54 protein-coding genes and 1 tRNA gene are annotated in these 53,816 nt (G+C 52.7%); 23 read left to right on the top strand and 32 right to left on the bottom strand.

The window, feature by feature from the left end; translation table 11 throughout:
* Window positions 1-169: 169 nt before the first annotated feature.
* Window positions 170-1,135, bottom strand: a complete 966-nt coding sequence (locus PHV74_02305; GenBank protein ID MDD5093196.1) for a zf-HC2 domain-containing protein — start codon at window positions 1,133-1,135, stop codon at window positions 170-172.
* Window positions 1,132-1,446: a sigma-70 family RNA polymerase sigma factor gene (locus tag PHV74_02310; GenBank protein MDD5093197.1), complete on the bottom strand. Its 315-nt coding sequence runs from the start codon at window positions 1,444-1,446 to the stop codon at window positions 1,132-1,134. The genes PHV74_02305 and PHV74_02310 overlap by 4 nt, the downstream gene beginning before the upstream one ends.
* A gap of 160 nt (window positions 1,447-1,606) precedes the next feature.
* On the opposite strand from PHV74_02310, the gene PHV74_02315 reads away from it, so the two are divergent.
* A complete protein-coding gene (locus PHV74_02315; protein ID MDD5093198.1) occupies window positions 1,607-1,873 on the top strand; it encodes a hypothetical protein in 267 nt (88 codons plus the stop codon).
* Between the two features lie 26 nt (window positions 1,874-1,899).
* Here PHV74_02315 and PHV74_02320 read toward each other — a convergent pair whose 3' ends face one another.
* From PHV74_02320 to PHV74_02345, 6 genes are all read right to left on the bottom strand, one after another.
* Entirely contained in the window at window positions 1,900-3,285 is a 1,386-nt protein-coding gene (locus tag PHV74_02320) for an ATP-binding protein (protein MDD5093199.1), read from the bottom strand.
* The gene (locus PHV74_02325; protein MDD5093200.1) at window positions 3,282-3,977 is read right to left on the bottom strand and encodes a response regulator transcription factor; all 696 of its coding nucleotides are present in this window, start codon (window positions 3,975-3,977) and stop codon (window positions 3,282-3,284) included. The genes PHV74_02320 and PHV74_02325 overlap by 4 nt, the downstream gene beginning before the upstream one ends.
* A 106-nt stretch (window positions 3,978-4,083) precedes the next feature.
* On the bottom strand, window positions 4,084-4,656 hold the full coding sequence (locus PHV74_02330; protein MDD5093201.1) for a hypothetical protein: 573 nt from the start codon (window positions 4,654-4,656) through the stop codon (window positions 4,084-4,086).
* 87 nt (window positions 4,657-4,743) lie between these two features.
* Window positions 4,744-5,571 (bottom strand): hypothetical protein, encoded by an 828-nt coding sequence (locus tag PHV74_02335; GenBank protein ID MDD5093202.1) that lies wholly within the window; start codon window positions 5,569-5,571, stop codon window positions 4,744-4,746.
* 13 nt (window positions 5,572-5,584) lie between these two features.
* Window positions 5,585-7,933: a hypothetical protein gene (locus tag PHV74_02340; protein ID MDD5093203.1), complete on the bottom strand. Its 2,349-nt coding sequence runs from the start codon at window positions 7,931-7,933 to the stop codon at window positions 5,585-5,587.
* A gap of 530 nt (window positions 7,934-8,463) precedes the next feature.
* Window positions 8,464-9,816: a hypothetical protein gene (locus PHV74_02345; GenBank protein MDD5093204.1), complete on the bottom strand. Its 1,353-nt coding sequence runs from the start codon at window positions 9,814-9,816 to the stop codon at window positions 8,464-8,466.
* Between the two features lie 290 nt (window positions 9,817-10,106).
* Between PHV74_02345 and PHV74_02350 the strand changes: the two genes are divergently transcribed.
* The 3 genes from PHV74_02350 (at window position 10,107) to PHV74_02360 (ending at window position 12,873) form a co-directional block, all read left to right on the top strand.
* The gene (locus PHV74_02350) at window positions 10,107-10,985 is read left to right on the top strand and encodes a leucine-rich repeat domain-containing protein (GenBank protein MDD5093205.1); all 879 of its coding nucleotides are present in this window, start codon (window positions 10,107-10,109) and stop codon (window positions 10,983-10,985) included.
* Between the two features lie 38 nt (window positions 10,986-11,023).
* A complete protein-coding gene (locus PHV74_02355; GenBank protein MDD5093206.1) occupies window positions 11,024-12,007 on the top strand; it encodes a leucine-rich repeat domain-containing protein in 984 nt (327 codons plus the stop codon).
* A gap of 221 nt (window positions 12,008-12,228) precedes the next feature.
* On the top strand, window positions 12,229-12,873 hold the full coding sequence (locus PHV74_02360) for a hypothetical protein (GenBank protein ID MDD5093207.1): 645 nt from the start codon (window positions 12,229-12,231) through the stop codon (window positions 12,871-12,873).
* 158 nt (window positions 12,874-13,031) lie between these two features.
* On the opposite strand, the gene PHV74_02365 is transcribed toward PHV74_02360, so the two are convergent.
* Window positions 13,032-13,355 (bottom strand): DUF5658 family protein, encoded by a 324-nt coding sequence (locus PHV74_02365; GenBank protein MDD5093208.1) that lies wholly within the window; start codon window positions 13,353-13,355, stop codon window positions 13,032-13,034.
* Between the two features lie 239 nt (window positions 13,356-13,594).
* Between PHV74_02365 and PHV74_02370 the strand changes: the two genes are divergently transcribed.
* A complete protein-coding gene (locus PHV74_02370; GenBank protein ID MDD5093209.1) occupies window positions 13,595-14,494 on the top strand; it encodes a prenyltransferase in 900 nt (299 codons plus the stop codon).
* Window positions 14,495-14,658: 164 nt separating this feature from the next.
* Here PHV74_02370 and PHV74_02375 read toward each other — a convergent pair whose 3' ends face one another.
* From PHV74_02375 to PHV74_02435, 13 genes are all read right to left on the bottom strand, one after another.
* Window positions 14,659-15,270: a ubiquinone/menaquinone biosynthesis methyltransferase gene (locus tag PHV74_02375; protein ID MDD5093210.1), complete on the bottom strand. Its 612-nt coding sequence runs from the start codon at window positions 15,268-15,270 to the stop codon at window positions 14,659-14,661.
* 463 nt (window positions 15,271-15,733) lie between these two features.
* Entirely contained in the window at window positions 15,734-16,657 is a 924-nt protein-coding gene (locus tag PHV74_02380) for a hypothetical protein (GenBank protein MDD5093211.1), read from the bottom strand.
* A 118-nt stretch (window positions 16,658-16,775) separates the two neighbouring features.
* Window positions 16,776-17,264, bottom strand: a complete 489-nt coding sequence (locus tag PHV74_02385) for a hypothetical protein (GenBank protein MDD5093212.1) — start codon at window positions 17,262-17,264, stop codon at window positions 16,776-16,778.
* 168 nt (window positions 17,265-17,432) lie between these two features.
* A complete protein-coding gene (locus PHV74_02390) occupies window positions 17,433-17,963 on the bottom strand; it encodes a hypothetical protein (protein ID MDD5093213.1) in 531 nt (176 codons plus the stop codon).
* 794 nt (window positions 17,964-18,757) lie between these two features.
* Window positions 18,758-19,357, bottom strand: coding sequence for a hypothetical protein (locus PHV74_02395; protein MDD5093214.1), 600 nt, complete (start codon window positions 19,355-19,357; stop codon window positions 18,758-18,760).
* Window positions 19,345-20,715, bottom strand: a complete 1,371-nt coding sequence (locus tag PHV74_02400; protein ID MDD5093215.1) for a hypothetical protein — start codon at window positions 20,713-20,715, stop codon at window positions 19,345-19,347. The genes PHV74_02395 and PHV74_02400 overlap by 13 nt, the downstream gene beginning before the upstream one ends.
* A 209-nt stretch (window positions 20,716-20,924) precedes the next feature.
* A complete protein-coding gene (locus tag PHV74_02405; protein ID MDD5093216.1) occupies window positions 20,925-21,452 on the bottom strand; it encodes a hypothetical protein in 528 nt (175 codons plus the stop codon).
* A 27-nt stretch (window positions 21,453-21,479) separates the two neighbouring features.
* Window positions 21,480-22,181 (bottom strand): tyrosine-type recombinase/integrase, encoded by a 702-nt coding sequence (locus PHV74_02410; protein MDD5093217.1) that lies wholly within the window; start codon window positions 22,179-22,181, stop codon window positions 21,480-21,482.
* 363 nt (window positions 22,182-22,544) lie between these two features.
* Entirely contained in the window at window positions 22,545-23,936 is a 1,392-nt protein-coding gene (locus tag PHV74_02415; GenBank protein ID MDD5093218.1) for a hypothetical protein, read from the bottom strand.
* Window positions 23,937-24,505: 569 nt separating this feature from the next.
* A tRNA-Asp gene (locus PHV74_02420) sits at window positions 24,506-24,582 on the bottom strand.
* A complete protein-coding gene (locus PHV74_02425; protein ID MDD5093219.1) occupies window positions 24,568-27,057 on the bottom strand; it encodes a DNA internalization-related competence protein ComEC/Rec2 in 2,490 nt (829 codons plus the stop codon). The genes PHV74_02420 and PHV74_02425 overlap by 15 nt, the downstream gene beginning before the upstream one ends.
* Window positions 27,057-27,572, bottom strand: a complete 516-nt coding sequence (locus tag PHV74_02430) for a ComEA family DNA-binding protein (GenBank protein MDD5093220.1) — start codon at window positions 27,570-27,572, stop codon at window positions 27,057-27,059. Before PHV74_02430 ends, PHV74_02425 begins: the two co-directional genes overlap by 1 nt.
* 333 nt (window positions 27,573-27,905) lie before the next feature.
* Window positions 27,906-28,505: a hypothetical protein gene (locus tag PHV74_02435; protein MDD5093221.1), complete on the bottom strand. Its 600-nt coding sequence runs from the start codon at window positions 28,503-28,505 to the stop codon at window positions 27,906-27,908.
* A gap of 446 nt (window positions 28,506-28,951) precedes the next feature.
* On the opposite strand from PHV74_02435, the gene PHV74_02440 reads away from it, so the two are divergent.
* Window positions 28,952-29,182 carry a hypothetical protein gene (locus PHV74_02440; protein ID MDD5093222.1) on the top strand — a complete coding sequence of 77 codons (231 nt, stop codon included), beginning with the start codon at window positions 28,952-28,954 and terminating at the stop codon, window positions 29,180-29,182.
* Window positions 29,183-29,325: 143 nt separating this feature from the next.
* Here PHV74_02440 and ribE read toward each other — a convergent pair whose 3' ends face one another.
* From ribE to ribD, 4 genes are all read right to left on the bottom strand, one after another.
* Window positions 29,326-29,790, bottom strand: a complete 465-nt coding sequence (ribE, locus tag PHV74_02445; GenBank protein ID MDD5093223.1) for a 6,7-dimethyl-8-ribityllumazine synthase — start codon at window positions 29,788-29,790, stop codon at window positions 29,326-29,328.
* A gap of 72 nt (window positions 29,791-29,862) precedes the next feature.
* Window positions 29,863-31,068 (bottom strand): bifunctional 3,4-dihydroxy-2-butanone-4-phosphate synthase/GTP cyclohydrolase II, encoded by a 1,206-nt coding sequence (locus PHV74_02450; protein ID MDD5093224.1) that lies wholly within the window; start codon window positions 31,066-31,068, stop codon window positions 29,863-29,865.
* 232 nt (window positions 31,069-31,300) lie between these two features.
* Entirely contained in the window at window positions 31,301-31,924 is a 624-nt protein-coding gene (locus PHV74_02455) for a riboflavin synthase (GenBank protein MDD5093225.1), read from the bottom strand.
* 4 nt (window positions 31,925-31,928) lie between these two features.
* Complete coding sequence (ribD, locus tag PHV74_02460; protein MDD5093226.1) at window positions 31,929-33,011, bottom strand: bifunctional diaminohydroxyphosphoribosylaminopyrimidine deaminase/5-amino-6-(5-phosphoribosylamino)uracil reductase RibD; 1,083 nt, start codon at window positions 33,009-33,011, stop codon at window positions 31,929-31,931.
* Window positions 33,012-33,175: 164 nt separating this feature from the next.
* Between ribD and PHV74_02465 the strand changes: the two genes are divergently transcribed.
* The 7 genes from PHV74_02465 (at window position 33,176) to PHV74_02495 (ending at window position 37,314) form a co-directional block, all read left to right on the top strand.
* Window positions 33,176-34,039, top strand: a complete 864-nt coding sequence (locus tag PHV74_02465; protein MDD5093227.1) for a metal ABC transporter substrate-binding protein — start codon at window positions 33,176-33,178, stop codon at window positions 34,037-34,039.
* Between the two features lie 17 nt (window positions 34,040-34,056).
* Complete coding sequence (locus PHV74_02470) at window positions 34,057-34,845, top strand: ABC transporter ATP-binding protein (GenBank protein ID MDD5093228.1); 789 nt, start codon at window positions 34,057-34,059, stop codon at window positions 34,843-34,845.
* Between the two features lie 94 nt (window positions 34,846-34,939).
* Window positions 34,940-35,791: a metal ABC transporter permease gene (locus PHV74_02475; protein MDD5093229.1), complete on the top strand. Its 852-nt coding sequence runs from the start codon at window positions 34,940-34,942 to the stop codon at window positions 35,789-35,791.
* Window positions 35,763-36,383 (top strand): methyltransferase domain-containing protein, encoded by a 621-nt coding sequence (locus PHV74_02480; GenBank protein ID MDD5093230.1) that lies wholly within the window; start codon window positions 35,763-35,765, stop codon window positions 36,381-36,383. Before PHV74_02475 ends, PHV74_02480 begins: the two co-directional genes overlap by 29 nt.
* Window positions 36,384-36,488: 105 nt before the next feature.
* On the top strand, window positions 36,489-36,689 hold the full coding sequence (locus PHV74_02485; protein ID MDD5093231.1) for a hypothetical protein: 201 nt from the start codon (window positions 36,489-36,491) through the stop codon (window positions 36,687-36,689).
* A gap of 14 nt (window positions 36,690-36,703) precedes the next feature.
* A complete protein-coding gene (locus tag PHV74_02490) occupies window positions 36,704-36,910 on the top strand; it encodes a CooT family nickel-binding protein (protein ID MDD5093232.1) in 207 nt (68 codons plus the stop codon).
* Window positions 36,907-37,314, top strand: coding sequence for a Fur family transcriptional regulator (locus PHV74_02495; protein ID MDD5093233.1), 408 nt, complete (start codon window positions 36,907-36,909; stop codon window positions 37,312-37,314). The genes PHV74_02490 and PHV74_02495 overlap by 4 nt, the downstream gene beginning before the upstream one ends.
* A 33-nt stretch (window positions 37,315-37,347) precedes the next feature.
* Here the strand turns inward: PHV74_02495 and PHV74_02500 are convergent, their stop codons facing one another.
* The 3 genes from PHV74_02500 to PHV74_02510 all read right to left on the bottom strand — a co-directional run bounded on the left by PHV74_02500 (window position 37,348) and on the right by PHV74_02510 (window position 39,442).
* On the bottom strand, window positions 37,348-37,647 hold the full coding sequence (locus tag PHV74_02500) for a hypothetical protein (GenBank protein MDD5093234.1): 300 nt from the start codon (window positions 37,645-37,647) through the stop codon (window positions 37,348-37,350).
* Window positions 37,648-38,055, bottom strand: coding sequence for a hypothetical protein (locus tag PHV74_02505; protein MDD5093235.1), 408 nt, complete (start codon window positions 38,053-38,055; stop codon window positions 37,648-37,650).
* Between the two features lie 202 nt (window positions 38,056-38,257).
* Window positions 38,258-39,442 (bottom strand): hypothetical protein, encoded by a 1,185-nt coding sequence (locus tag PHV74_02510; GenBank protein ID MDD5093236.1) that lies wholly within the window; start codon window positions 39,440-39,442, stop codon window positions 38,258-38,260.
* A gap of 459 nt (window positions 39,443-39,901) precedes the next feature.
* Here PHV74_02510 and PHV74_02515 point away from each other — a divergent pair, with 459 nt between their 5' ends.
* Both PHV74_02515 and PHV74_02520 read left to right on the top strand, forming a co-directional pair.
* The gene (locus PHV74_02515) at window positions 39,902-41,824 is read left to right on the top strand and encodes a hypothetical protein (GenBank protein ID MDD5093237.1); all 1,923 of its coding nucleotides are present in this window, start codon (window positions 39,902-39,904) and stop codon (window positions 41,822-41,824) included.
* A gap of 12 nt (window positions 41,825-41,836) precedes the next feature.
* Window positions 41,837-42,571 (top strand): hypothetical protein, encoded by a 735-nt coding sequence (locus PHV74_02520; GenBank protein MDD5093238.1) that lies wholly within the window; start codon window positions 41,837-41,839, stop codon window positions 42,569-42,571.
* A gap of 195 nt (window positions 42,572-42,766) precedes the next feature.
* Here PHV74_02520 and aspS read toward each other — a convergent pair whose 3' ends face one another.
* Window positions 42,767-44,575: an aspartate--tRNA ligase gene (aspS, locus tag PHV74_02525; protein ID MDD5093239.1), complete on the bottom strand. Its 1,809-nt coding sequence runs from the start codon at window positions 44,573-44,575 to the stop codon at window positions 42,767-42,769.
* A 122-nt stretch (window positions 44,576-44,697) separates the two neighbouring features.
* Here aspS and PHV74_02530 point away from each other — a divergent pair, with 122 nt between their 5' ends.
* Together PHV74_02530 and PHV74_02535 are read left to right on the top strand one after the other, a co-directional pair.
* Window positions 44,698-45,219: a zinc ribbon domain-containing protein gene (locus tag PHV74_02530; GenBank protein ID MDD5093240.1), complete on the top strand. Its 522-nt coding sequence runs from the start codon at window positions 44,698-44,700 to the stop codon at window positions 45,217-45,219.
* Between the two features lie 30 nt (window positions 45,220-45,249).
* A complete protein-coding gene (locus tag PHV74_02535; GenBank protein ID MDD5093241.1) occupies window positions 45,250-45,981 on the top strand; it encodes a DUF975 family protein in 732 nt (243 codons plus the stop codon).
* Window positions 45,982-46,043: 62 nt separating this feature from the next.
* Here PHV74_02535 and PHV74_02540 read toward each other — a convergent pair whose 3' ends face one another.
* The gene (locus PHV74_02540; protein MDD5093242.1) at window positions 46,044-46,586 is read right to left on the bottom strand and encodes a hydrolase; all 543 of its coding nucleotides are present in this window, start codon (window positions 46,584-46,586) and stop codon (window positions 46,044-46,046) included.
* 573 nt (window positions 46,587-47,159) lie between these two features.
* Between PHV74_02540 and PHV74_02545 the strand changes: the two genes are divergently transcribed.
* Window positions 47,160-47,738 (top strand): Fe-Mn family superoxide dismutase, encoded by a 579-nt coding sequence (locus tag PHV74_02545; protein ID MDD5093243.1) that lies wholly within the window; start codon window positions 47,160-47,162, stop codon window positions 47,736-47,738.
* Between the two features lie 62 nt (window positions 47,739-47,800).
* On the opposite strand, the gene PHV74_02550 is transcribed toward PHV74_02545, so the two are convergent.
* Entirely contained in the window at window positions 47,801-48,223 is a 423-nt protein-coding gene (locus PHV74_02550; protein MDD5093244.1) for a hypothetical protein, read from the bottom strand.
* A 307-nt stretch (window positions 48,224-48,530) separates the two neighbouring features.
* Here PHV74_02550 and PHV74_02555 point away from each other — a divergent pair, with 307 nt between their 5' ends.
* From PHV74_02555 to PHV74_02575, 5 genes are all read left to right on the top strand, one after another.
* The gene (locus PHV74_02555) at window positions 48,531-49,226 is read left to right on the top strand and encodes a response regulator transcription factor (protein MDD5093245.1); all 696 of its coding nucleotides are present in this window, start codon (window positions 48,531-48,533) and stop codon (window positions 49,224-49,226) included.
* 5 nt (window positions 49,227-49,231) lie between these two features.
* Window positions 49,232-50,764 (top strand): ATP-binding protein, encoded by a 1,533-nt coding sequence (locus tag PHV74_02560; protein MDD5093246.1) that lies wholly within the window; start codon window positions 49,232-49,234, stop codon window positions 50,762-50,764.
* A 295-nt stretch (window positions 50,765-51,059) separates the two neighbouring features.
* Entirely contained in the window at window positions 51,060-51,881 is an 822-nt protein-coding gene (locus PHV74_02565) for an SIMPL domain-containing protein (GenBank protein ID MDD5093247.1), read from the top strand.
* A 63-nt stretch (window positions 51,882-51,944) separates the two neighbouring features.
* A complete protein-coding gene (locus PHV74_02570; protein ID MDD5093248.1) occupies window positions 51,945-52,454 on the top strand; it encodes a hypothetical protein in 510 nt (169 codons plus the stop codon).
* Between the two features lie 334 nt (window positions 52,455-52,788).
* The gene (locus tag PHV74_02575; GenBank protein ID MDD5093249.1) at window positions 52,789-53,547 is read left to right on the top strand and encodes an alpha/beta fold hydrolase; all 759 of its coding nucleotides are present in this window, start codon (window positions 52,789-52,791) and stop codon (window positions 53,545-53,547) included.
* The last annotated feature ends 269 nt before the right edge of the window (window positions 53,548-53,816 follow it).

Consider the following 53,816-nt stretch of genomic DNA (forward strand, 5'->3'; position numbering starts at 1 on the left):
GTCTGCTTATGCCTGTGGTTCTCTCTGAACATCCCTTCACCTCAAGTCGAATAGCCTCAACTTGAGTCTATCGCATCCCAATATCAGCTTCAATACCAAGGCGCTACCTTTTTGCAGGAACGCCAAGGATCATCAAATATGTTCGTTGGCAGGAAAGCCAGGATTCAGGTCAAGCGAAGCTTGAACTGTAAAAGTGCCACGGGCTTGCCCGTGGGTATCTACTCACCTCCTCGGCAACTGTGACGGCCACAGCCGCTACAGACGAAGGTGTACCTCCATCCGAGTACGGCCCATACATTTCGGCCTCTTTCACCATTCCAGCATCGAGATCAACCTTGGCCGTCACCCGAGAAGGATCTCCCTCAAGATCGAACCTGACGATGGCCATCTTGGGTCCTGGAATCAGGGTAATCTCCCCGATTTCGGTGGCCACTGTCCCGGAAATGAAGATCGGGTAGACCTCAACACTCAGTATGGCGGCTTCGTCAATAGGAGGCTGAATCATGATTGAGGATTTGGCCAAATCGATGGCCCTCTCTTTTTCCGCATCCGTCAGTTCCGGCAGCTTGACCTCGCTGATGGCAACAACCGTTTTCGACTTCAGATCCACTTTGACAGCTATGGGTGGCCGCATCTCCGATGAGCAGACGACAATATTATTCTCCTCCACCACCTGAAGAACGGTTACTTCATCGCCCCCAAAAGCCGCTTGAACATCCGGGCTGTTCCGGGCGATCTCCGATGCCAGGGCCGTATTGTATCCCCCGGAGGAAGGCAGGATAAGGATCAGCGCAATTACCACTGCTACCAGCGCACTCCCGACGGCGATTCTCCACTTGGATTGGAAGATAAATTCTTGCGCCATTTTTACTCCTTTTGCTAATTTTGAATCTGCCTTGAAAACGCGACTATGATCTGATTCCTTTAGCCGTGACATCGTAGTTTTTCTGAGGTCCGAGAATTTCGGGATTTCCTTCAGGATAGCTAGCTGTTGCTTAACCTCGGTCCAAGCCGCAAGCGCTTGCCGACATCCGGCACAATTCGTCAGATGTCTATCCGCCAACCCTTGAATTTCCGGTGTCAACTCTCGATTGGCGTAGGCGGAGAGGAGTTCCTTCATCTCAGCGCATCTCATTCTCCGTTACCCCCCGAATTTGCTCCATAAGCCGCTCGAAATCTCTGGCTTCCCCTGGCCACTCGCTTGCGAACCGCTTCCTCGGAGATGCCCATAATCCGGGCGATTTCTGCGTACTTGAATCCTTCAACAAAGTGAAGCACCATGCAATTCCGCTGATCGTAAGGAACCTGTAACAAAGACTCTTCGATGGCCATTTGCTGTTCGACCCTCTCTGGAGCGGAATCCTTCGCCGGAATATCCTGTCTCCCATAATCGCTGAATGGGATAAATGAAATACGGCGCTTTCGGCGATAATACTGGCGCGGCATTATTGGTAGCAATCCGGTACAGCCATGCCTTGAACGAAATGGGTGAATTGAAACTGTCGATGCCGCGATATGCCTGGAAAAAGGTGTCCTGAGCGAGGTCCTGTGCCACACCGAAATCACCGCTCAACCGATATAGATAACGCACGATCGGCATTTGATAATGCTCCACGATTTCCTCAAACGCGTCGGTATTGCCCTGGCGTATCGATTCTATGATCCGGGCTTCATCCACGAACAGCGTCTCCTTTTCCCCACACTTACTATAATGCTTGGGGCCATCAAAACCGGACAAAACCGGCAATATTGCCTTGTGGGGTATCGGGTAAACGTAGGCAATCAGGCACCAAAGCGCCTCGCTATGATGTCAAGGGTCCCGCTCTCTCCAGCATCGAGAACTCAGCAGATGGTAGATCGCATAGCCTTCTAAAAGGACGAAGCGTATGGGCCTCAAACTTATGCTGCACAGAGAGGCAGCTTTACGATGAAAGTAGTCCCAACACCAACAGTGCTTTTTACCTCGATTTGGCCTTTGTGCAACCCTACGGCATAAGCGGCAATCGATAAGCCCAACCCGGCTCCGCCACTGTTCCTGGCCCGCGAACCATCCGCGCGGTAGAACCGCTCAAATATATGAGGCAAGTGTTCCGGTGCAATGCCTATGCCGCTGTCTTCTATGACGATCATTGCCCACTCTCCCTCCTCAGAAACATTTACTGCAACTTCTCCACCTGATCTGTTATAGCGGATTCCGTTCTCGAGGAGATTCTGGAAGACTCGTCTCAGCAGTCCCGAATCTCCTCGCGTCATCAGGCCATCACCGCTTGTGTTGCTGGTAAGTTTCAGGTTCACCGAATGCTGGTCTGCCAGCGGTTTAAGATCGAGCAGAGCTTCCTCAAGGAGCGGTTCAAGAACAATTGGGGTATCAGGAAGAAAGCGTTCCTCCGTTGCCAGCAGAAGAAGATCATCCACCAATCGCTGTAATCGAGTGAGTGCTCGTTCCAGCGTCAAACTCATCTCACGGTAATGCTCAGTTGTGGCATTGGGATCGGCGCCGACAACATTCAGGCTCGCGCGCAATGTGGCCAGGGGTGTCCGCAATTCGTGGGCTGCATCGGCAACGAACCGGCCCTGCTGTTCGAATGCAGACTCCAAGCGATTCAACATGGAGTCGAAGGAACCAGCCAATTGCTTGAGTTCATCCTCCGGGCCTTTCAGATTGAGGCGTGTATCGAGCGTTTGGGCGTTAATGCCTTGAGCCGCTTGAGCGAGTTTCTGTACCGGGCGGAGAGCCCGTCCGGCCAGCCAATAAGCGCCAAGCCCGCCGAGCAGCACAATTACTCCCAGCCCGATGAGTGAGATAACACGCATTTCATGAAAGACATCCTCTCGAACGGCTGAGGTTGAAACCCCAGTTATCCTTTCCACGGCAGAGGGCTGGAAGGTGATGGTATAGGATTGCGATTCTCCCACCTCATCGGGAGAAGAAGGAGAGGTCTGGTAAACCGCCTCTGAAGGGAAGGTAGTCCCCGAAGGGAAAGTGACAGTCACAGACTCTGGCGGAAGGGCAACGTCCTCTCCCTCTACTACCATGCTTGGTACAATTGATGAAGTTCCAAAAAGAATACCCATCCCCTCCGGGGCTTGAGCTGTCACCACTGTGACGGGTATCTGCCCTGTCATCACATGAGTTTTGGTCGTCGTGAACGGAGTCGCCACATTGACCAGAACCAATAATCCGATACTGATTGCCAGCAACAGCCCCGTCACCCAGAGCGCCAGCCGCACCCTCAAGGTAAGCCTTCTCTTTACTGATTTCAGGACGGAAGTACCTCGATTCATAATGTATCCTCCGTGAAAGAAGATGAGACAAGCCTGTATCCCTGCCCCACGATGGTTTCGATATATTCCGATGATGTTCCATTGCCGCTGAGCTTCCGCCGCAAAGAGTGAATGTGGACGCGTACCGAACCGGAGAAGGGATCGGCTTCAGCATCCCAGACATGCTCCAGTAATTTCTCCTGCGAAATGATTTCTCCGGGATGACGCATGAGGTATTCCATGATGCCGAATTCTTTACGGGTAAGCTCAAGCCGGCATTTATCATGCCAGACGATTTTGGACGCCGGATCAAGTTTAAGTTTTCCCAATTGAATAACGGTATCCCGCACTCGCAGGTCTCGCCGCAACAGCGCACGCACACGAGCAACAAGCTCGCCGAAATCAAAAGGCTTGGCCAGATAATCATCTGCCCCGATATCGAGTCCGGTAATCCTGTCAGCGGGATGACTGCGGGCGGTCACCATCAGAATCAGCAGATTGGGTCGGCTGATCCGCAATCGGCGGCAGATTTCCAAGCCATCCATTCCCGGCAAATTCAGATCCAGGATCAACAAATCATAGTCGTTGATGGCTGCATGTTCGTAGCCATGGTTGCCGTCAAAAACAGCGTCCACAGCATATCCTTGTTTCCGAAGTCCTTCGGCAAGGATATTGGCAAGATCGATCTCGTCCTCAATTATGAGTATTCGCAATCTGTCGCTCCGTTTCAACTCAGCAGAGGGTCTGAATCAGGGCCAACCTCTTAACCTCAAATCTCCCCGGTCTCCTGGCAAGAGAGACCAGGGAGAGACATGTCTGTCAATCGGCCCCAGCCCTGCTGGGTGTAGCTTCCGGATAGGGAGTGGCGGTGGGGCATGGTTCAGGGGTTGCTTCAAGGATTGAGAATGCTCGCTGGCCATCGCTTAACCCACAGGAATAGATACGGTCACCATAGGGGGTGACTGTGGGTTCCGGTGACATGCAAGGACAGATGCAATTATCAGGAAACTGAACCCTGATTTGACCCGTTTTTACATCTCCTGCTGCAGAACTCACGACAGTGACAGTAACGGCTTCATCTTCAGATGAGAGCGCCGAAACTTCTCCATCGACTACGCTGAAAGTGCAGATGCACCCGGAAGTAGCTGGCGATTCCAAGGGCTCTGACTCAGCATTCACCTGAGAATCCCATACGATCGAATCAGCCGGTAGCTGAGTGACACCAACTTCCTGGATATCGTCCGCCCCTGACTCTTCAATGGTAACCCCGTTTATTTCTACGGGACCCAGGTGATTCTTCTGCGAACCGTCAGCAAGAGCGACCGCCCCTGTGGCCGCTCCAACTACCATGACCAGACCGAGGCCAATGCCAAACACCTTCTTTTTGATCATCTTTTTCCTCCGTTTTTGTTACTTGACTGTACAGCCAAATATATTAAAACACAGAGGGAGTTAAGTCTCTGTTAAGATTTGAGCGGTTTACGGTGTTGTTTTTTCAGGGACCGGCGTGGGCACCATCAAATCATCCCAGGGCTTGGCGTCAGCCGGGGCCTCTATCGAGATTGGCGCATTGAAGTCATAATAGCGGATGAGCATGGTCGCATCGAACCATCGCTCTTCTTCATCTGCACGCCATGGGTCCAGTGATCTGGAGACGCTCCTCTCCTGGCGAACAATGTAATCGTCTGTCCCGATCCAGAGTTCTATGGTCTGTTCACTCCGGCGCATCTGGTCCATGTAGCGAAGCTGTTCCGCATTAAGTTCGCCTTGCTCTTTTTCGATATCGATTATCTGATCATCAACCACCAGATTCATATCGACTTCACCGGAGAAGTGAAGGCACTCGGTGCCGTCGATGGTTTCGTGTGTAAGTTCTCCCCAGTTGACCTTATCAACATAATCTGAGAACTCGCTTCTAACGAAAAGTCCTGGACCCGGTGGAGGGAACTCTATTGGGGATTCCTCTTCGCGGAATCCCCAATAGGCGTCGTCGCTGTCCCGGCTATAGACTATATTTCCGATTCTGATGTTTTCGCTTGTGCCGTCCTTATCGGTCGAGGTCTGGCGGTATTGATCCGGGGCCACAAACTCGATTTGAGATACATTGTTCTCCGCTTCACCATCAAAGGTCGACGAGGTGTCAAAAACAGCCCTATAGGATTGCACTGAGCTGCCAGATACCACCGCTTTTTCAATTATTGCTCCAGGGTCTGTCGTCTGTTCTTGTGACTCGCTTTCGCCGCAGCCAACAAGGGGTAGAATAGAGATTGTCATCAGAATCAGCAGAACGCAGATGTGAATTTTCATGAGATGCTCCTTTCTAGAACGGCATGGGACTTATTTCAATGACTCTCTTTTCGGCAAAATGCACGAAGATGTGAAGCGATTTCACTCGTGTTGCCGAATGATAAGTCTTTTCGGCGATCGTCCCGTCGTCGTTGTACCGGACGAACGGCCAGTCGTATTCGATGATGCACTCTTCCTTTAGTCTGATCTCCGGGCCTGCTCCCATGAACACACTGGACTCGCCGGGACCGGGTGAGTAGTAATACGGAATGACATTCCAGATTTCATATTCCCTGTTCTGCAACAAATCCTGTACGCGCGGATCAACGAGGGCGACCTGAATGGCGAACTCCTGTTGCTCTTGGCTCAAAGAGTAATTTCCGGTGGTATCTTCTCCGGTTGTCGGCAATGCCGAAGGCGGTAGAGCCATCGGCGCGAGGGCGACTGAGCTTTCGTCAAGATTGACATTGACGGATACATCGTTTAGCGGCTGGCTTATCCCTGCAAACTGCTTGGGTGCAAAGAATCGTATCTGGAGAGAGGCCTGTCCGTTGGAGCTAATAAAAATATCGGTGATGACATATTCCGAACCCTCGACAATGGCCTGGATGGTGGGATCGGCCAGTGCCATCCCCTTTGCTTCACTCTGCTTTTCCGGGTCTTCCCATGGAAGTTCAGGAAAAGGTCTCCTTTCTTTTTCATAAAGTTTCTCTTTAATCAGCCTGGAGAGGTTTTCGGGCATCGGTGTGACCTGCATCACCTTGGCCGATTCAAGGTCCACGGTGACGCTGAGCGCGCCGAAATCGATTTTGTAGGGATGGAGAAAATAAGTGACGATCACCTGTGCCGCCTTCTGAGCTGTTTCCGAGTAATGGGGATAGACATCCCAGACGGCATGATCGGTATCCTCAAGCAGCGACAAGACCTCCATATCGGTGATGGCAATCTCCACAGCCCGGTTCTTTTCCGCCTCCGTCAGCGGCGGCAGCACTTTTGAAGGGACGAGGGCATTGAGCGCATCCGGGATCTCGCGGCCAGCTATTATTGCTTCTATTGTCCGTATTGGCGGCGTCTCTTCTGTGGCCTCTAGTTCCTCGGCGCGGATGCCGACATGGATCGGATCGGCCCAGTAATCGTAGATAATGAGCTCATAGAGGCTGCCATTTTCAGTCGGACGATAAGAATAATCTCCGGGGCTGTTTTCCTTTTGAACCACCGGCTCGCCGGTGAGGGCATTACCAGGCCACTCGCGGGAGAGGGCTTTCAGGGTATCGCTCATCGATTCGGCATCGAGGCGCTCCGGGAAGACCCCGTGCGCATCCTTGAAAACACGTAGCAGTTGTTGCAATTCGCCCCCTGTATTCTGGATACTGCTGTATAACCCTTCGGCCTTTCTTTCGTACAGCACTTTTTCCGGTTTCTCGATGCGGATGTTCTCATCGTAGTTGATGCCGATGGCACCCGGGTATTTTTCCACTCCCAGAGAGGATTCCAGCCGCTGTTCCGTTTCTATCAGTCGCGGCAAGGCGCTTTCCTCGTCCACATAGATACGAAGCCCCATGCTTGAGATGTCTTTTGTTATACCGGAGATATACTCCTCTCCCCCATGGACGCTCACTTCGGCATTATCGAAATCGCACCCTCTCATGCCGAAGGCTTCTGCGATCTGGATGAACTCCGCTTTCAATTCCGTGGTGAGTTCGGTGGCATTCCTAACCTGAGCCTGGAAGTAGCAGCCTTGGGTGGAGTTCAGTTCGATATAGGTGTTTTCGCTGAGTATCGGCCCATCGGGTCTATCCAAGAATTCATATCCCAGCGACTCCACCAGCGCCATATCGGATTCTCCGTCGCCTGGAGGGCAATCAATGAAAACCCACATCGTTGTTGATGGCAGGTTGTCCTTTGCCCAGCCTTCAACATCCAGTTCGGCCTCAAAGACCCGGCACGGTTTTCCGTCGATCGTCTCGCTTCCCACCTCGACCGGACTCAGCGCGTGTTTCAGATACTTGTACGGATTGCTCAGCGCATAGTTGAAGTCGCCGCCGGTTCCCCAGACTTCCTCCCAATAGACGCCATCTTCTGAGACATATATATCGTTGCCAATGGCGATATTGTATGAGTAGATATCATAGGCATCTTCTTCATAATAAGAGAATCTGTCGGGGAGGACGAACTCGATTTGAGGCTCATCGGCAGGCCGGTCAAAAGATACCTCTTCCCCGGAGCCGACCTCGCTCCTGAAGATGCTGAAGCGGGGATTCTCCTCCATTGCTTTGATAGCGCTTGCCAAGGAAATATCTCTTCCTTCAGAGTCGTCACCGCATCCGGCGATGGGCAAGATCATCATCAAAAGCAAAGCCGTTAGGATCCATCTCAAATTCATTTTCTGTTCTCCTTCAGATCACATCATTCCCGGCCAAAAGGCCTGGCTAAAGTCGCATCGGCGAGCTCATGCCAGTGAATCTCCCCCAGCAGGAGCTGGGGGCTTCTTGGGTACACGGCTCTTGACCTTCGTCCAATCGCCGTGCGCCTTCGGCAGCCTATCCATCACCAGACCGGAGTCTGGTGTTTTGTCGGCAGAATAAGAACCACGGCTCATCCCAGCTCTTGGGCCTAGACGTCGTACAGAAGAGGTATACCACAAACAGAAGGTGAAAGCAATGATGCCAGGAGCGGAACACCAAGAGCCATCAAAAGCAGAAGAAGGTCGACAGGAGTAGAGAGGACATACCTGTGGGAAATATCTGCCGGATATCCAACCAATCCTCGCCGCATTCAGACGCACAATTGGTTGCGCCAGTTCATGTCGCAAATGAAGAACATGAACTTCTCGCCGATGACGTAGCCTGGCCTCAACATCGGGAAGCCGCTTGGAAACGGCTGTTCAACAACCTCGTCAGGGGGACCTTCATCTCATTTTTCAGGTACGTCGAGTACGTAGATGTATTGATTCGGCGCGCTATTATGTTGGACTTGCAAGTGGATGCCGAACATAGAATCAGGGTCGACTATGATTTCGCAAGGAGTCCATTCAAAAGCGATCCTGTCTCCGCTGGGGCTCCAACTGATATCTCCCAGGAAGCCGTCTTTGAGAGGCATCTGAATCAGATATCTGAACCTATCTACCCCCATTCCTCCGTCAGGTTCATGTTGAACATGCCCGATTTCCCACAGCTCCTGGGATAACTCGGCTGTGTTTTCAGAACCGGCCCTTAATCCCCAGGAGAAATAGGCTACCGACAAACCATCGGGATGCCATGCCAAAACGTCTTGGTTTTCATACTGCATCATCCAACCCGGAACACTCCGGTTGGTGATCACGTTTCGGTCAGTTCCATCGGGTCTGATTGTACAGATGTCTTGACCTCGATCCAGGCCGTTGCCCATAAAACCCCTCTCCATGCTAAAGTCATGTGAGGTAAAAACGATCTTCGAACCGTCGGGGCTCCACAACGGGTTGTCTTCGGCAATATCCGGCGTATTCGTCAGCCTGCTGAGGTTGCCCGTTTCGCTATCTATGAGCCAGAGATCAGGCTTTGGATTTTTCCCTTCCCCGAATTCCTCATAAGGAATCCATGCACATACCAGCTTCTGTTCATCCGGACTCCAGGAGGGCAGCCAGGAAGGCGTATCGGAATAGATGTATTTGAGCTCACCGCTCCGGATATCCCATATCGCAAGACGCGATATCCAAGGACGTGATGTGGGGTCTTCTAAAATCTGCAGAACAGCCAGTTTCGTTGAGGAGCTCCAGACAAGGTAATCATTGAGGGGCTTGGAATCGCCATTTCTCACGATTGTGACATCATCCAACCTCGCTACACTCTGAACATTTTCGTCATGAATGCCGACTGACAAAACCTCGATGCCATTGGCTCTATAGTCAGGGTTTTTCTTGTCCCGCTCGATCGGCCTTACGAACAGCACTTCATCACCGGCGGGTGAAAAGGCAGGATCGAAACCTTCCGCCAATTGGCGAACACTCCCCTGGTCCGCATCGGCAATGTAGATCCAGCCATCGCATTCAAAGACGATATTTGCACCGTCGGGGGACCAGACTGGATTCTCGCACCGCCCGTCTTGGTCAGTAAGCTTCAAGAGATCGCCTGTGTATGACCACGCGTCCGGATCAAGATCGGAACCGCCGATCATGTCGGAGAAAACCTCCACCACTGGTTTCGGCTCGCTGTCGATATAGACATGAAATGTCAGCACTGTTATGGCCAGAGATAGTATGGCTATTCCTGTGATCCATTTGGGATTCATCGGACACCCCGTTCCCAAAAAAGTTACTACCGAAGGCTTACACCATGCGGTAAACACAGTGTGGCACATCAGGCGCATTCAGTCATGGGTGGCAGCGCTCAAACCGTGTGAGGGATTGCATTTAACATATGCCCGTCGCCTGGGGAAACCCCTGAACTGGCGGTAGAACATTCAATCAGCACAGATTCCTTAGTCTGCGCTGAAGATAGGGTAAGCTTGCAGGCTTATTCGGTGCTGCCGCCAATGATATAAGGGCCAGGGCGTGATAATTTTGGAGTGGGGGTGAAATTATGAAGATCAGACGATCCGTTTGGGCAGGCAGCATCGGGATTATACTGGCGGCATTGGCGTTCGCGTCCGTCTCTTTTGCCCTTGAGAAAGATCAGTCGCTTATTCCCGATCCCAGGCTTCAAAGAGCGATTCTTTACTCATACGGGATGGAGACAGGGGAAAACTTGGGGGATATCTCCAAATCCAATCTGGCAAAGATCAGATACATTTGGGGCTCCAACGCAGGTATCACCGATCTCAGCGGACTGGAATACTGTGTCAATCTTGAGATGCTCATGCTCTCCAGAAACAATATCACCGATATTTCGCCGGTAGCGAGCCTCTCCAAGCTGACTTACCTCGATATCATCGGAAATGAGGTTACCGATATTTCTCCCATTGCCGATCTGAAGAACCTGACTCACTTTCAAGCTTGGGTGAATAATATCAGTGACCTTACCCCACTGGCCAACCTAACAGGTCTGACCGATCTGGCACTTCTGGAAAATAACGTTAGCGATATTTCGCCGCTGGCCGGGCTCACCAACTTGGAATCATTGTGTCTTCTGGGGAACCAGATCAGTGATATCTCTATCTTGGCAAACCTCACTAATTTGAAATATCTGAGTCTTAATGACAATAAGATCGGAGATATCTCAGCTCTGGCAAGCCTCACCAATTTGGAATCCCTGAGTCTTGAGGGTAATGAAATCAGCGATCTCTCGCCGCTATTATTGAATGACGGATTGGGGATCGAATATGCAAACGTTCCCGGTTCTGGGGATAAGCCAAGCCCTGATCCTGATACCGTGGATTTGACGGGCAATCCCTTGAACGGGATTTCGGTTGGTGTCTATATTCCTCAGCTTGAGGAAAGAGGCGTGGAAGTCACACGATAGCAGGCTGAAAACCTTTCTACAGATATGTGAGGTGAAGTATGGAAAAACTGGCCATAGTATTTCTGTCTTTAACATTTATCTTTGCCTTTGGTTCCGGTGCAGTTCTCTGGTGGGACAATACCAATAGAGTGACGTTGCCTGACTCCCGGATTGAGGACAGTGTCCGCCAGCAAATAGGAAAGTCCAGCGGACCTATCCACAAAAGCGACATCAGGAACATGACGGCGTTGTCCATTTTAGGAGACAAGGGGCCATCGCAGGAATACGGAGAGGTCTTAGACTTGACAGGGCTCGACCAATCTACCTCATTGAGGATACTGATAATCTGCGGCGCAAAAATTGATGACCTCTCCCCAATTTCAAGTCTCTCCCATCTTGAATCAGTAATGCTTCAAGATTGTGATATCACTGACCTCTCTCCGCTTTCGAATTTACCTGATTTGAATTACCTGTCCATATACGTCAGCCATGTGCACGATTTCTCCCCATTAAGCGCAATGACGGGATTGCAGGGACTTCACTTGGGAGAGACTGAAATCAGCGACCTCTCGTTTCTCTCTCACTTAACCCATCTCACCGAACTCAGCCTGTACGACAGTCAGATCAGCGACCTGTCTTCTTTATCAAACCTGGCCGATCTGGTGAGGATTGACCTTCGCAAGAATCAGATTAGCCATATCTTTCCTTTGGCAAATCTGACCAATCTGACAAGCCTTACAATAAGCGAAAATCAAATCAGCGACCTCTCTCCGCTTAAGAATCTGACCAGGCTTGAAAATCTTGACCTTTCAGATAATCAGATCAGCGACCTGAGGCCGCTGGCAGATATCGACAGTCTGGCATATCTCAACCTTATCGACAATGAGGTCAGCGACCTTTCACCGCTGCTGGAAAATGGGGGTCTGAAATACGATTCGACATCGGGAAACGGACTGCATATCGAGGGAAATCCGCTGAGTGATATTGCTGTTAACGAATTGATACCTCAACTCAGGCAAGCGGGCAAAGCTGTTTTCTGGTAATCGACCCGCTCTTTGGGATTCAAATGAGGCTCTAGTATGTTATCAGAATTGAAAAGAGCTTTTACATTCGCTTTTTATTGGCCGACCATCGCTAGGCCTACGAATCTTTCTAATTTTGGGTGATTTCCTCAGTGAAACTTGGGGCCTATTTACATGACTAAGATGAACTTATGCGGCAGACTACTATTGAGAAAGTCAATACTATCCAGTCAGGAGGGATCATGAACAATCTACGTAAATCGGTGATGGTTGTGATGGCGCTGCTTCTGTCAGCATTATTTATGGCTTCTTGTAGTGGTGATTCTACGGATGCGGATAGGTATTCTGGCGACGGATGGTACGACATAGGCTCGGTGTCTTTCAGAATACCTGAGGATCGGTCAGATAACCTACCTCCACCTGGTGGCGTCTGGGACAAATTCATGAACAGCCACAATGGACAAGGCTTAGTGAGTGTGACCGACTCCACAAAGTCAGCAGAGCTTACAATAGCTGTCTTAAGATTGCCAGCAAATGGAGATGTTGATTTCAACGCTCCAAGTCTGGATACTTATGTCGAATCGGCAGCAGAGATTCTGATGTCCATTCATAACTACTTGTATTCCGATGCCCGGGTGAAAACAGAGCTTTCAGGCCATTTGGCGTGTGAATACACCTATCACGGATCGAATTCAGGTCTCGACTTTGAGGGGCGATTTCTGGCAGTAGCAGGTAATGATGATCTGGTGATTCTCACATATGTCGCCCCGACAGAAAGATGGGACTACTTCGGCCCGATCTACGACGCCACAAAGAGCCACATTTGCTTCTCGACGAAGAAAAACGCCGACGGCACCTGGGAACCGTGTTTCGTCCAATATCTTTGAGAGCGTCGCCGAGTATGTTGCAGAAACCATCCTGAAGGACTCTGAATGAGATTTTGGCCGATATCTGTGCGTGTCAGCTTGAAGGAAAGGGAGGAAGATTGTTGTGGATCGGACTTACGAGTCTCTGGCGGGAGAGAGTTGAAGACTTCCGCAGGGTCTCATACTTCAATCCCGTGCGCTCGCATAACCATCAGATTGGCGACGACGACCACACTGAGTACAACCGCTAACGGTAGAAGCAGTCTTTCTCTTCGCTTCCATCTCAACGCCCACAACACGCACATGGCCATTACGATCTTCAAAAATAGGGTCGGCTCGATCCCGATTTTGTCGATGCTAAAGCAAAGGATGGAGTTAAATTCCACCAGCAGCGCATCCTGAGTCAAGGCCAAATAGGTAAGCACGGCATCCAACAGGTTTGCTGCCAGGAAGATGTCGGCCTTCAAGTCGCTTAGCATCAGTGGTCCCAGAATGAGATGCACAACACTCCTCTATAAACTTCGTGGTATCAGTCTTCGATCAACCAACCGGGCCCTGACTTATTCATAGCACGACAGGCTACGGCTAGCTATAGGCTAAAAGTACCGGCTTGTCTCGTTACTTCCACAGTCAAAAAGGCGGTATTCTATAGTGACTTGATATCTCATCGATGTGCTGATATGATACTTAGGCCGAAGGACGCTTGGCGCATTGCTTCAACATGGAGGTTTGAAAGATCAGAATGGCTAACGTAAAGATTTTGTTCGCAGAAACCAGACCTCAGTTCTTGTTGCTGACCCCAGTTTGCGTTTTCGCCGGGATTGCCGCCAGCCTTTACGATGGAAATGCCTTCCACGGTATGTCTTTTGTCTTGGCATTCATCGGAGCATTGTTCGCGCATATCACTGTGAATGTACTCAATGACTACTTCGACTATCAGAGTGGCGTAGACCTCAAAACGGAGCGCACGCCTTTCAGCGGCGGTAGCGGAATGTTGCCAGAGGGCATGCTCAAACCCAGTGATGTGCTTCTTCTGGGATTGGGGAGCCTTGCTGTTGTCATACTCATTGGGATTTATTTCATCGCCCAATACGGCTGGGCAATGCTGCCAATAGGGCTGGTCGGAGTACTGCTTATTTCCCTCTATACACCCATTTTTACCAGAATACCTGCCGCCAGCGAGGTTGCTGCCGGAGGGTTTGGTCTCCTGGTGCTGGGAACCTATTTCACTCAGGAAGGAACCTATAGCGCAGCCGCAGTGGTGAGCACAGTGGTGACGGGACTTTTGATCGCCAATCTGCTCCTCCTCAATGAGTTTCCAGATGCCGAGGCCGATAAAGTTGGAGGCCGAAAACACCTGCCGATAACCCTTGGACCGAGCGTAGCGGCCAAAATCTATTGCGGAATTGTTCTTTTGAGTTATGCGGTGATCATCGGTGGAGTGATTGCTGAAATTTTGCCGACGCCTGCGTTGCTTGGATTGCTGACGTTGCCATTGGGGATGAAGGCGATGAGAGGGGCAATCAAGAACTACAAGAAAATCGGAGAACTCGTTCCGTCACTGGGGATGAATGTGCTCGTGGTTCTTTTGACTCCTTTTCTCATGTCCGTTGGCGTGGTCATCGGGGCTGCGATTGATTAGCTAGAGGATACTGTTGGAAATCTGAGGGATTATTCCTCTCAGTGATTTGATGATCCACATCTACAGCGGAGCGATCCCCAATTGCTTTGGTTGCTTGGTGTATAGCAGAAGCACCCAGCATCAAACGCTCAAAAGTGACCTCAGAAAAGCCGGCCACGCGGATATTATCCGCAAGCTCCTCGGCGGTATAGAAAACGGCGCATGCTGCTTGACAGATAGGTGTAGGCAGCATTAGAGCCCGATATGAGCCATCCCAAAGGTCTTACGGCTAACCTCACGTAGACATGGAATAACCATCGTATGACCTTCGATGTGGGCTGGCTCGTCTCCAGAATAACCAACCTTCCTCCCGGCCTCAGCACACGGTTGAACTCGGCAAAACACCTCAACAGGTTGTCTCTGCTGCTGTTCAGGTTCCGAGTAGCAAAAGCTATCGTCACCGCATCAAAGGAGTTATCCTGGAAAGGTAAATGACGGACATCTGCCAAGGTAAAATCGACGCCCTTCAACTCGGGCTTCTGCATGGCCTTGCTCATCATCGGAAGGGAGAAATCAGCCACTATTATTTTGGTATTCTCCTGGGCAAGATGACAAAGGCAGGCAGCCATCTCTCCCGTGCCGCCGCATGCATCAAGCCACATACTTCCACCCCCTGAGGCAGCCGCTTTCGCCGCTTTTTTACGCCAGCAAATGTCCTGCCCGAAGGTGATAAGGTGATTGATGAGTTCATAGTTCGGCGGGATGTCGACAAAAAGGTTCTGAATGCTTTCGCTCACTGGCCCTCCATTAGTCTAGTGATACGTGGTGAATTTCTTGGCCATGCCTCAAACGGGGATCATCTTGGATATATCGTACTCTCCTGAGGACAATTGAATCAATCCATATGTCCGACGCTATGAGATCAGCCCAAGACAGCGTCTGCTGTTTTAGTGGCCTACAGGGATTTCGCCCCAAGGGCATCACCTGAAACCTTCGGACTCAGTTCCGAACGAGCCTCAGCAGCGCACACAGAGAACCAAGCATCCAGCGAGCGACTCAAGAACCATGTCGTATCTTGCGGTAAGTTTTCGGCTTGTCATGAAAGGAAAACCCGAGTATTTAGCCACTGACGGTTACAGTCTTAAAATGAAACATAAGTATAGAATGTCTCCTCACAGCAAAAGGAAACATTATCTCACCGTTTCCTGCCGGCCTCTAAACGCTTGACAGGTGTTGTGATCAGCCACTGCCCTTGTTGCATCAGTGCTTCGACGAGTCTTGTCCCTCATGATGTCCGTTGAGACGAATGGGTCGCGGTATCTGCCAGACGCTGCCTTGACGAAAGGCTCCTACTATCTCCCCGCGACGGCAACACTGTCGCACGGTTACGGGACTCAAATGCAACTCTCGAGCCGCCTCGATCACCGTGGACAGCCCGGGATCTCTGGGAGGCTTTTCCGGGAAACGGGGAGGCGGCACCGGACGAGGGATAAGCCACCTTCCCCTTTGCTTGAAGGCCCCGGCAAGGATCCCGCGCTGGCAATAGCCCTGGACCGTTATCGGGGACACGCCCAGTTCTCGGGCAGCCTGGTGAAGATCAGCATAATCGGTTCCGGGGACCGGTCCGTCCGCTTCCCACAGGGTCTTGGCCTTGGCCCTTACAGCTATGGCGACATTGTTGGCCTGGGAGCCGTTCAGGCGGAGCAGTTCCGCCACCTCCTCAACGCGAAACCCCTTCAGGCGCAGTTCCAGGAAAGCAGCTTGCCGGGGGTTCAGACGCTCCTGCAACTGGGCGTACATCAGCTCCGTGACCACCATGTCTTCAACAGGAGAGCTATGGCCGTCTCCCCAGCGGGGATGGTGGCGGCGTCCGCCGACTCCCTCACTCTCATCCAGGATGGCATCGAGGCTCACCGTCCGCCAGTGCTTCCGGCGGTCCTTCTGATAGAGCTTGTTCACCGACGATCCTCGAGATCGATAGTCGAGCGGCACCCTTCTGAGAGCGGCAATGAGGTAGTCGCGAGGGGCATCCGGACGCTGGCGCAGGACAAGGTAGAGCTTCAAAGCCATCTCCTGCAGCATATCCTCTCGATGTGCAGGGCAGTCTTCCGACCAGTGACAGGCGATGCGGTTCATCACCGGCTGAAGCTCCTCGAACCAGTAGTGGAAAATAGATTCTGTCATGTGTGGCCCCCTCTTGTGGGTGATGAGGGATAAACGAAGGAAGAGCCCCCACCCTTATGGGTGGGGGCTCTTCCTTCGTCTTCCTTTGTGTATGGGAAAATCCCGTAGTTATCCGGGTTTACTTATGTGTCCAGTAGTCGTCGACCGCCGACTGGCAGAGACGGTTGACCATCTCGCCATCGGTCTTGATTTGGGCTCGCCTGAGCTTTTTTCTCTTGTTGCGACTCAGCTTTCGTGAAGGTAAGTCCACATGCAAGCGAGTGTAAGCGCTGGGAATCCTGATTCGGGCTACTCTCTTGAACGTCAGAGTGCTGATACCGAACCCTTCCGGGTAATAGGGCGACCTGTCAACCATGAACTGCTCACGGGTTATGGGGTCGAACCGCCGTTTCCATCCGGTCCGGTCTGGTATCCAGTGAAGCTGCTCTTGCTCAAGTCGAAGCTGTTCGGCACGCTCAGCTCGATCATCCTCTTGCCATTCGGAGATCAGCTTATTGGTGTTGTTGCGGTAGTGGTGTTCGCAGCAGTAGCACGCTGCCTTGGTCTTGTCGCCGTCGTCATCGAGGACATCGCTCAACTTGAGCTTGAGAAACCCGTTCAGAAACATGTTCAGGTAAAGGGCTTCCGGCGGTTTGTAACCAAGGGTTCAAGCCCCTTGTGACCGAATGGCGATATCGACCAGCACCTGTTGTCTTTGAGGGGTAGCCCATAGCGGGAATGCCATGAGTCACCATCCTTCGATTCTAGGGCTTGATAGCAGGGGCTTCAGGGGTTATCAGGCTGTGGTCTTTTCCAGTTCTTGTCCCGTGGCGTCACCTTCAGCGTTCCTAAGGGCATCGCTGGTTGCCTTTTCCATCGCTTCAGCCAGTTTAGCCTTCTTGGCAGCTTCGATAACAGCCATCTGGATATCGAGATTGTCCCTCTCGATGACAGGTCGACCAGCTTCTTGGCACGCTTCCACTTCTGCTCTATAGGCGTTCGGTTCGCTTTTCTGAACATCAGATGCGAAGTTCAGCATCTGAAAGACCATGTTCTCACGAGCAAACCGGATGTGCTGGTTTAGTTCCCCATTGACTCGGATAACCGGCCGGCCATTATTGGAGAACTTAGGCGTGCCATCCATATTGCGCTGGAGTCTCAAAGGCGCACCAAGGGATTCCTTCGAGATATTGGTATCGCCTTGCACGTTGCTGGCTGTAAAGAACGGCAACCAGACCGTCTCAAGGTCGATACTCCATACCTTACGTCCGGCGGACTGTTTGGGCACGGGTTTCAGTATCTGCTTCACATAAGCGGGGGTTTTCATGCGTTTCACCTCACAAAATTAGTTTGTTTAGTGAAGCCCCTGCTATGAAGCCCTAGAATCCGAGCTTTTCAATCGCCTTTAGGGAATCTGTCTTGTCAATCCCGTCTATCCCTACAGGAATAGTCTACTGGGACGATTCTTCACCTGCTTGTTGTCAACGGGTTGACTATGAGGGTAGTGTCCTGAATCCGTTCAGCGTCGCGAAGGGGCTACCACTATCGCTTAGTATGACCGTCATAACCTAGCCTAGTGACTGTTTCACCAGAGAGGTCAAGCTCCAGCTATTGAGTGTTGGCACGCTTTGCCGTTTTCACGGTGGCGAGCTTGCGCTATCATTCAGCTTGACGGTTCATTTGAGTCCCTACATTAGTTCGAGACTCGACTAGCCTAGCCTACGGGTGACTAACCCGATTCTAGCCATATAAGGATCAATCCATATAGCGGGCTATCGGCAAGATTCAGTTTTTCAGGTTCAAAAAACAATTTGCTTGACTCAAGTATGAAACAAAAAGGTCTTTCGTTCACTAACAGAAAGAACCTATATTTTCATCACACGGGCAGCAGGGATAATCCGAATCACCAAAAACAGTGAAATCCATATGGCGCATGGCGACTGCCGAAAACGGGGGCAAGGAGTATGGCAAAAGCTATGGTTTGATGGGCTGACGGGGGGGGATTTCGTAGCCAAGGGAAAAGGGTTTCTTGGTCCTCCGGTAGGTTACTGCTTGCCGGTGGTTTCCTTTTTGACGGCTGAAGCTAGAACTGGCCTCTTGTTGGCGCAGCGGCCAAGACAGCTAGCAGAGTGTGGACAGAGGACCGGCAAAAGGGAGGTTCAGGCTACCATTGAGCACCTTCCCCTTCAATTGGTCCAATGCACCCAGGAAACTTTCGAGCGTCATCAGCCGGTACCCCTGCTTCTCTATTGAAGCCACGATCTCCGATTCCGGCCTTTCTTGTTTGCGCGCATATCCTGAAACAGAGATAACACGGACATCATCGGGTATACCGGCAGCCCCCACTGCTACCATCACCTTCCCAAAGGGCTCTTCCCGGCGAAACTCATCCGTGCATAGTTTTGCTCCTAATGAAAGCGGGTGCTCACGGGTGTGAAATGCGGCCCCTATCAGGCTGCCGATGGCGAATCCCATCACACCGCTGATGAGCGTTCCCTGGGTGAAACCTGAGGAGGCAGCGGACTCCATCTGCCTGGCATGGGCTATTTCCTGTGTCACCCTGACTCGAAGAACCTCCAGGCGTCGAACCTGATCCTGTCGGTGAAGACTCTGCGCTTCATGGGCAAAGGTCTTCTGAAGAACGCCCAGACCTTCGATCTGCTCCCTCACTTGACAGCACAACGTTTCCAGTTGCTCCCGGCAGGCAGTTATATCTTCCATTGTTCTACCTCTCTGAGAGCTCCGGTCACCTGAGCTTTCAGTCCGTATGGCATTGAAACAACTCCCTGATTCTGCGCCACCCAATTGCTAAAACCGCGCAGCACCATGGTTAATAATACCCTCGCATCGCTAGCAACGATGTGGCCGCCCTCTTTGACCAAGCTGATCAGAGTTCGGACCCACCGATTGGCTTCAACAGCAGCATCTAATTTTCCCATCTCTTTTCCCAACTCAAGCGACTCATCTCTCAGTCTTCGGATTTCCAGTAAGGCCTCACCGACTCCCTTGCCCAGGTCTTTCTTCAGCCCGGCGGCAGCATCGGCGGCAATCCTGTTAAACCTCAGCATCTCTTGCTGAAGGTGTTCCCGCTCGTCTGCCATGGTCGCATGTAAGCTTGCCTGCTGCTTACGTAGTTCCTGCAGCGCGGATTGGAGCGCGGTACGCTCAATTTGAGCCCTGGCGACATCCCGAGCGATCTCGTCGAGTCTATGTCGCCTTGCCTTCACCAGAGATTCCAATCCCAGCCCCGCATCCAGATTCTCAAGCTCGTGAAGGAGCCGATCCCGCAGGGCTCCGGGGGTGATACCATGTCGATGGGAAACCGCCGCAAGCCTTTGCACCCACCCTGAGAGGTCATCCACTGATAACCCCAACCCTGCCAGTAGCTTGATCTCTTTACGGGCCACCCCCAGACGCTCATCAGCGGCTTGAGCCTTTTGTTCCAGATCTGTAGTCCGCCCAGACAGCTCTGCCTCGCGTTTTTCCTTCCGGATAACCTCCTTGCGTAAGGGATCGCGGCATTTTTCCAGCCCTGATACTTCCTTGACCAAAGATTGCCGCCGCCTTTCAAGGTCATTAAGCTGCCTCTGACATCCATCAAGCTCTTGAGCGAGTGTTTGCAGGCGTTCAACCTCTTTTTCCAGAGAGCGTACTTTCTCCGCCAATGCCTCGGCAGTCAGGCCGGTTCTTCCACGGAGTTCGTCCAAGTAAAGCGCCGCTTTCACGAAGGCCTGTGTGGAGGTCTCATCCGGGGTCAACTGCCGGCATACCGCTGCCCAATGATCGATGTCGCCCGGCTCTATGCCCAGCTCCTGAAGATGAGAGAGAACGGTTATACCCACTACAGCCTGTACGGGGCTTATCTTCGATCGCTGCAAATTTGATGCCAGTTCCCGTAGCTGTTCGATCTGTTCAGACGGTTCATGCACCCCCGGTATTTGCCCCGCTTTCAAGGCGCTCACCACGCCGGCAACGCTGCCCTTGGCCACACCAGCACGTTTAGCGATCTCGTCGTAGGGAAGGCCGAGGAGATAAAGCCGGACGATGTTCACGTGTTTCTTTTCGGATAGCTTTTGCACTTACTTGTACCTCCCCGTTTTAAACTTTGTTTGGAGTATATCCCCCGACCTCATATGAACATCAAGAACGACCATTTGACCGCTGACTTGAACCCATTTGAACGGAGATATGAACACCCGGTGACCTATTTCAACACACTTAGTCCACGGCATTTTGCGACGTGTTGCCAGCGCTGAATTACACGCTCAAAAAGATGAAGGCTTGAGATTCACTTCCTCAAGCTGTGGTTGTTCCCATAGAGGGTCAATTGGGGGTTTGCCCAGTCACGGTCTCCGGCTGTTTGCCCGGCGCTCGTCAGCCGGAAGTATCTCCGGGGAGGGCCCGGAGGATAGTTCTCTTGGAACACTGATGTTTCTTCTTCCCCTGTTGGTTTCACCCATCCCAATCTTTGGAGTGTTGAGAAGTAAACTATAAATGAATGAAAACGGCAGCCTTGGGCTTTATAAGGCATGCGCGCCAAATATCGCTCAGAGAGTGCTTCGATATGGTCGGGGTTGATAGGACGCTGCTCTTGCCGAGCCTTCTTCTCTTCAGTGCTGGTGGCTCTGTCGATAGCAGTCGCTTGGCGAAGGGCCATTTTGTAGTGGTAGAAGATATCGGCTTGAGGAGCGCCCACCTCCGGGTCTATCACCGGTGAGCCATTCGGGCCGCGACCGAGGAGGAACTCACGGATAAACCAGCCACAGCCGAAGGGACGGAGAAAACCTCCCCGGGTTGGTTTCAGTTGCTCGGCCATGAGGCTTTTCCTTGAAGCGAGATGAGGTCATTCATGACTATTCTTCTGCCACAGCGTGTCATACCAGTTACGATGCTCCCTGCCGGAAATCTTTCTGTACTTGGCCGTGGTGTTGAAGCTGGCATGGCCCAGATGTTCCTGCAAAAGTCGAAGCCCATCTCCGGAGTCATTTTGCTTCACTGCGTGAACAGCAAAGGCATCCCGCAGCCGGTGAGGGCTTACCCCGCGCAACCTTCCGGTCTCCGGATTGATCAGTTTCCCAAGACCAGCCTTCTCGGCGCACCCTGTGACTACTCTCCATCCCTGACCCCGGCCGATGCCGAAAACCAGTAGTCTACCATCCCGCAAAACGGGGCCCCCGCGTTGGATATACTCTTTGAGCATCTTGAGCGTGTCGGCATCGACGGGCAAGGTTCTCACCCGCCGATTTTCTTTTGCCTTGGTCAGCGCCTCTTCCACCTTAAACCCGCATCTTGGGCAGAAAATGTGGCTCTTTCCCAGCCCGGCATTGCAGCGGGGACAGGCGAGTTTCATCCTGGTTTTCAAGTGTTGGATGGTGATGGTACCCTGCTTCATGTCAACATCTTCCACCGTAATACCCAGAGCTTCCGATATGCGGCATCCAAGGTGGAAAAGCAGCCTGATCAACAGGCGGTCCCTGAGGTTGGTGGCCGCTTCTTCAAGACGCTGAAGTTCTTCGGTTTCTAAGTAAGTCCTATGATTCTGCATCGGGATAACCTCGTTGACTGCTACCGACCGGTGTATCTTTTGGAGGAGCCTGACGAGGCAGCTCCTGTTTTCTGACAGGCGATGCCATGTCGTCTGCAATCTCTCGGAGAATCAGAGAAAGGCGCCAAAGCATCCTGTCCTCAAAGCCGTTTCTGCCCAAGATTGGCTCCACGGCTTGCTTGGGCAAGTTCTTTCCAGCAGAAGGCTGCTTGTTGGATCGATAGGGGCATTTACCTATTCCATCCATGTTGACCTGTCCGTAACTCACACGAAATAAAAAACCCAGACCAAAGACGGTCTGGGTTTACTTTAGCAAATCTGCCGTTGTGAGCTTTCTGTTACATTTCTGTTACATCGTTTGTCCTACGCCAATTTGCTCCTATGTCGTCGGATTCGTTCTTTTCCTCGTGCCGGGTCACAATCCACACAGTACTCTCTTCTCCTGCCCTGTTTGCCTTCCGGAGAAAGAGCCATGACTTTGCCGCATCCCTTGCATAGCGGGGGTATAAGCCCCCCTGTGATGTCTTCCATCACTTCAGCCCACATATAGTCTAACCACGAATAAAAGCGGCGAACAGGAAGAAATTTGGGTTCTTGCTCCCCGGCCTTGCGGGCTCTCCGATACTCGGAGAGATAGTCAGCGTAATCAGGTGTCGAAAACAAAGCCTCCATAAAATCCTGCTCCACCAGTGCATCCTCGTGAGGTGGCGATCTGCGCTCTATATCCTCAGAGCGCAGATTCCTACCACGAGCCTCTACTAGAAGTTGCCTCATCTTCTGCTGCTCAGCCAGAAAATCCTTTTGGGGATCACCGGTGGAACTTATTCTGAAGTAAAGGGAAATATCATAAGTTGTCAGGAAATTGACTATCTCGTGCATTGAACCGCCAGTGTCCAGGAAGGCCGGATAGAGACGGGAGGGTAATAATGGCACATTGCGGGATCGAGGAATTCTCTCTCTTCTCGGAGCGACGTAAGTTGACTCAATCATCGTAGCAGGAACACCCTTAAGGGTCATTATCGGCACAAATATGGGGAAGGTAAAAAGCGACCTGGCAAACCGCTTCCGGGACTTGCTGCCGGTTGATGCTAAAGATTCACTCTTTCCCAGCGGATAGGGAAACTGGATTATCCTTTCGGTTTTTGGGGGGATTTCTTGCTCGATTTCCGAAAGCAGCTCCGGCTTTCTCGCGGAGTCTACCTTCCAGAGTTCTCTCAGTACCGTATCATCGGTTGTAAACTCTCTCTGACCCAGAGGCGTCATGAGCGGACCTATTTCCAGGTCACCCTGATCCTCGAATTCAACGAGCAAGAGATCTCCTTCCATTGCTTGAGCCCCACCATCAGGGATATCAACAGGCTTTCTTGAAAAAGGTGAGAAGTTTACAGCTACCTGCCCTGCCGAGGCAATAAGGTCTGTTTCCTTTAGCCCTCGAATGATTAACTGCTCTTCGATAAGACTGGACCCCACACAGCAAATCACCTGGCTGAAACTTCTTTGAGAAGCGCCTTTTGGTGATCCGGTCACAGGAACCTGGATCGGCTGTGCAAGTTGTGATCTGATCTGGCGCCTCAAGCAAGCCTCATTTCTGAGCAGGGCCAACACCGTATGAAAATCGGTCCGATAGTATTTCGGATGTTCGACAAAAAAACCGATTTTATGCCAGAGGTGCAGGTCTTCGATTGTTATGTGGCGCAACCCACTCTCAGGGGAGATGCTTCGGTTTACGTAATCTACAAACTCTTCCGGCTTCAAAGCTCGCCTCACCCTTAAAACACCACGTTACTGACCTTCCCGTCCCTATTATACTACCCGAATCAAGCGACGCTGAAGTTATTTGGGATTGTACTACAGCTAGGATGGATCACTTCATGCGAGACGCCATAATCGTCGGTAAGCTGGAGCAGGAGTTTTGTGATACGCCACTCAGAGCAAGCTCGCGCCAAAAGCATGTTGCGAGTCTGTGGCGTGAGTCAACCCGAGATGCCACGCAAACAAGATATAGACCGGAGAAGATATTTTCGGGAAGTGGGAGTCCCAATCCTCCCACACACCAGAACGCGATAAATGCTCACATGATTTCCTCGAACAGATATTGCATGCAAGGCCTAGACTATGCGGAAGAACGCTAAGTGGCTTTCCGTAACCTTCTCACTGCCTCCTGAGATGTGCCATATTTTTCTGCTGTAGCGTGGAGGCTCTCGGTCATAGCCTCAGTAGATAACATATCTCATACAGAGGAGGGCAACTTGCGATTAGGCCTTCGGGTGATTGTGAGATGGAGTGGTGCCTCCAAAGGGAAGATGTCAACAGAAAAGTACCACTGGCGACCCCGATGGGATTCGAACCCACGATCTCCAGCGTGACAGGCTGGCGTGTTAAACCGCTACACTACGGGGCCATTCAAGAACACAAGGAATTGTAACAGGCTTTTACTCATGCCGTCAAGCAGGATTTGTGCCTTTTTCGCATCACTTCCTATCCATAGCCTCTTTCCGTCGGTGACGAGTTCGATTGTACCATTCTTGGAAGTGAGGTGAAGTCGTTCCCCTCCCACCGACTCCTGCAGCATGGAGATGACCTCTTGAGTGGGATGCCCGAATTTGTTGTCCAATCCAACAGAGATGACTGCAACCATGGGGTTCACTTCGGCCAGGAACTCCGGAGTGGTGCTGGTATTGGAACCATGATGGCCCACTTTTAGAACCGTACTCTTGAGTTTGACGTTCTGACCGAGCAGGAATTCTTCCGCTTCTGCTTCGGTGTCTCCGGTCAGGAGCATGCTGAAGTTCTGGTCGTCAAGCCGCAACACCACCGAGTTATTCTGCCCGGTGATAATTCCCTCGGCCACACCGTGAGGGTTGAGCACTGCCAGATTGATGCCCTTCCCCATGGCAATCTGTTGACCGGCCTGCGCTACAAGGCACTCGATGTGCTTTTCCGCGATCAGCTTATCCCATTCTCTGCAGACATCCGAATTGCATTCTTGCCCGTTGACAAGAACCCTCTTCACTTCATAGCGTTGCAGGACTTCTATTAATCCGGTGATATGGTCGCCATCGGGATGCGTCAAAACCACTAGTTCGATTGTCCGATCCCAGAACGGCAGCTTTTTCCCCAGTTGATCGCAGAGTTTGGCGGAACTGGGTCCTCCGTCGATCAGAATCTGCTGGTGCCCCTTTTGAATCAGAATGGCGTCTCCTTGTCCGACATCGAGGATGAAGATGTGGAGTCGGTTATCCGGCGCCGTCAGAACTGCCACCCAAATGAGGACGGCTGTTCCCAGAAGGAGAAGGGATATCCATTTTGCAGGGATTTTGGAAACCAACGGTGGAAATCCTCGTAACCATTTTCTTGCTTTGCGAATCCCGATGCTCACCTGTCTTCTGTTTCCTGTCACCCCGAGGGTAATCCCCAGCACTCCGTAGTAACCCCAGACTGTTGCTGCGCTGATTCTGATCTCAGCAGCGGCAAAAGGAATTGCCGCGAATCCCTCTACCGCTTTGAGCATGTAGGTTACACAAAGCCATGCTGCCCAACCGATGATGCCTGCTATGGGAGGGGCGACCATTCCTATCAGTCCAACAAGTGCAGAAGTAATCATAATGCCAGGCATCGCGGGCAGTGCGAACATCGTAGCCGGTAAGCTCATCAGCGAGATCATGTGGAAATGGTAGGCGATGAGCGGCATTGTGGCCAGAACCGCTCCCAGCGTCATCGCTGAGCTTGTGATCAGAAAGTGCACGGGAGGGGATATCTCTTTCTCGGAGTTTCCCAGGACCTTCCGTTCCCGTTCTTGAAACCAGGGGGTCAGAAGAATAACCCCTCCCATGGCGGCAAAACTGAGCTGAAATCCTGCGTCTCCCAGGAGCCAGGGGTCTATTGCCAGCATTATCGCTGCTGAAAAGACCAGCGCCACGAAAGCGCCGTTGGGTCGTCCCAGCCAATCGGCCCAGAGCCAGAGGCTTCCCATGATCACCGCCCGAATAACCGGGGGGCTCATTCCGGTAAGGAGCGCATAAAACCAGATTACTGCCAGGGCCAGCAGGAAGTAGGTGGGGCGTCTCCGGCCGAATATCCAGATGCCTGCTGCCATGACCATCCCGGCGACGATGCTCACGTGAGCCCCGGAAATCGCCAGCAGATGAGTCGTTCCCGTTCGTGAGAAGTCATCTTTGACCTCTGCGGAAAGGGAACCGCGCTCTCCCAGCAAGATCGCCTTGACCAGTGAGCTCTGTGGTTCAGGCAGGGCTCTGTCCAGGGATTGCGACATCCTATTCCGCAGTCGATAGATTAGCTCCATTGGTTTAGGCTTCTCTCCGGCGTCGATGAGCGTAATTCCACTGGGGCGGGAAACGATGGAATAAACCCGCTGCCGGGCGAGATATTCCGGAAAATCGAATTCGCCGAGCATCTGTGGTGATTCCAGAAATCCTCTCATTTCCAGCAGGTCGCCATACCGGTAATAAGGGAAATCTCGCGCTGTCCCCAGATCTGGAAACTTGGGGGCGTTGACCAGCGCTGTCCCCGAAACGTCTTCCCACTTGTCATTTATCAAGATTGACTTGACTTCGATGCGCAGTGTGGTGGAGTAATCGCGCACGTCAGGGTCGATAGCAACAACTCCTCTCAGCTCAAAAAATCCCCGATATTGTTGAAGCTCGTCGCCATCGGGTACCGATTGAACGCGAAGGATGCCGCCGGCCAACAGAAGGAGGCAGATTCCGCCCCACATCAGGGGTTTGCGACGCCAGCAGAGGATAGCGAAGATACCCGAGCTGCCTAGAAGGATGAGGAAGATAGCGGAATGAGGGTCCGACTTCGAGCCGAGACATATCCCGAAAATCCAGGCTAAGCTCAGGAAAACCAATCGCATCAGTGCACCATGATCTTATCTTTGATCTTCCCGAACAGGGAGTCACCGATGCCCTTCACATTCTTCAATTCCTCAACATACTTGAAGGGGCCATTCTGAACTCGATACTCGATAATCCTTTGAGCTAACGTGGGCCCGATTCCATCGAGCGTATCGAGAATGGCGGCGTCAGCGGTGTTGATGTTGATAAGAGGGGGCCGTTCGCCGGTTCTGGGGACATAAACCTGAGCTCCATTGCGCAAGAGGCGGGCGAGGTCTATGGCTGATGGATCGGCATTTGGCGTAAAACCTCCCGCGGCTTCAACGGCATCTACGGCTTGTGATCCCTCATTCAGATCATATTCACCCGGATTTTGCACTTCGCCGCTGATGGATATCGTGATTCCCAGTGATGGTGTTGGAAGGGTGATTTCGATCGGATAGCTCGCGGTGTTCAGTTTGAAAATGAGAGCCACTCCGCCAATCATGATGATGATCAGTAAACCGAGGATGACTCCCGTTCGAATCTTATTCATCGTTTTGCATGGTATGCCTGGTTAGTGTCTCTGGCGCAGGGGAACTTAACCCTTGTATACCACAGCAGGTACTGTTTTGTCCTGAGTAAAAAGACCTAATGGACCTCTTCTTGAGAAGTGCGGGGGCCTGGGATCAGCAGTCAGGGGTCAGCGTTTGAAAGGGCTCGACATACCACGTTTTTTCAAAAAGCGCTCTCCAGTGGGGGTTGGGGAGGCCGTCTCAAGAGAGGTGAAGGATTCTTCCTTCCGGGGGTTTGGGGGTGTCCCCCAGATGCAAAAACTCCCCCAACGAGTGGGGGCTAGGGGGTTGAGTCAGACTTTTTCAGCACCCTGCTAGAGGTAAAACATGGCCCATATGAGGAATACCCCGGCTAGAAGATAGACTGTGAAAGCGGAGCATCTCATGGCCTGATAATAGAACACGGCGGCTGATTCCTTTTTCAGGTTGATCCAGTGGCTGGGGCGGAAAAAGCGATGCCATGGACCTTGCCAGTCGATCATTGGGGTTGGGTCTTTCTTGACCAAAGCCCCGCTGATTGTCCGGTGAAGAAGCATGCCGGATGTAATATCTAGCACAGCCGCCAGAAAGAGCAGTGCCATGCCGATGGCAAATCTTGAGACATCGACGGAAAAAACTTCGGAATCCGAGGCGCTGATGCTCCCGACGATGATGAGGGCAATGGCGGAGAAGCCGAGGGCTATGGAGGACAACATATTGCGGATGCGGATGCTCTCCAGGATTTCCGTTCCTTTGGTGACCGTTTGCAAATGGTCCAGCACCAAACCAAGGGCGGCCTCTACCCGTTCTAGCCGCTCCGGGACGTCATGCGGCCCAGAGACCGCGCTCTGCCCATCATCCGATTTAGTAGCAGACGGCTGGCTTTTGGCCGAGAGGGGATTGCCCTCCTTGTTTTGTACGGGATCGCTTGCCATTTGCGTGTATTATACCATACCCGTCAAGGGCGGGCTGTGCCCCTTGCCCCGTGGATTTTTCTGTTCCAGCGATGCTTCAAACCGTTGCTATCTTTCCTCCCTCTGAGTGAGGCTTCACGATTCAGAAGAATGTAGCCCCATAAGGCCTAATGGTCTATCATCAAAATGATGTGGGGGTAACCCTTCAGCAAAACGGAGGGTAGAACACACTCATAATGAGGGCGTACATACTGTTCCCATGCATCATGATGGATTAGTATTGTAGTGTGGGCAGAGAACAAACAGAGAAGACGTCATTTTTAGGTGGAGCCGATGGATCAAACCGGCTCATCGAGATAAAGTTGGAGCCAGAAAAGCCATAGCGCATGCTGTGTTTGATGATTGCTTTGATACGCCGTGAAACCGCCCTGCCTGATAGTTGTTGAGAACCGAATGGGAGAATGCTGATGCCAAGAATGAAGATATGGGGAATGCTCTCACCCGAAGACGAGAAGCCCGGATTTGATCTTGTTCTGGATGAGGACTGGTATGCGTTATTTCTCTACAAAGGACAGCTCGTCACTCGCTTCGATCCCAGGGATTATACGGCAGCCGAGTTGCAAGAAGAGATGGGGCACATTATGCAAACACTGCGTGAAGATCAGGGAAAGGAACAGCACATCAGGGTATTCAAGTAGTGTGACACAGTTCCCTACCCCCAGTCGTTGGGGGCATTTTATAAGGGCAGGATAAATCGAGCCTCACTGGACATCTCCCCAAAAGTGTTGGGCTTGATGACCGCTGCGGATTACGCAGGAAAAAGTCTTCCCTTAGTTTGATTTCAGATGGCCTTGAGCAGGTTTGCCATTTCGATAGCGTTCATACCGGCATTGAAGCCCGCATTTCCCATCTTGGTCCCGGCTCGCTCGATCGCTTGCTCAAGTGTATCGGCGGTGATGACGCCGAAAGTCAGCGGCACTCCAACGTCCAACCCCACGTTGGCTATTCCCTTGCTTACCTCGGCAGCGATATAGTCGAAGTGCGGCGTTCCGCCGCGGATCACAGCACCCAGGCATATAACGGCATTATACCTCCCCGACTGGGCCATTTTTTTGGCAACCAGGGGGATCTCGAAGGAACCCGGTGTCCAGGCAATTTCAATATCCGCTTCTTTGACGCCATGGCGGGAGAGGGCATCTCTGGCTCCCTCCAGGAGTTTGGCAGTGATGAATTCATTGAATCGGGAAATGACGAGCCCGAACTTCAGACCTTCTCCGAGCAGCGTGCCTTCGTATTTCTTTACCAATGCTTCCCTCCTAAAGGTTTGCTTTGCTGGTCGATTGATCAGCAGGTCGGCCGATAGCCGATGGAGACCTGCTTAGGTGATGTCAATCAGGTGCCCCAGCTTTTCCCGTTTTGTCTTCAGATAGCCGATGTTCTCAGGCGTGGCTGGCGCCAAAATCGGCAGAGTTTCCGTTACTCGCAATCCGTAACCTTCCAGGCCGATAACCTTTTTGGGATTATTGGTGAGGAGTTTCATGTTGCGGATCCCGAGGTCCACCAGAATCTGTGCTCCGATGCCGTAATCTCGAAGGTCTGGCGCAAAGCCCAGCTTTTCATTGGCTTCCACTGTGTCCAGCCCTGTGTCTTGCAGAGCATAAGCTTTGATCTTGTTATGTAACCCGATTCCGCGACCTTCCTGCCGCATGTAGAGGAAAACTCCCTTCCCTTCTTTCTCAATGGCTTCCATGGCCATGGGGACCTGAGCGCCACAGTCGCAACGGAGGCTACCAAACACATCTCCGGTAAGGCACTCGCTGTGTACCCTGACCAGTATCGGCTCATCACAGGTGATGATGTCACCTTTAACCAGAGCAACGTGCTCATCGGTATCGATAACGCTCTTGTAGGCAATGGCCATGAACTCGCCGTATTTCGTCGGTAAATGGGCCTCTGCTATCCGGCGGACCAGTTTATCGTGTCGCCGCCGATAAGCAATCAGCTGAGTGACGCTCACGATTTTGATGTGATGTTTGGCGGATAGTATTTCCAGGTCCGGCAAGCGGGCCATGGTTCCGTCGTCGTTCATCACTTCACAGATCACCGCCCCGGGATAGAGCCCTGCCAGCTTGGCCAGATCAATTGATGCCTCTGTATGTCCGGCGCGTACCAGCACGCCGCCGGCTCTGGCTCGCAGCGGGAACATATGCCCGGGGTATACGATATCCTCGGGCTTTGTAGACGGATCGATCAGCACTTGAACCGTAGTGGCCCGATCTGAAGCCGAGATACCCGTGGTCACCCGATGCCTTGATTCAACGGAAACCGTGAAAGGGCTATCGAAATGCGAGGTGTTGTGCCGAACCATCATCGGTATGTTGAGTTCGTCAAGGCGCTTTGCTGTTAGCGGCACGCAGATTAGCCCCCGAGCATGCTTGGCCATAAAGTTAATCGCTTCCGGGGAGATCTTTTCTGCGGCGATGACCAGGTCGCCCTCATTTTCCCGCCCTTCGTCATCGACGACGATGACGAATTTACCGTCTCTTATATCTTCAATTGCCTCTTGAATGGTAGCTAATGCCATAATGCGTGCGCCTCCTGACTCAGTTTAAAGTTTATTATGTGGCAGGAGATAAGTCAACGATAGGCAGTGGAACCTTCAATCCCAGATTGAGCGTTCATCAGCTTCCATTCCCCGGGTATCCAGCAGTCTGCTGAAAAAGTCTGACTCACCCCCCGATCTCGGTCGAGGGCAGGCCCCCCTAACCCCCAGACCCCCGGAAGGAGGAATCCGTCACCTCTTTTTCAGCGGCCTGCTAGGCAAAACCGTGCTGAGCCAAGAACTCCAAAGTCATCTCCGGCTTGTATTTGCCTGCCAGTTTTTCCACATACTTGGCAATGATGTCGATTTCTAGGTTAACTAGGCCGCCAGGCCGTTTATCGGCAAACGTGGTATTGTTTTGCGTATAGGTGACCAGTGAGACGCTTACCGAATGGGCATCGCACTCAACGATGGTGAGGCTGATGCCGTCGATAGCGACAAATCCCTTCTCCACGGCATAGCGAGTGATCTGGGGTGGTGCCGAGACTTTCATGATCACCGCATCCCCTTCCGGTACAAAGGAAACAATCTTGCCGGTTCCATCGATGTGTCCCTGGACGAAGTGGCCTCCGAAGCGATCTCCCAGAGCCAATGCTCTCTCCAGGTTGATCTTATCGCCGGGTTTTAATGTCCCCAGAGTGGTGCGGCGCAACGTCTCCGGCATGACATCGACCGAGAAATCGGCGTTTCCAATAGCCGTGACTGTGAGGCAGGGTCCGTTCACCGCAATGCTATCGCCCAGCCGGGTGCCTTCCAGCACCTTTCTGGCCGCGATGACCAGCTTTCCTGGCCCGGCAAACTTGAGTTGACCCACTTCTTCTACGATTCCGGTAAACATGCTGCTATCTCATGTATCCGCTTACCATTATATCATCCCCGAATCGCTCCACCCTAATTCGTTTCAATCGAAGAGCTTCAGCGACAGAGTTCACACCCTGGCCGGCAACCGGGGGTATGGCTTGGCTGCCTCCGATAATCATGGGGGAGATGAATGCCAGGACCTTGTCAACCCGTTCAAGATCGAAGAGCGAACCCATCAGCGTGCCTCCACCCTCGACCAGCACACTCGTGATTCCCTGTCGCCCCAGATGGCGGAGCAGACCATCGATATCCACCCGATCGTCTTTCGAAGGCAGCGTAAGTACACTCACTCCAAGATCAGAATATTGCTTTAATTGTTCCCGCTCTATCGCAGGCGTAGCCGCGATCAATACTTTATCTGGTGATTGAAGCACTTTGGCTGAGAGCGGAGTGCGGCCATGGCTATCGATGATCACCCGAAGAGGCTGACGGACTTTTCCTCCTATCCTGGCGGTAAGTTGAGGATCATCGCGGAGAACCGTATTGACGCCGACCATAATTGCATCCGTTTTCCAGCGAACCTGGTGAACGTATTCTCTCGACTGTTCATTGCTGATCCACCGGGAATCAAAGGTTCGGGTGGCGATTTTTCCATCGAGGCTCATAGCGAACTTGGCGGTGACAAAAGGCATTCCGGTGGTGATGTGCCTGGCATAGGCTTCGTTAATTTCTTTTGCTTCCTCTTCACGATCGCCGAGGTATGTCTTGATCCCGCTCCCCTCCAGTTGCGCCTTACCCTTGCCCGAAACCAGTGGGTTGGGGTCTAGCATGGCCATGTGGACTTCCCGGATGCCGCTGGCGACTATGGCCTCAGTGCAAGGTGGGGTGCGCCCGAAGTGGCAGCAGGGTTCGAGAGTGACGTACAGAGTGGCTCCTCGGGATGCCTCGCCAGCCTGGCTGAGCGCCATGATCTCGGCGTGGGCGGAGCCCGGAGGTTGAGTGTATCCTTCACCAACAACCTTGCCCTCTTTTACAATTACAGCCCCGACTGCCGGGTTGGGGCTGACGTTCCCCAGAGCCTTCTTGGCTTGCACAAGCGCAAGCTGCATGTGATCAGTCGTCATTGCTGCCAAATCAACCTCATCAGGAGTTTGCGACATGTGAGCGCATTCTATCACCCCCGGCAGCAGGGTGCAACTGACGGATAGTTGACAGCCCCCTTTCGAGTACCTATAATTGCAAGTGGTTGCAATAACATATGCTTGCAGTAGCTGGGGGAGCCGTTTAGATGAGAAGGATCGTTTCGTGGGTTAAGGTTGCTGTTGTCCCGTTGCTCCTGGTGGCGATGCTGGTTTCTCTGGGGTGTTCGGATGATTCCAGTGATGCGTCCCAATCGAACCTGAAGGTGGTCACATCAACCTCCCTGATTTCCGCTATCGTCGAAGCGGTAGGGGGAGATCATGTCGAAGTAGTCAATATCATTCCGCCCTCACAATGTCCGGGGCATTTCGATCTCAAACCGGGGGATGTTCGGAAGTTGGCCGATGCCGATCTCTTCCTCATGCACGGCTGGCAGGGAGAGAAGTTTTCGCAGTCGCTGATTGCGTCGGTTAATAACGGCGCGCTTATCGTGGAAAAGCTGAATATTCCCGGCAACTGGATGACCCCGCCGGTTCAACTCCAGGCCGTTGATCAGATCACCGCTTTACTGGTCAGAGAAGATGCAGAGAATACTGCGGATTATCAGAAAGCAGCAACAGATTGCAAAGAAGAGATCGCGGCAAAAGAGGCGGAGATCAAGGCGAAGCTGGCCCAAGCGAGTCTTGCCGGAATCGATGTGCTGTGCTCGGAGCAGCAGTCGCCTTTCCTCCAATGGACCGGTTTAAATGTTGTTGCTACCTATGGTGAACCGGATTCACTCACCCCGCAGGTGGTGAAGGATTTGATAGACAAAGGCAGAGAGGCAAAAGCGACACTTGTCATCGATAACCTGCAGAGTGGAGCAGATGCGGGGAAGGGGATCGCCGAGGAGCTTGGTGCCAGACGGATAACGCTTTCCAATTTCCCCGGTGGATTTGAGAATGCCGAAACATGGGCCAAGGCGATCGATAAGAATATCGATTTGCTCATCAAGGCATTGGCAGCCCATTGACCGGAACGGAGTACAGAATGAGACACGCGGCGGTTAACGAAAGTATCATCAGGATAGAGGGAGCCACCGTTTCCTATCGGGAGGATGTGGCGTTGCGAGAAGTCTCTCTGGAAATAGAAAGCGGCGAGTTCGTGGGCATCATCGGGCCGAACGGTTCCGGGAAAACGACTCTCCTTACGGTGGTTAACGGTTTGGGGAATCTATGCCAGGGAGAAGTTTGGGTTTTGGGTCAGCATCTCAATGGAAATGGCAACAGCCTCAGGAAGCGGATTGGGTATGTGCCCCAGCAGCAGAATATCGATCCGCGTATGCCGATTAATGTGCGTGAAGCGGTGATGATGGGACGCTATGGGAAAATGGGATTGTTGAATCGTCCGGGTGCTGCCGATTGGACCATCGTGGATGAGGCGATCAGAATGGTTGGTATGAAGCATCTGGCCAGGCGTCCCATAGGCCATCTCTCCGGAGGGGAACAGCAGCGAGTGGCCATCGCCAGAGCCCTGGCTCAGGAGCCGGAGATTCTTCTTCTGGACGAACCTACGGCCTCACTGGACTGGCGGGCGCAGCGGGAACTCCTGGAAATGGTCAGGAGAATCCACGATGCGCAAGGGCTGACCACGCTCTTTGTCACCCATGACCTCAATTCCTTGCCCCAGACTTGTGATCGGTTGGTCCTGATGAAACAAGGCCGAATCTGGCATCATGGCCATCCCCGGGATGTGCTCAACGGGAATACCCTGAGCCAGCTTTACGGCGCTCCTATTTTCATCACCGAGCCGGCAGGAATCCCGGCAGTCTTTTCATGAGCATCTTCAAATGGTCTATAGTAGGCCTTTGGCAGGAGGGATGCTGCGCCTCTTGATCAGGGTTTTCTAGCACCCGCTCTAAGGAAGCTGTGATATGGACCTCTCCATTCTGAGTTATCACTTCATGCAGAACGCCATCCTGGCGGCGTTGTTTGGCGGCGTGGCTTGTGCCACTGTGGGAGTCTTCGTAGTGATCATGCGTCTTTCCTTCATCGGGGTCTGCCTTTCCCATGCTGCCTTTGCCGGAGCCATGTTTGCCCTCTGGGCCGGCTTCGATCCGCTGATTGGGGCATTCATCTTCAGCCTGGCCAGCGCTGCCGTGATCGGACCCCTGGCGGATCGGGGGGAACTGAATGCGGATACCTCCATCGGCATTGTCTTTTCGCTGATGATCGGCCTTGCCTTTCTCTTCATGGGACTGATTAAAGGCCCTAAAACTGAGGCGCTCAATCTTCTATGGGGAAGCATTCTCATTGTCACCAATCAGGACTTGATACTCCTCGGGTCAGTGGCGCTGGTGGTGGTAATCCTGGTGACAGCCTTCTACAAAGAGATTCAGTCGGTCATTTTCAATCGCGAAATTGCGCTGGGTGTGGGGATTCCGGCCAGCCTCGTATTCTACGGGCTTTTGTTTATGACCGGCGCCACCATCACCGTCTCACTGCCGACGATCGGCGGGCTGCTTATATTCAGCCTGATCATCAATCCGGCTGCTGCTGCGTACCAGCTAACCTACAGTTTGAAGTGGCTGTTCTTTCTGGCCGCTGCCCTTGCCGTCCTTTCCGGATGGGTAGGGTTGTGGGCTTCTTATGTCTTCGACGTTCCCAGCGGAGCAACCATTATTGTAGTCTCCTCGGTTGTGTTTGCCATTGCTACCCTCTTCTCTCCCAAGCGGAAGATCAAACGGTTGAAGGAGGATGATGAACCAGCGCCAGTATTTCAATGAAATAGCGCCCCGGTGGGATTCTCTTGGCTCCGAGGAAGATCGCGTTCGGCTGGCCCGGATGATCAATGAGCTGAAAATCGCCCCCAAGGAGAGCATCCTCGATGTGGGCAGCGGCACCGGAGCTGTGATTCCATTGTTGAGGGAAACAGTTGGTAATGGGGGACGAATTGTCTCTCTGGATATATCAGAGAAGATGCTGCAGATTGCTCGAGGCAAAGGCTTTGAGGGGAATATCCATTTCCTTCAGGCTGATGCCGGTGCCGGTCCGCTGGTCGGGGAGGCTTTTGGGCTGGTGATGTGCCATTCCGTTTTCCCTCATTTTCAGGATAAGCCGGCAATTTTGATCGAACTAAAAAGGATGCTCCGTCCCGGCGGAAGGCTGGTGATCTGCCATACCAAGAGCCGCCCGCAGATCAATACGATCCATCGGAATATTGGTGGAGTGGTGGGGCATGATCTTCTTCCCGATGAGACGGAGATGCGCATTTTGCTGGCAGAAGCAGATTTTGAAAAGATCGAAGTCTATGATGAATCGGAGAGATATCTGGCAATTGCCCGGAAGAACTCTGGAACGGGCCTCTGCTGCCGATAGAATGGCGGAAAAGGCCATTGCCCTGCTCTGCATCTATGCTAAAATAGATGCAATATGTTTGTGCCGTTTGCCGACAAAACGGGGATGCGATTGGGGGGGAAGTAAATGGACGAAAAAGAGAAGCTCCGAATATTGCTGGGGCATTGGATGGAACACAACCATGAGCACTGCGAGGAGTTTCGCCAGTGGGCTGAAAAGGCAAAGGCTTTTGGCGAACATTCGGTCAGCGATAACATACTGGGAGCGGTCGCAAAGCTAGAAGAGGCAAACGGATTTCTGAAAAAGGCGCTTCAAAAGTCAGGGTGAGGAAGGAGGGCAAAATGTGTTTGGCTAAAGCGTATCTGATTGAAGGCAAGGAAAAACAGATGGTGCTGGAAGATGTGGCGCTTCTCACGGTTGAGGGAAGAAAGATACGATTGAAGACCCTTTTTGGCGATCAAAAGGAAATAGCCGCGAGCGTCAAGGCAATTGACTTTCAGAATGCCAGCATCATCCTCCAATCTGAGCCTGAAAGGATGGAGAAATGAGCTGCCAGCAGACATTAAAAGAAAAGGGATACCGGCTCACGCCGCAACGGGCGATGATCCTGGATGTGCTCCATCGTGCTGAGAAGCACATCTCGGCCGAAGATATATATCACCAGGTGTCTTCCAATTATCCGGAAGTGAATAAGTCCACCGTTTACCGGACCCTTGATTTGCTCAAAGGACTGGGCCTGGTGGATGAGGCTGATCTGGGAGGCGACAAGCTCTACTATCATCATGCGGAGAAAGGGCATCACCATCATCTGATCTGCACCCGATGTGGGCGGACATTTGAAGTCGATGAGGGTATCCTTGATCCGATCAAGGATACCCTCATTAAGACGCACAATTTTGTTCCGGAATTAAGGCACCTGCCCATCTCCGGACACTGTTTGACCTGCAAATAAACTTGCAGATTCCCTGGTAGTCTACAGTAGTCTTCATCTGTTCGAGACTCTTTTCCAAACTCCTCTGGGGTCACTGACCAGTAGTACAATTAACCACACAAGGAGGCCCATAAGGACGACACAGAAGCCGAGCGCCGTTGCATCTGCATCCGTTTCAAAGAAGTCTGCCTTCGTGTCCAGTGTGTATGCTTTCACGTGGTCAACGAGCCACATGAGCGTTGCTCCCCAGTATAGCAAACTCAATAAACCAAACTTATACTTGTCTTCTGGAGCATTCACATACCATAGGATGCTTGCGATTAGCGCAGCCAGCGCAGTCATCAGGAGCCACACTTATGCACCTCCCTCGATAGCGCGCGCTCTTTCTTCCGGCAAATTCTTGGCAGCCTTGTCTTTTAGTTCAACAAATGCAACCATTATTGCCCAGACGGCTGTTACAGTTATGGTCATAGGCACGCCAAAGGTGTATATCTCATGAATCATTGGGCCGAATTCGCCTGGTTTGTCCATTGCTGTCAAGAAAGGCGGCCAGGGTTGGACTTCCCCGTGCCATATATGCTCCAAGCACAACAGCATGACTCCACCCCATAGCATTTTATTCAGCCAACCCAATCTCTGGCTCCATTTCATCGCTGTGTTTCTAGCCCCTTCCCCACCAGCGCTTTCCCCTTTCTTCTCTGCAATCTTCTGCACCGCGGTTGTTACAACCGCCTCTGCCGCAGGTACAAGAAAACATGCCATATCCTTTTTTCCTCCTATTGCGACTATATGTTTTTGCAACTAGTCGCAATTATATCCCAAAAGAATAGTAACTTCAAGAGGGTACGGGTGGCTTTACCGCAGCTATCTGCTATAATTTCGTCGAGGAAGTTGTGCGCAGAGGCTCGAATAGCTGTCGCCCTTTAGTCGCCTGAATCACTGTTTGGGTGGATTCCTAACCCTGTCATTTCTGCAGGGCAGTTGGGGTATCGGCATGGGGCTGGGAAAGAAGAGGCTCAAAGGCAATATAGCCGGCGCAGGCGCTGTCATCGGCCTTATCGTAGATCATCCCGTTGATGACGTTTTTATCCTCTGTTCCCCAATAGTTCTCGGTGGCGATCATGGCGGCGCTATCCCCCAGAATCTTCAGCGCGATCCGATCGGCCGGCCGGAATGAGTTATACCTGACCACTGTTTGCGACTGGCCAAAACTGCCCCAGTTCTGAATCCAGAAGTCGGCATTGGCGGGGAGACCGGAGGACTTTCCTTTGAAGGTGTTGTATTGAATCATAACTTTCACCGTGCCGGTGTGCCCAATAGAGAACCCGGCAGTGTTCGTAAACGTGTTGTATTCGATGGTGATGTCTCCGGCTGGATAGGCGATGTAGGAGAGGCCCGAGATATCCGTAAGCCGCGAGTGTCTCAAGCTGAATATTCCCCTCTGCGGCTGATGGGAGTTCGGCCAGAAGCTGAGGCCATTTCGAATCTCGCACTGGTCCAGATCCAGAAGGGTATTTGCGTCCGAATTCCCGGCGTTGAAGAAGTCGGCAATGCCCCCGCCATCAAAGACGATGGGCTTTTCGGCGGTTCCGTGGGCGGTGAGGGTCCCCTTCAGGCTGAACATGGTGCCAACTTGCGATGCTGTAATGGTGACGCCCGGTTCGATGGTGAGCGTTATCCCGCTGGGAATACGGACGGTTTCCTGGACGCGATAAGGGCTAAACTCCGTTGTCCAGACGGTATCTTCAGCAATGACGCCGCCGACATCAGGGCTGGTGGCAGTAGGGACCGCAGGAGTCGGCGAGGGAGTTGGTGTGGGTGTGGATTCAGGTGTTGCCTTCGGTTCAGGTGTTGATGTTGGAGTGGGCGTTGTTGCTGTTGCTGGCGTAGCGGTTGCCTTGTTGGTTATCGCAGAGGATTGGCTCACCGGCTCTTCGGATTTGGCATCTGCCCCGCCGCTCTTCCCGAACGAGAGCATCAGAGGGATGGCAATCAATACCACTGCCAGACACCCAACCAATATGAGCAGGGTTCGTTTGGGTATCCTCCCGACGAATGGGAGTTTTCCAGCCACCGCTCCCAGAATCCCCAGTACTTTCGCGATGATGGATTTGGGCAGGGCCAGCAGTTTTTCAATGATCGCTTTCACGTGTTCTATATCCTCTACTGCTTGGAAACAGGTTCAGGCGCTATTACACAGTCACATTAGCATAAATATGCTGGTGCTGGATACCGGGCCTACCCGTAATCTGAATAGGGGTTTAGGTCTATTTTCCAGAGCTTCCCGGCCACGCCAAGCCTTTTTACCAATCCTTTACCAATTGTTCACCAACTATCGGGCCTTGAACCTTGACAATGATATTGCACAGAGCCATACTTTGACCACTGACCCTACTGTTTCTTGCTCTGGAGTGTCTTTAGGCCCATCTGTTCAGAACTGACGACCACTCCGGCGGCGTTTTTGTGTCTGACATCTCTGACGCGTAGGCAATCAACCTCATGAAGTTGCGACCAGAACCGTGTAGTGGTGCAATCAACAGGTGTTTAAGACATGGATTCTTTCTGTTAAGACTGATTGGCAGCCCATAAAGCAACGAGGAGGGGAACTATGAAGAAATGGACGGTAACCGGACTAACACTGGCGCTGGTGATAATCATCGGGATAGCAATCGTTCCGGCGTGGGCCGCGGGTGAGCCGGATGCTGGGGTACCGACTCTCATCAACTACCAAGGATATCTGACGGATATTGCAAGCAACCCCGTCACCGATACCGTGTCAATGACCTTTTCTCTCTATAGTGTCTCCAGCGCAGGCAGTGCGCTGTGGACCGAAACGCAGTCTTCGGTAACGGTGGATAAGGGGTTGTTCAATGTGCTGCTGGGGAGCGTCAATCCCATCCCATCGAGCATTTTGACCGGGGATAGATGGTTGGGGGTGCAGGTAGGAAGTGACCCGGAGATGACGCCGCGGCAGCGGCTCACCAGCGTGGCCTATGCGCTGGTGGCAGACCAGGCCAACAACGCCAACAAACTGGATGGCAAAGATTCCTCCCAGTTTGGAGACGGCTATTCCCTGGATGCGGCGGACGGTTCTCCAACGGACGTAGTCTATGTGAACAATGACGGCAACGTGGGCATCGGGACAACCAACCCGGCTGCTGCCCTCACCGTGAACGGGGGAATTCTCCGCTCAGGGAGCAGCATGCTGGGAACCAATGCCTCTACCCACATCAATCTGGGGACAGCCAGCACCACCGGGGATTCGGCGAGCAATAACGCCTACGCCACAGTCGGCGGAGGACACTCTAACACCGCCAGTGGCTCTCGCGCCACAATCAGCGGGGGAGAGACCAACACGGCCAGCGGCTATGGTTCCACGGTCAGTGGGGGATATATCAATACTGCCAGCGGTTCCTACTCCACAGTGAGTGGGGGATATCGAAACACCGCCGCTGGGCTCTACTCCTGGGCGGGCGGCAGGTATATGCAGCTCACCGAAGATGCAGACGGCACGTTCGTATGGGGCCAGGCAACCAGTACCCAGAGCATCGATACCCCAAATGCCTTCCTCATCTTTCCCTCCGGCACGTCCGGCAAAGTGGGCATCGGGACGGCCAGCCCATCCTATAAACTCGATGTCATTGCAGGCTCCGGATCTGCTATCCGGGGTTCCAGTACGGGCGGCACCGGCGTGTTCGGCCATAGTGACGGCCTCTATGGTGTGTATGGCTCCAGTTCCAGTGCGAGCGGCTGGGGCGTTTATGGCAACAACACAAGCAACGGGAACCGAGGCATGCTGGGTTCCACCAACTCCGGTGTGTATGGCTACAGTCCCAATGACGAAGGCCGTGGAGTGAGTGGTGGTTGTAGCTCCGGGTATGGCGTATATGGTAACACTACCAGCGGCATCGGCGTGTTTGGCGAGAGTACCACCGGCACTGGCGTGAGTGCCTCCGGCGGCGACACTGGTGTTTATGCCTGGGGTGGCAACTATGATTTCTATGCGGGGGGCCCGGGAGGTAACTACCTTCCCTTCACCGGGGCTCATGAAGTGAAACTGACCTATGGTTTGCCCCAGACCATCCGGCCGGGAATGATCGTCTCGGTTACCGGAGAGACCCAGGTCCGCATGGAGGAAGGGAAAATCACCTTCTCTTCCACCCTGCCCACGGTTCGGCTCGCGGATACACCGAACGATAAGAAGGTATTCGGAGTCTTGATTGCCGAGTCTTCTCTTCCGGAAGGCCATTGGTATCAGGCCAAAGAAGGGGACCGGTTCGGGGTCGTTAACGCCCTGGGAGAGGGCCGGGTATGGGTGACCAACCTCAACGGGGATATCGAGGCGGGGGATTATATCACCACCTCAGCCATCGCCGGATATGGGCAGGAACAGGCGGATGACGTGGTCCATTCTTATACCCTGGGGAAGGCTACGGAGAGCGTAGACTGGAATCAGGTGACCCAGACCGTAGAGTTCAACGGACAAACCTACAAGGCTTATCCAATTGCTGTGGTTTATACCAGCGCGTAAGGGGGGCAAACGATGAAGAGGAAGAAGATAATACTGGCAACGATGCTGACTGTGGCATGCGTGCTGGTGGGGGCTCTGGCGACGCTCGCGATGTCGTCTCCCAACCATGACCTGTCTTGGGATGCGCTCTCCGGCGGCGGCGCGGAAAGGAGTTCGGCAAGCTATCGTTTGGGGGATACGGTCGGCCAATCCTCAGCCATTGGCTCCTCGCAAAGTACCAACTACCGGCTGGGCGCTGGTTTCTGGTATGGGGTGCCGGTGGAAGCTTCGGTGGAGATATCGGTTATTTTGCAGGGCTCGTCCCGCCTGGATGCGGGATGGGAGATTCCTCTTACGGTCAAGTTTTTGAATCCGGAAACCTCCTCCCCAGTTTATGAGTTCTACCCCAAAACCAGCAAGGACGGCAGTGTTGCGGTATGCACTGTGAATGGAGTTGCCCCCGGCACCTATGATATCACGGTTGACAGTGGTAACTCTCTGACAGGTGACAGCGGTACTACTCTTCAAAACATCAACTATGATGTGGTCATCAGTGCATCCGGTATGAACGTGAACATGGGCACCCTTCTGGAAGGAGACGCCAACAACGATGGCACTATTGATGGGATCGACTTCGGCATCTTGCAAGCCAAATTTATGACATCCGACCCTGCGGCTGATTTCGACCGCAACGGCATCGTTGACATCTCGGACTTGGGATTGCTGGCGGTGAATTTCATGAAGACCAGTCCGGTGGAGGTGCCCTAACGCAGTTATCAGTGGTCAGTCATCAGTAGTCAGTAGGGACACAATCCCCTCTGATTCCCCTGCAAGAGAGGGGGAAGGAACATTTCCCTTCCGGGGGTTTGGGGGTGTCCCGTAGGGGGCCACGTTGCAACGTGCCCTTACAGTCCCCCAACGAGTGGGGGTTAGGGGGTTGAGTCAGAATATTTCAGTAGCCTGTTATGATTCTTGCCGGATTATCAGGTGCAGATCTCTCAATTGTTGTTCGGAGACTGCGTCCGGGGCATTGCTCATCAGATCGGTGGCCGTCTTGGTCTTGGGGAAGGCGATCACCTCCCGGATGTTCTCCTCACCGGCAAGCAGCATCACAAAGCGGTCGATTCCCGGTGCGATGCCGCCATGCGGCGGCGCGCCAAAACTGAGAGCTTCCAGCATGTGCCCGAAGAGTTCCTGAATCTTCTCATCGGGATAGCCCAGAACCTGGAATATCTTCTTCTGCAACCGGCTATCGTGAATCCTGATCGAGCCGCTGGAGAGTTCGGACCCGTTACAGACAAAATCGTAGTGCCTGGCCCGGACTTTGCCCGGATCCGTATCGAGGAAATGAATATCCTCCGCATGAGGCGCAGTGAAGGGGTGATGCACAAAGTCCCACTTATTGGTTTCTTTGTTCCACTCCATCAGGGGGAAGTCCAGAATAAAGGCGAAGACCATGGTGTTCGGATCGGCAAGTTTCAGCCTGTTGGCCATTTCCATGCGAAGCTGACCGAGCGACGTATTGACAACCCCTGCCTTGTCTGCCCCAATGAGCAACAGATCGCCCGGTTTGGCATTGAACCGTTTGGCGATTGCCCGCACCTGTTCGATGGTGAAGAACTTGGTCACCTGAGAGCGGACGTTCTCTAGGGTGAGATCATCCAGTGAAGCGGAGGGGTCGCCTTCGAGCGCCATTGTCACCAGCCCTTTGGCTCCCCGGATTCTGACGTACTCCACCAGTTCCCCTTGCTGCTTTCGTGAATAATCGGCGCAGCCTGGGGCAGCGAATCCTTTCACGATCCCGCCTTCGGCAATTGCCGAGCGGAACACTCCGAATTCGGAATTGGCCACAATATCGGAGATATCGGCCAGTTCCAGACCGTAGCGGAGATCGGGTTTGTCGTTGCCGAACCGCGCCATCGAATCGGCGTAAGAAAGGCGCGGGAAAGGCTTGGTGATCTTGACTTCAGGTTTGATCTTCTCCATCAACGAAGTGAAGAGCGATTCGATCAGCTCCAGGATATCTTCCTCATCGATGAAGCTCATCTCGATATCAAGCTGCGTGAACTCCGGCTGCCGATCGGCTCGCTGATCTTCATCACGGAAGCACCGGGCCACCTGATAGTATTTCTCGAACCCGGAAACCATCAGCAGCTGTTTGAGCTGCTGAGGTGATTGAGGCAAAGCGTAGAACTTGCCGGGATAAAGGCGGCTGGGAACCAGATAGTCCCGCGCTCCTTCCGGCGTGCTTTTGAACAGGATCGGTGTTTCAATTTCAACAAACCCTCGGGCATCGAGGAAGTCTCGCATGAATTTGATGACGCGGTGGCGCAGCATCATATTGCGCTGCATTCGAGGTCGGCGGAGGTCAAGGTATCGATATTTGAGCCGGGCGCTCTCATCAATCTCGGCGTCATCACTCAGCGGCAAAGGCATGGGGTTAGACGCATTGAGAATCTCAGCATCGGCGGCAACAAGCTCGATCTGGCCGGTGGGAATATTCGAGTTTTCGGTTCCCGCCGGGCGCCTTGTTATTTCTCCAGTGACCTTGAGAACGTATTCCGAGCGTACCTGATCGGCTATCTGATGTGCCTTCCCGGCTTTTTGAGGATCGAAGACCACCTGCAACAGGCCGTCCCGATCGCGAAGATCGATGAACACCAGCCCGCCGTGATCCCGCCTGCGGTTGACCCAGCCGGAAACGGTAACTTCCTGCCCGATATGGTTGGTATTGAGTTCGCTGCAACTGTGGGTTCTATATCTGTTTGCCATCGTGGTTGATTATAGCCGAAGACAGCTTGGCCTGCAATCGGACCATCCATTGCTGAATTGCCTATGACACCATTGATATAGAGGCTATTAGCCCATGACAAAACAGATGATTTGTGTTATAAATGATCCAAGGATATATGGGATGGCTTGAACGGCACCTGAACTGGGCAGGGTTTTTCGGGCTTCTGCTGAGCCTCTGCATTGGTTTCACGGTATTCGTCATAATCGACAGCCTGTGGCCGGTTACCGAAAACGAGGTGGCAAACTGGTTGGCAAGCGCCGTTCTTTTTGGCTCACCGCTTGTTCCATTTCGATGGGTGATCAACAGAAAAGCTCAGAGCGAGACATTTCTCCTGATTGCCTGGATTCCCTTGTTTGGATGGACTGTCCCATTTGTTCTCTCCAACCGGAATCGAGCTTTTGTGACGGGAGTTCAGCCGATGCGTGATGATTGTAGTGGCAGATGTCCTGGATGTGGCCGTGCCATTGAGCCGGAATGGGCTGTGTGTCCGCAGTGCCGGGCTTTCCTGATGCAGAAATGCCGCGCCTGTGGCCGGACTCAACGGGTGCACTGGTCATTTTGTCCTAATTGCGGCGGCTCCAATCTGATGCGATCGCAGGAGAAAGAAAGCCCGTCTCAGTGACGGAATTAATAAAAGGAGGCGTTCAGATTGATGCAAACCTGTCCGAACTGCGGAACCTTATTTGAAACGGATGCCAAATTCTGCGCCAAGTGCGGGCAACCGGCTCCGGCTGCAACTGCCGGAAGGTACGAAGCAACCGGGGGAAAGCTGGCCAATAAGGAAATCATGCTGCAAGCCAAAGAAGCATTGAGCGGCCATTGGGGCCTGGCCATCGGGACAGTGGTAGTAGCTTTCCTTCTCTATGAGCTACCCCTTATGTTGATCAACCTGTTTATCCCATTCTCCGGGACCGTGATAGGGTTCATCATTGGAGGACCAGCATGGCTTGGTATATCGATCTTCTTCCTCGCACTGTGTCGGAAGCAAAATGCGCAGCTTGAACAAATATTCCAGGGTTTTAAAAGATTCAAGGTTGCGCTCTGTGCATATCTGCTCTTAAGTCTTTTTGTTTTGCTTTGGATGCTGCTCTTGATCATACCGGGGATCATAGCGGCTCTTTCCTACTCTCAAACGTTCTTTATCCTGGCTGAGGATGAGGCTATTGGTGCGCGGGATGCGCTCAGAAAAAGCAAACAGATGATGGAAGGGAACCGGTGGAAGTTTTTCTGCCTGAATTGCCGGTTCATCGGATGGGGAATATTGTGCATTCTGACACTGGGAATTGGCTTCCTGTGGTTGATGCCCTATATGTCCGTCAGCTTTGCCCGGTTCTATGACGATGTGGCTGTAAAGCAAGCCGTCCCTCCTCCGCAGCCAGTTTGAGGAGTTCAAATTCAGGGGGCTCCGACAGAGGTCGGGGCCCCCTATTGTGTTACGTCCATCGCCTATTTGACGATCCGGCTGATCTCCTTGAAGATATCGCCCTTGGCGGCTTTCAGTATCTCGAAGAGGGCCATCTCCACGCAGGTGGGGAAGCAGCCGTGAATCTCGATTCGCTCCAGCGCGATCTGTTTTTCTGCCGGTTTCCGGGAGGAAACGGCGTCGGCTACCACGTGGACTTCATAGCCCAGTCGGGCCAGATCAGCGGCGGTCTGATGGACGCACACATGAGCCTCTATTCCTGTGAGCATCACTTGCCTTCGTCCTGTGGCCTTCAGCGCTGCCATGAATTCCTCGTTGCCGCAGCAACTGAAGCTGAACTTTGGAATTGGCTTGACCACATCCGCCAGCAGTTCGGCGATTTCCGGGACCGTCGGGCCGAGGCCATTGGGGTTTTGCTCCAGTTGAATGATAGGTAACCCGAAGGCTTTTGCTCCCCGGATCAACTTTTTGAGATTCTCGATCAGGGCTTCCTTTTCGTGCATTGCGGCCAACAGTTTGGTTTGCACATCGATGATAACCAGAACGGCTTTTTCTTGCTCAAGCATGAATCACTCCTGTTGATGAACCTCTGATTATGTGATGCAGGATTCTTCCTGCCGTGGGTCTGGGGATGTCCCCCAGATTCTCCTTCCTCCCCCAAGATTGGGGGCAGGGGGTTGATTATCACCTGATCAGAGCTTCTTTAATCACCCGTATCTCTGAACGATTATAGCACAAGCATTTGGCGGAATGCCTTGCAAGGCAGACTATTTGGAAACACAGGCATTCATGCGTCACCTTCACCTAGCAGCAAAAGGTACTGGCAACGGTCATCCCCCTCGGTCCCCCGATCTTGGGGGAAGAAGAATTGTTTGTGTGGAGCGGCCTCGCGAGGCCGCTCCACACAAACTCCTATCTATGGGGGCGGAGAGGCACAAGAAAGCAAAGTATTCAGAGCATTATCAATCGCTGTGTTTTGGAGAACTACGTAGGGATCATCTCCAATATAAGGGGTTCTACGGATTCTCTCTCGATGTGATAGGTGATAGGATAGGGCAGAAGCTGGTGATATTGACAGGCCGGGCGTTATTCACTATCTTGGAATTTACCAGGCCCAATAACTTTGAAAGGAGGGACCCATGGAGCACAAATTGCCGGAGTTGCCTTATGCCAAGGACGCGCTCACCCCTTATATATCGAGCGAGACCATCGAATACCATTATGGGAAACATCACAAGGCTTATGTGGATAATCTGAACAAACTCATTCCGGGAACTGAATTCGGAAAAATGACCCTGGAGGAGATCGTCCGGAAAGCCTCCGGGGGCATTTACAACAATGCTGCCCAGATATGGAACCACTCGTTCTACTGGAACTGTCTGGCGCCTAAATCCGGCGGCGAGCCTTCCGGAGAGCTGGCCAATGCCATCAACAAGCAATTCGGGTCGTTCGCCAAGTTCAAAGAGCAGTTCTCCAATGCTGCGGTGACGCAGTTCGGATCGGGATGGGCATGGCTGGTGAGGAATGCCGATGGCAGCCTGGCGATTGAATCCACCGGCAATGCCGGGACGCCTTTCAAGGAAGGGAAAAAACCGCTGCTCACCTGCGATGTCTGGGAGCACGCTTATTATATCGACTACCGCAATGCCAGGGCCAAGTATGTTGAAGCCTACTGGAATCTGGTGAACTGGAAATTTGTTGCCGGTTACCTCAAATAGCGATTATTGATGCAGCCTGTTCCGGGAACGGATGGGGGCGCGAATATCGTGCTTCCATCCGTTCACTCTTTGATTCCGGAAGAAGCTAACAGGGCTCGCTTGCAAATGGCTTCAGCCGGCGTGAAGGCCCCTTTGCCGTAACGATCCCATATGCCTGCATCAAGGTATCCCCGTTCCATCATCAGAGTTACCACAGTCGTGGCAGCTGCGATATCCTCGGAGTAGTGTTGCAGAACGCCCCAGACGCTGTCGCCTTCGTTATCTGTAAACCTTTCCATGTCATTGAAGAGTTTGTCTGATATAACCTCGTGGCCCATGACAATCTTTGCCACAACAATGTTCAGCTCTCTGCCGGGGCGCATCGCCAGGATTTCTTCCCGGTTCAGCTTCCCCTTGCCTTTGAGCTTGCCCACGATCTCTTTGACTTCCGTTTCCTGCCATTTGTTTTTGGCTATCTCGCTGAGCATGTCATCGAACTGTTCCATTTCAATTCCTCCCGGACTAATGCCGCCAGCGCAGCAGCAACACGGCCGATTAGATGTTACCTGTACCGGCGGGGCCGGTCAAGTTAAAACCTTCTGAGGAAGGCCAAGTCAACCCCCATGCCCCCGGCAGGGAAGCATCCCAGCACCACTTTTAATTATAGTTTCCTTAGAACTTCTGGGATCGGAATCAGTCGCGTCGATTTGTGCCCTGTTTGTCGATGCGCTGTCATCTGCCTGTCACATCAAAGTTGTCAGGGAGGCTGGTCTCTGTGTTAGAATTGATCCAAACTTCAAAAGGTGTAATCCGATGTCGAATGCCAAGATATTGGTTGTGGATGACGAGCCGCCGATCCTGGATATGTTGACCTACAATCTGAAGCGGGCCAACTATGAGGTGATCACCTCTTCGGACGGGGAGCAGGCGGTCAATCTGGCTCAGCGGGAGCACCCCGATCTGGTTATCCTCGACCTGATGTTGCCCCGGCTTGATGGCCTGGAGGTGTGCCGCATCCTGCGTCGGGAACAGGATATCCCGATCATCATGCTCACTGCGCGGGACACCGAGGTAGATCGGGTGGTGGGGCTGGAACTGGGGGCGGACGATTATGTAGTGAAACCGTTCAGCGTTCGCGAGTTGATGGTCCGTGTCCGCAACGTGTTGAGGCGTGCCACCTATATTGCCTCACCGACATCTTCAAGCAAGACTCAGGTCGGCAATTTGACTATCGATCCGGCCCGCCGAGAAGCCTTCCTTGACGCTGTGGCTTTGGATTTGACTGCCCTTGAGTTTGAAGTGCTGCACGCTTTCGCCCGACACGCTGGAATGGCTTTGACTCGAGAGCAGCTTCTCCAGGAGGTCTGGGGCTACGATTATCTCGGCGATACCAGAGTGGTGGATGCCGTTATCAAGCGGCTGCGGAGCAAGTTGAATCAGGCCTCTTCCCAATCGGAAGTCATTATGACCATCCGCGGCGTCGGCTACAAGATGCTTTCACCGGAGTGAAAAACATGCGCCATCCCTTTTCCGGTATCGGGCTGAGGCTTTCCTTGAGCCATCTGCTGGTCATCCTGCTGGCGATGGGGCTTTCCTCATTTCTTTTACTCTCGTTCCTGGGGAATTACTTCACCGATGCGGCCCGGAAAAATCTCCTGGCCCAGGCGCAAATCACGGCCCAGGCTTTGGTACCCGGCGCAGTAATCAATGCCTCTGATGCCGCCAACGAAACCGGGTCGTCAGCCTACAATGTGATCCAGCAAAACCAGACCTCTAATATCGCGTTGAATGCAACAAACCTTTCGCTGCCGACTCCGGATTCAAACCGCATTGAAATGGATCTCAACTACCTGAGAGGCGCTTTGCCCCAGCTCAATATCCAGCTCCAGACTCGCATCCGCATTCTGGACGCCAACGGTCTGGTACTGGTGGATTCCCGGCAAGAGCAGGAGAGTATCGATCTAAGTGACGAATCGCTCGTGGCTCGAGCGTTGCAGGGGGAAACAGCCAGTCGCACTGACAAATCGGGACCGGACATGATGAATCTGGCGTTGCCGGTGATGATCGATGGCCGACTGGTCGGAATCGTCTACCTCAGCCAGCCACTGAGTGACGTGAACGCCGTGCTGCATGATCTGCGAACTCGGTTGGCGATTGCTGCCGGAATCGCCTTGGCGCTCTCGGCGATAGTGGCGCTGCTGCTTTCTCGCGCCATTTCCAGCCCGGTGCGCCGAATGACGCGGGCAGCCAGGGCGGTGGCCGGGGGTGATCTTGACCAGCAGGTCTCAGTCGGATCGAAGGATGAACTGGGAGAGTTGGGCCAAGCCTTCAACGATATGACCGCCCGACTGAAGGCATCGCGCCAGCAGCAGATCGATTTCGTGGCCGATGTCTCCCATGAATCGCGGACGCCACTCACCTCAATCAAAGGAATGGTGGAAACCCTGCGAGATGGAGCGGCGGAGGAACCGGAGGTGCGCGACCGCTTCCTCAAAACGATTGAGGAGGAGACCGACCGCCTGATTCGCCTGGTCAATGATCTATTGCTTCTTTCCCAAGCCGACTCGACAGCGCTGACCCTTTGCTGCGAGGCTTCTGATATCCGGGAGCTTGCCGGAAAAGTCATCGACCGGATGACACCGCAGGCCAGGGATAAGAAACTGATATTGAAACTGGAATCCTCATCTGATCTGCCGCTTGTACGGATTGATCCCGACCGTATTGAACAAGTGCTGGTGAATCTGATCGATAACGCTATCAAATACTCCATATTCGGTGGGACTGTGACCATGAAACTGGCTCGTTCTCAAGACGGACGTGTGCTGGTGAGCGTGTGCGATGAAGGTATCGGCATCTCAGCCCAGGATCTGCCTCATATTGGCGAGCGGTTCTACCGGACCGATAAAGCCCGCTCTCGCGCTATGGGAGGCACCGGGCTGGGACTGGCCATCGCGCGTGCATTGGTCAAGGCCCATGGATCGGAACTGGTGATAGAGAGCACACTTGCCCAAGGGACAACAGTGAGCTTCACTCTGTCCGCCGATTAATAATGGCGTGGTTTGTTCAGCATGATGGCTCTCTTTTCTTGCTCCCCTTCGACTGTTCGACAATCTCACAGCTCAGGGCGAACGGGAAAAGTTGTTCCGTTCGTGGTGAGCTTGTCGAACCATGAACGGATGGTGTAACGCCCCCTTCTCCGTGAACAAGTATTAGCCCTTATCTCCTTGCTTCGATATTGTTTCCCAATTGACTCCTCCTTGCCTCCAGTTTGTCACCGACCTGTCACATCGCCGATCTATACTGGGGATAAAGGCGATTCCGGTGAAACAAAAAGGAGGAAAAATGAAGAAGATAAACCCGGTTATCCTGCTTGCCCTGGTGCTCATTCCGATCATCCTGCTGGGCGCATGCGCCGACAGCCGCGTGGTAGTGCAAGAATCGAAGGCCCAAAGTCAGCCGCAATCATGGGACGGGAGCCAACCGTCAAGGACCTTCACGGTCACCGGCGAGGCGGAAATCCGGGTTGTTCCCGATGAAGTGATTCTCACCCTTGGCGTGGAGACGCTGGACAAGGACCTGAACACGGCCAGAAATCAGAACGATGAACGCATCAAACGAGTTCTGGCCGGGGCTGCCGAGTTGGGGATAGCGCCAAAGGATGTTCAGACCGATTATATGAGCATCAGTTCACAATATGATACCTTCACCACTGAGCCGGTGCCCGGGTATAAATGCCAGGAGCAAGAGTTTAAGGGCTTCTCCGTTCGCAAGAATGTGGTGATTACCCTGAAGGATATCGCCAAGTTCGATGACCTCTACACTTTTGTGATGACGGAGGGCGCCAACTATGTTCAGGGTATTCAGTTTCAGACTACCGAGATGCAGAAGTACCGGATCGAGGCCCGTGCCCTCGCCGTCAAAGCAGCCCGGGAGAAAGCGGCTGCCTTGGCTGAGGGATTGGATCAGAAATTGGGGAAGGCTCAGACCATTAGCGAAGGATCATCCGGATGGTGGCCCGGGTCGAGTTACTACGGAGGGCCGGGGATTTCGAATGTGGTTCAAAACGTCGCAGGGGAAGGTTATCAATCTCTGGATGGAACCATTGCGCCGGGTCAAATCTCCGTCACCAGCAGAGTCACGGTTGTTTTTGAGCTGGGCACCTAAGCCGATGGAGTCATGAGACTTTTGAAAACCGAGGCTGATCAGTCTTATTGGAGGAATACAGTAATGCGTGCACCTATCAAAAAGACGCAATTCATGGTGATTGTTGCCCTACTGATTTGTGTTTTTACCTTGCTTGCCTGTGATGATGCAGAAAAAGAAGCGGGGCTTGGCATTTTCTTAGTTACCAATGATGAAATGGTGCTATCCGAACAACATGTGAAAGCCTATCATCCCGAGACACATGAAATTGAATTGAACTCGGAAGGCATTGAGAAATGGAACTCCTACATGACTTACAGTACAATTCCTAAACTAAATCAGACCCTGTATGGCAAAGACTTCGTGGTCAAAGTTAAGGGAGAAGAAATCTATCGGGGTAAATTCTGGTCTATGCTTTCTTCAGCAAGCTGTCCGGGAATAGTGATACTTGATGCCCTTTTCAAACTGGACGATACCCACAACACCATCCAGATTCAATTTGGATATGCAATTCCTCAAAGTGGCAACGATGAAGACCCGAGAAACAATCCGAAAGTTCTCAATTTTTTTGAAGAGCGAGGTTTACTGAAATAAGGGGTGTGAAAGATGCCCAAAAACTTGAGAACCCGGCCGACAGAGGTCTTTTTGAGTTTCCCGATTCCGCGCGGCGGGATGCACCTGGCAAGAAACTCTGCGTGACAAGTCCATCACGCCCCATTTGTCTTTCCGGCGAAGGCCGGAATCCATTCGCTCTTGGACCCCGGTTTTCACCGGGGAGACGGATTAAGGCTTTTCCCCTTACAGTCAGGGGGTTTCTGAACAGTGGAGGCAATCTTCCGATGATACATTGCCATTAGGGGATTTATGGGAAGTCGACTTTCGGCACAGGCGAAGTTATAATTAACTCCAGTCTGAAGGAGGCAGAGAGTTGGCCGAAAAGTTTTCCCTGGATGTGGATAACCTGAAAATCGTGGGGGAAGTTTATTACCCGACGCAAACAAAAGAGCGTCAGCCAGCCCTTTGCATCTGCCACGGCATACCGGGCTCTTCCCCTGTTCTCAATGATCGCGGATACCCTTTGCTGGCTGAAAGATTCGCCAACGAGGGATTTATCACCTGCATTTTCAATTTCCGGGGATGTGGGGAAAGCGGAGGCAACCTCGACTTGCTGGGCTGGACTCGCGATCTTACGGCAGTGATCGACTATCTGGCTCAGCTCAAGAAAGTGGACCGATCCAGAATCGCGCTGATGGGGTTCAGCGGTGGTGCCGCTGCTTCTGTCTATGTGACGGCGCATGATAAGCGCGTCTTCTCGCTGATAGCCTGTGCCTGTCCGGCCGAGTTTATGCTCACAGAAGAGCGGTTGGAAGCCATGCTCCAGCAGTGCCGTGATTTGAGAACCATCCGCGATGTCGGTTTCCCGCCTTCCCTCAAAGAGTGGGGCAGCCATTTCCGGGCGGTGAATCCTATCGACTGGATTGAAGAGGTATCGCCGAGGCCATTGCTTATCCTTCATGGCGAAAAGGATGAGTTGATCAATCCCGTCCATGCTCAAATGCTTTACGACAAAGCCAAAGCCCCCAAAGAACTGGTCATGGTCCCGGATGGCGTGCATCGGCTGCGCACCAGCGAACCGGCGATAACGGCTGCGCTGGGCTGGTTGAAGAAGAAGTGCGGGAGTAATTGAAAACGTTCGTGGTGAGCCTGTCGAACCATACATAAATGGCCTTCGACAAGCCTGTGTTGTCAGAAAATGCAAAGATACTTCCCTGCCGGGGTTTTAGAGCCTGCCCTGAGCTTGACGAAGGGGGTGGTCCCTTAATTCTTAATCTCTTCCCCCAAAGAGTTGGGGGATACAGGATGCAATTGTAGGAAATGCGGCATCCTTCTACCTACCAATAGTTCTGCATGCTGTGTTGACGAAGAAAAGAACCCGGTGAAGGCTATTTCACAACT

The sequence above is a fragment of the Dehalococcoidia bacterium genome, from assembly GCA_028711995.1.
Taxonomy (GTDB): Bacteria; Chloroflexota; Dehalococcoidia; order SZUA-161; family SpSt-899; genus JAQTRE01.

Excerpts from the sequence above, each read along its gene's own strand:
- PHV74_02305 (MDD5093196.1), bottom strand. The coding sequence starts at position 1,135 with ATGAGATGCGCTGAGATGAAGGAACTCCTCTCCGCCTACGCCAATCGA.
- PHV74_02310 (MDD5093197.1), bottom strand. The coding sequence starts at position 1,446 with ATGCCGCGCCAGTATTATCGCCGAAAGCGCCGTATTTCATTTATCCCA.
- PHV74_02315 (MDD5093198.1), top strand. The coding sequence starts at position 1,607 with ATGCTCCACGATTTCCTCAAACGCGTCGGTATTGCCCTGGCGTATCGA.
- PHV74_02320 (MDD5093199.1), bottom strand. The coding sequence starts at position 3,285 with ATGAATCGAGGTACTTCCGTCCTGAAATCAGTAAAGAGAAGGCTTACC.
- PHV74_02330 (MDD5093201.1), bottom strand. The coding sequence starts at position 4,656 with ATGATCAAAAAGAAGGTGTTTGGCATTGGCCTCGGTCTGGTCATGGTA.
- PHV74_02335 (MDD5093202.1), bottom strand. The coding sequence starts at position 5,571 with ATGAAAATTCACATCTGCGTTCTGCTGATTCTGATGACAATCTCTATT.
- PHV74_02340 (MDD5093203.1), bottom strand. The coding sequence starts at position 7,933 with ATGAATTTGAGATGGATCCTAACGGCTTTGCTTTTGATGATGATCTTG.
- PHV74_02345 (MDD5093204.1), bottom strand. The coding sequence starts at position 9,816 with ATGAATCCCAAATGGATCACAGGAATAGCCATACTATCTCTGGCCATA.
- PHV74_02350 (MDD5093205.1), top strand. The coding sequence starts at position 10,107 with ATGAAGATCAGACGATCCGTTTGGGCAGGCAGCATCGGGATTATACTG.
- PHV74_02355 (MDD5093206.1), top strand. The coding sequence starts at position 11,024 with ATGGAAAAACTGGCCATAGTATTTCTGTCTTTAACATTTATCTTTGCC.
- PHV74_02360 (MDD5093207.1), top strand. The coding sequence starts at position 12,229 with ATGAACAATCTACGTAAATCGGTGATGGTTGTGATGGCGCTGCTTCTG.
- PHV74_02370 (MDD5093209.1), top strand. The coding sequence starts at position 13,595 with ATGGCTAACGTAAAGATTTTGTTCGCAGAAACCAGACCTCAGTTCTTG.
- PHV74_02380 (MDD5093211.1), bottom strand. The coding sequence starts at position 16,657 with ATGACAGAATCTATTTTCCACTACTGGTTCGAGGAGCTTCAGCCGGTG.
- PHV74_02385 (MDD5093212.1), bottom strand. The coding sequence starts at position 17,264 with ATGTTTCTGAACGGGTTTCTCAAGCTCAAGTTGAGCGATGTCCTCGAT.
- PHV74_02390 (MDD5093213.1), bottom strand. The coding sequence starts at position 17,963 with ATGAAAACCCCCGCTTATGTGAAGCAGATACTGAAACCCGTGCCCAAA.
- PHV74_02395 (MDD5093214.1), bottom strand. The coding sequence starts at position 19,357 with ATGGAAGATATAACTGCCTGCCGGGAGCAACTGGAAACGTTGTGCTGT.
- PHV74_02405 (MDD5093216.1), bottom strand. The coding sequence starts at position 21,452 with ATGGCCGAGCAACTGAAACCAACCCGGGGAGGTTTTCTCCGTCCCTTC.
- PHV74_02410 (MDD5093217.1), bottom strand. The coding sequence starts at position 22,181 with ATGCAGAATCATAGGACTTACTTAGAAACCGAAGAACTTCAGCGTCTT.
- PHV74_02425 (MDD5093219.1), bottom strand. The coding sequence starts at position 27,057 with ATGCGATTGGTTTTCCTGAGCTTAGCCTGGATTTTCGGGATATGTCTC.
- PHV74_02430 (MDD5093220.1), bottom strand. The coding sequence starts at position 27,572 with ATGAATAAGATTCGAACGGGAGTCATCCTCGGTTTACTGATCATCATC.
- PHV74_02435 (MDD5093221.1), bottom strand. The coding sequence starts at position 28,505 with ATGGCAAGCGATCCCGTACAAAACAAGGAGGGCAATCCCCTCTCGGCC.
- PHV74_02440 (MDD5093222.1), top strand. The coding sequence starts at position 28,952 with ATGCCAAGAATGAAGATATGGGGAATGCTCTCACCCGAAGACGAGAAG.
- PHV74_02450 (MDD5093224.1), bottom strand. The coding sequence starts at position 31,068 with ATGGCATTAGCTACCATTCAAGAGGCAATTGAAGATATAAGAGACGGT.
- PHV74_02455 (MDD5093225.1), bottom strand. The coding sequence starts at position 31,924 with ATGTTTACCGGAATCGTAGAAGAAGTGGGTCAACTCAAGTTTGCCGGG.
- ribD (MDD5093226.1), bottom strand. The coding sequence starts at position 33,011 with ATGACGACTGATCACATGCAGCTTGCGCTTGTGCAAGCCAAGAAGGCT.
- PHV74_02465 (MDD5093227.1), top strand. The coding sequence starts at position 33,176 with ATGAGAAGGATCGTTTCGTGGGTTAAGGTTGCTGTTGTCCCGTTGCTC.
- PHV74_02470 (MDD5093228.1), top strand. The coding sequence starts at position 34,057 with ATGAGACACGCGGCGGTTAACGAAAGTATCATCAGGATAGAGGGAGCC.
- PHV74_02475 (MDD5093229.1), top strand. The coding sequence starts at position 34,940 with ATGGACCTCTCCATTCTGAGTTATCACTTCATGCAGAACGCCATCCTG.
- PHV74_02480 (MDD5093230.1), top strand. The coding sequence starts at position 35,763 with ATGATGAACCAGCGCCAGTATTTCAATGAAATAGCGCCCCGGTGGGAT.
- PHV74_02485 (MDD5093231.1), top strand. The coding sequence starts at position 36,489 with ATGGACGAAAAAGAGAAGCTCCGAATATTGCTGGGGCATTGGATGGAA.
- PHV74_02490 (MDD5093232.1), top strand. The coding sequence starts at position 36,704 with ATGTGTTTGGCTAAAGCGTATCTGATTGAAGGCAAGGAAAAACAGATG.
- PHV74_02495 (MDD5093233.1), top strand. The coding sequence starts at position 36,907 with ATGAGCTGCCAGCAGACATTAAAAGAAAAGGGATACCGGCTCACGCCG.
- PHV74_02505 (MDD5093235.1), bottom strand. The coding sequence starts at position 38,055 with ATGGCATGTTTTCTTGTACCTGCGGCAGAGGCGGTTGTAACAACCGCG.
- PHV74_02515 (MDD5093237.1), top strand. The coding sequence starts at position 39,902 with ATGAAGAAATGGACGGTAACCGGACTAACACTGGCGCTGGTGATAATC.
- PHV74_02520 (MDD5093238.1), top strand. The coding sequence starts at position 41,837 with ATGAAGAGGAAGAAGATAATACTGGCAACGATGCTGACTGTGGCATGC.
- aspS (MDD5093239.1), bottom strand. The coding sequence starts at position 44,575 with ATGGCAAACAGATATAGAACCCACAGTTGCAGCGAACTCAATACCAAC.
- PHV74_02530 (MDD5093240.1), top strand. The coding sequence starts at position 44,698 with ATGATCCAAGGATATATGGGATGGCTTGAACGGCACCTGAACTGGGCA.
- PHV74_02535 (MDD5093241.1), top strand. The coding sequence starts at position 45,250 with ATGCAAACCTGTCCGAACTGCGGAACCTTATTTGAAACGGATGCCAAA.
- PHV74_02540 (MDD5093242.1), bottom strand. The coding sequence starts at position 46,586 with ATGCTTGAGCAAGAAAAAGCCGTTCTGGTTATCATCGATGTGCAAACC.
- PHV74_02545 (MDD5093243.1), top strand. The coding sequence starts at position 47,160 with ATGGAGCACAAATTGCCGGAGTTGCCTTATGCCAAGGACGCGCTCACC.
- PHV74_02550 (MDD5093244.1), bottom strand. The coding sequence starts at position 48,223 with ATGGAACAGTTCGATGACATGCTCAGCGAGATAGCCAAAAACAAATGG.
- PHV74_02555 (MDD5093245.1), top strand. The coding sequence starts at position 48,531 with ATGTCGAATGCCAAGATATTGGTTGTGGATGACGAGCCGCCGATCCTG.
- PHV74_02560 (MDD5093246.1), top strand. The coding sequence starts at position 49,232 with ATGCGCCATCCCTTTTCCGGTATCGGGCTGAGGCTTTCCTTGAGCCAT.
- PHV74_02565 (MDD5093247.1), top strand. The coding sequence starts at position 51,060 with ATGAAGAAGATAAACCCGGTTATCCTGCTTGCCCTGGTGCTCATTCCG.
- PHV74_02570 (MDD5093248.1), top strand. The coding sequence starts at position 51,945 with ATGCGTGCACCTATCAAAAAGACGCAATTCATGGTGATTGTTGCCCTA.